Origin of the sequence: Stenotrophomonas sp. GZD-301, assembly GCF_049310345.1 — a bacterium.
GTDB lineage: Bacteria > Pseudomonadota > Gammaproteobacteria > Xanthomonadales > Xanthomonadaceae > Stenotrophomonas.
The window spans coordinates 1-57,671 of sequence record NZ_JBMOWY010000036.1 but is presented as its reverse complement, the minus strand read 5'-3'; the positions used below and the strand labels follow the sequence as shown (position 1 = coordinate 57,671).

At 68.2% G+C, this 57,671-nt stretch carries 43 protein-coding genes and 1 pseudogene (1 of these 44 running past the window's edge); 27 read left to right on the top strand and 17 right to left on the bottom strand.

What is annotated here, in order from left to right:
- A protein-coding gene (locus ACO6VK_RS09820; protein ID WP_422506682.1) for a glycoside hydrolase family 97 protein crosses the window boundary here: on the bottom strand, positions 1-886 show its 5' portion. Its footprint begins 1,181 nt before the window's first position; the window shows 886 of its 2,067 coding nt (coding positions 1-886); it begins with the start codon at positions 884-886; the stop codon falls past the left edge of the window.
- A gap of 249 nt (positions 887-1,135) precedes the next feature.
- Between ACO6VK_RS09820 and ACO6VK_RS09815 the strand changes: the two genes are divergently transcribed.
- The 4 genes and pseudogenes from ACO6VK_RS09815 to ACO6VK_RS09800 all read left to right on the top strand — a co-directional run.
- Positions 1,136-3,364: a Six-hairpin glycosidase-like protein gene (locus ACO6VK_RS09815; RefSeq protein ID WP_422506681.1), complete on the top strand. Its 2,229-nt coding sequence runs from the start codon at positions 1,136-1,138 to the stop codon at positions 3,362-3,364.
- Entirely contained in the window at positions 3,361-4,848 is a 1,488-nt protein-coding gene (locus ACO6VK_RS09810) for an MFS transporter (RefSeq protein WP_422506680.1), read from the top strand. Before ACO6VK_RS09815 ends, ACO6VK_RS09810 begins: the two co-directional genes overlap by 4 nt.
- On the top strand, positions 4,848-6,569 hold the full coding sequence (locus ACO6VK_RS09805) for an alpha-amylase family glycosyl hydrolase (protein WP_422506679.1): 1,722 nt from the start codon (positions 4,848-4,850) through the stop codon (positions 6,567-6,569). The genes ACO6VK_RS09810 and ACO6VK_RS09805 overlap by 1 nt, the downstream gene beginning before the upstream one ends.
- A gap of 52 nt (positions 6,570-6,621) precedes the next feature.
- A pseudogene (locus tag ACO6VK_RS09800) lies at positions 6,622-6,981 on the top strand (SseB family protein); the annotation flags it as partial.
- Between the two features lie 220 nt (positions 6,982-7,201).
- On the opposite strand, the gene ACO6VK_RS09795 reads toward ACO6VK_RS09800, so the two are convergent.
- The 3 genes from ACO6VK_RS09795 to ACO6VK_RS09785 all read right to left on the bottom strand — a co-directional run bounded on the left by ACO6VK_RS09795 (position 7,202) and on the right by ACO6VK_RS09785 (position 12,816).
- Positions 7,202-10,780, bottom strand: a complete 3,579-nt coding sequence (locus ACO6VK_RS09795) for an ABC transporter permease/M1 family aminopeptidase (RefSeq protein ID WP_422506678.1) — start codon at positions 10,778-10,780, stop codon at positions 7,202-7,204.
- 13 nt (positions 10,781-10,793) lie between these two features.
- The gene (locus tag ACO6VK_RS09790) at positions 10,794-11,687 is read right to left on the bottom strand and encodes an ABC transporter ATP-binding protein (protein ID WP_411850220.1); all 894 of its coding nucleotides are present in this window, start codon (positions 11,685-11,687) and stop codon (positions 10,794-10,796) included.
- 97 nt (positions 11,688-11,784) lie between these two features.
- A complete protein-coding gene (locus ACO6VK_RS09785) occupies positions 11,785-12,816 on the bottom strand; it encodes a LacI family DNA-binding transcriptional regulator (protein ID WP_422506677.1) in 1,032 nt (343 codons plus the stop codon).
- 331 nt (positions 12,817-13,147) lie between these two features.
- On the opposite strand from ACO6VK_RS09785, the gene ACO6VK_RS09780 reads away from it, so the two are divergent.
- The 3 genes from ACO6VK_RS09780 (at position 13,148) to ACO6VK_RS09770 (ending at position 16,528) form a co-directional block, all read left to right on the top strand.
- On the top strand, positions 13,148-13,699 hold the full coding sequence (locus ACO6VK_RS09780) for a single-stranded DNA-binding protein (RefSeq protein WP_422506676.1): 552 nt from the start codon (positions 13,148-13,150) through the stop codon (positions 13,697-13,699).
- Between the two features lie 242 nt (positions 13,700-13,941).
- Positions 13,942-15,444, top strand: a complete 1,503-nt coding sequence (locus ACO6VK_RS09775; protein ID WP_422506675.1) for an AAA family ATPase — start codon at positions 13,942-13,944, stop codon at positions 15,442-15,444.
- Complete coding sequence (locus ACO6VK_RS09770) at positions 15,425-16,528, top strand: hypothetical protein (RefSeq protein ID WP_422506674.1); 1,104 nt, start codon at positions 15,425-15,427, stop codon at positions 16,526-16,528. Before ACO6VK_RS09775 ends, ACO6VK_RS09770 begins: the two co-directional genes overlap by 20 nt.
- Before the next feature lie 19 nt (positions 16,529-16,547).
- Here ACO6VK_RS09770 and ACO6VK_RS09765 read toward each other — a convergent pair whose 3' ends face one another.
- The 3 genes from ACO6VK_RS09765 to ACO6VK_RS09755 all read right to left on the bottom strand — a co-directional run bounded on the left by ACO6VK_RS09765 (position 16,548) and on the right by ACO6VK_RS09755 (position 19,096).
- Positions 16,548-17,273 (bottom strand): hypothetical protein, encoded by a 726-nt coding sequence (locus tag ACO6VK_RS09765; RefSeq protein ID WP_422506673.1) that lies wholly within the window; start codon positions 17,271-17,273, stop codon positions 16,548-16,550.
- An 83-nt stretch (positions 17,274-17,356) separates the two neighbouring features.
- Positions 17,357-18,472, bottom strand: coding sequence for an MBL fold metallo-hydrolase (locus ACO6VK_RS09760; protein ID WP_422506672.1), 1,116 nt, complete (start codon positions 18,470-18,472; stop codon positions 17,357-17,359).
- A 54-nt stretch (positions 18,473-18,526) separates the two neighbouring features.
- Positions 18,527-19,096 (bottom strand): TetR/AcrR family transcriptional regulator, encoded by a 570-nt coding sequence (locus ACO6VK_RS09755; RefSeq protein ID WP_422506671.1) that lies wholly within the window; start codon positions 19,094-19,096, stop codon positions 18,527-18,529.
- A 121-nt stretch (positions 19,097-19,217) separates the two neighbouring features.
- On the opposite strand from ACO6VK_RS09755, the gene ACO6VK_RS09750 reads away from it, so the two are divergent.
- The 5 genes from ACO6VK_RS09750 (at position 19,218) to ACO6VK_RS09730 (ending at position 22,404) form a co-directional block, all read left to right on the top strand.
- Complete coding sequence (locus ACO6VK_RS09750; RefSeq protein ID WP_422506670.1) at positions 19,218-19,724, top strand: GNAT family N-acetyltransferase; 507 nt, start codon at positions 19,218-19,220, stop codon at positions 19,722-19,724.
- A gap of 69 nt (positions 19,725-19,793) precedes the next feature.
- Entirely contained in the window at positions 19,794-20,231 is a 438-nt protein-coding gene (locus ACO6VK_RS09745; RefSeq protein ID WP_422506669.1) for a DUF1801 domain-containing protein, read from the top strand.
- Positions 20,232-20,278: 47 nt separating this feature from the next.
- Entirely contained in the window at positions 20,279-20,722 is a 444-nt protein-coding gene (locus tag ACO6VK_RS09740; protein WP_422506668.1) for a DUF1801 domain-containing protein, read from the top strand.
- 85 nt (positions 20,723-20,807) lie between these two features.
- The gene (locus tag ACO6VK_RS09735) at positions 20,808-21,986 is read left to right on the top strand and encodes a metallophosphoesterase (protein WP_422506667.1); all 1,179 of its coding nucleotides are present in this window, start codon (positions 20,808-20,810) and stop codon (positions 21,984-21,986) included.
- A 70-nt stretch (positions 21,987-22,056) separates the two neighbouring features.
- Positions 22,057-22,404, top strand: a complete 348-nt coding sequence (locus ACO6VK_RS09730; protein WP_422506666.1) for a hypothetical protein — start codon at positions 22,057-22,059, stop codon at positions 22,402-22,404.
- A 4-nt stretch (positions 22,405-22,408) separates the two neighbouring features.
- On the opposite strand, the gene ACO6VK_RS09725 is transcribed toward ACO6VK_RS09730, so the two are convergent.
- On the bottom strand, positions 22,409-23,821 hold the full coding sequence (locus ACO6VK_RS09725) for a DUF2867 domain-containing protein (RefSeq protein WP_422506665.1): 1,413 nt from the start codon (positions 23,819-23,821) through the stop codon (positions 22,409-22,411).
- Positions 23,822-23,831: 10 nt separating this feature from the next.
- The gene (locus ACO6VK_RS09720; RefSeq protein WP_422506664.1) at positions 23,832-24,152 is read right to left on the bottom strand and encodes a metalloregulator ArsR/SmtB family transcription factor; all 321 of its coding nucleotides are present in this window, start codon (positions 24,150-24,152) and stop codon (positions 23,832-23,834) included.
- A 161-nt stretch (positions 24,153-24,313) separates the two neighbouring features.
- Here ACO6VK_RS09720 and ACO6VK_RS09715 point away from each other — a divergent pair, with 161 nt between their 5' ends.
- The 7 genes from ACO6VK_RS09715 (at position 24,314) to ACO6VK_RS09685 (ending at position 32,605) form a co-directional block, all read left to right on the top strand.
- A complete protein-coding gene (locus ACO6VK_RS09715; protein WP_422506663.1) occupies positions 24,314-24,802 on the top strand; it encodes an RNA polymerase sigma factor in 489 nt (162 codons plus the stop codon).
- Positions 24,799-25,839, top strand: coding sequence for a FecR family protein (locus ACO6VK_RS09710; protein WP_422506662.1), 1,041 nt, complete (start codon positions 24,799-24,801; stop codon positions 25,837-25,839). Before ACO6VK_RS09715 ends, ACO6VK_RS09710 begins: the two co-directional genes overlap by 4 nt.
- Positions 25,840-25,969: 130 nt before the next feature.
- Positions 25,970-29,026 (top strand): TonB-dependent receptor, encoded by a 3,057-nt coding sequence (locus tag ACO6VK_RS09705; RefSeq protein ID WP_422506661.1) that lies wholly within the window; start codon positions 25,970-25,972, stop codon positions 29,024-29,026.
- 66 nt (positions 29,027-29,092) lie between these two features.
- Positions 29,093-30,472, top strand: a complete 1,380-nt coding sequence (locus ACO6VK_RS09700; protein WP_422506660.1) for a hypothetical protein — start codon at positions 29,093-29,095, stop codon at positions 30,470-30,472.
- 83 nt (positions 30,473-30,555) lie between these two features.
- Positions 30,556-30,990 (top strand): pyridoxamine 5'-phosphate oxidase family protein, encoded by a 435-nt coding sequence (locus tag ACO6VK_RS09695; RefSeq protein WP_422506659.1) that lies wholly within the window; start codon positions 30,556-30,558, stop codon positions 30,988-30,990.
- 11 nt (positions 30,991-31,001) lie between these two features.
- Entirely contained in the window at positions 31,002-31,775 is a 774-nt protein-coding gene (locus ACO6VK_RS09690) for a DUF72 domain-containing protein (protein ID WP_422506658.1), read from the top strand.
- Positions 31,776-31,927: 152 nt separating this feature from the next.
- Positions 31,928-32,605 (top strand): class I SAM-dependent methyltransferase, encoded by a 678-nt coding sequence (locus tag ACO6VK_RS09685; protein WP_422506657.1) that lies wholly within the window; start codon positions 31,928-31,930, stop codon positions 32,603-32,605.
- A gap of 49 nt (positions 32,606-32,654) precedes the next feature.
- On the opposite strand, the gene ACO6VK_RS09680 is transcribed toward ACO6VK_RS09685, so the two are convergent.
- The gene (locus tag ACO6VK_RS09680) at positions 32,655-33,065 is read right to left on the bottom strand and encodes a DUF4259 domain-containing protein (protein ID WP_422506656.1); all 411 of its coding nucleotides are present in this window, start codon (positions 33,063-33,065) and stop codon (positions 32,655-32,657) included.
- Positions 33,066-33,258: 193 nt separating this feature from the next.
- Here ACO6VK_RS09680 and ACO6VK_RS09675 point away from each other — a divergent pair, with 193 nt between their 5' ends.
- Positions 33,259-34,593: an MFS transporter gene (locus tag ACO6VK_RS09675; protein WP_422506655.1), complete on the top strand. Its 1,335-nt coding sequence runs from the start codon at positions 33,259-33,261 to the stop codon at positions 34,591-34,593.
- On the opposite strand, the gene ACO6VK_RS09670 is transcribed toward ACO6VK_RS09675, so the two are convergent.
- A complete protein-coding gene (locus ACO6VK_RS09670; protein ID WP_422506654.1) occupies positions 34,545-36,719 on the bottom strand; it encodes a TonB-dependent siderophore receptor in 2,175 nt (724 codons plus the stop codon). The genes ACO6VK_RS09675 and ACO6VK_RS09670 overlap by 49 nt on opposite strands.
- Before the next feature lie 360 nt (positions 36,720-37,079).
- The gene (gene mqo / locus ACO6VK_RS09665; protein WP_422506653.1) at positions 37,080-38,768 is read right to left on the bottom strand and encodes a malate dehydrogenase (quinone); all 1,689 of its coding nucleotides are present in this window, start codon (positions 38,766-38,768) and stop codon (positions 37,080-37,082) included.
- 207 nt (positions 38,769-38,975) lie between these two features.
- On the opposite strand from mqo, the gene ACO6VK_RS09660 reads away from it, so the two are divergent.
- On the top strand, positions 38,976-40,094 hold the full coding sequence (locus ACO6VK_RS09660; RefSeq protein ID WP_422506652.1) for a PAAR domain-containing protein: 1,119 nt from the start codon (positions 38,976-38,978) through the stop codon (positions 40,092-40,094).
- A gap of 62 nt (positions 40,095-40,156) precedes the next feature.
- Positions 40,157-40,582 carry a hypothetical protein gene (locus ACO6VK_RS09655; protein WP_422506651.1) on the top strand — a complete coding sequence of 142 codons (426 nt, stop codon included), beginning with the start codon at positions 40,157-40,159 and terminating at the stop codon, positions 40,580-40,582.
- Between the two features lie 21 nt (positions 40,583-40,603).
- Here the strand turns inward: ACO6VK_RS09655 and ACO6VK_RS09650 are convergent, their stop codons facing one another.
- Both ACO6VK_RS09650 and ACO6VK_RS09645 read right to left on the bottom strand, forming a co-directional pair.
- Positions 40,604-41,188, bottom strand: coding sequence for a hypothetical protein (locus ACO6VK_RS09650; protein ID WP_422506650.1), 585 nt, complete (start codon positions 41,186-41,188; stop codon positions 40,604-40,606).
- Positions 41,189-41,252: 64 nt separating this feature from the next.
- Complete coding sequence (locus ACO6VK_RS09645) at positions 41,253-42,158, bottom strand: LysR family transcriptional regulator ArgP (RefSeq protein ID WP_411850251.1); 906 nt, start codon at positions 42,156-42,158, stop codon at positions 41,253-41,255.
- 131 nt (positions 42,159-42,289) lie between these two features.
- Here ACO6VK_RS09645 and ACO6VK_RS09640 point away from each other — a divergent pair, with 131 nt between their 5' ends.
- The 3 genes from ACO6VK_RS09640 to ACO6VK_RS09630 all read left to right on the top strand — a co-directional run bounded on the left by ACO6VK_RS09640 (position 42,290) and on the right by ACO6VK_RS09630 (position 47,133).
- Positions 42,290-42,928, top strand: coding sequence for a LysE/ArgO family amino acid transporter (locus tag ACO6VK_RS09640; protein WP_422506649.1), 639 nt, complete (start codon positions 42,290-42,292; stop codon positions 42,926-42,928).
- A 142-nt stretch (positions 42,929-43,070) separates the two neighbouring features.
- A complete protein-coding gene (locus ACO6VK_RS09635) occupies positions 43,071-45,050 on the top strand; it encodes an alpha/beta hydrolase family protein (RefSeq protein ID WP_422506648.1) in 1,980 nt (659 codons plus the stop codon).
- A 109-nt stretch (positions 45,051-45,159) separates the two neighbouring features.
- Positions 45,160-47,133: an alpha/beta hydrolase family protein gene (locus ACO6VK_RS09630; protein WP_422506647.1), complete on the top strand. Its 1,974-nt coding sequence runs from the start codon at positions 45,160-45,162 to the stop codon at positions 47,131-47,133.
- Positions 47,134-47,179: 46 nt separating this feature from the next.
- Here the strand turns inward: ACO6VK_RS09630 and ACO6VK_RS09625 are convergent, their stop codons facing one another.
- The 3 genes from ACO6VK_RS09625 to ACO6VK_RS09615 all read right to left on the bottom strand — a co-directional run bounded on the left by ACO6VK_RS09625 (position 47,180) and on the right by ACO6VK_RS09615 (position 53,133).
- Positions 47,180-49,843, bottom strand: coding sequence for a hypothetical protein (locus tag ACO6VK_RS09625; protein ID WP_422506646.1), 2,664 nt, complete (start codon positions 49,841-49,843; stop codon positions 47,180-47,182).
- A gap of 264 nt (positions 49,844-50,107) precedes the next feature.
- Entirely contained in the window at positions 50,108-51,865 is a 1,758-nt protein-coding gene (locus ACO6VK_RS09620; protein WP_422506645.1) for a peptide MFS transporter, read from the bottom strand.
- Between the two features lie 116 nt (positions 51,866-51,981).
- Positions 51,982-53,133: a DUF1624 domain-containing protein gene (locus ACO6VK_RS09615; RefSeq protein ID WP_422506644.1), complete on the bottom strand. Its 1,152-nt coding sequence runs from the start codon at positions 53,131-53,133 to the stop codon at positions 51,982-51,984.
- Positions 53,134-53,344: 211 nt separating this feature from the next.
- Between ACO6VK_RS09615 and ACO6VK_RS09610 the strand changes: the two genes are divergently transcribed.
- Both ACO6VK_RS09610 and ACO6VK_RS09605 read left to right on the top strand, forming a co-directional pair.
- Positions 53,345-55,315, top strand: coding sequence for an OPT family oligopeptide transporter (locus ACO6VK_RS09610; RefSeq protein ID WP_422506643.1), 1,971 nt, complete (start codon positions 53,345-53,347; stop codon positions 55,313-55,315).
- Between the two features lie 165 nt (positions 55,316-55,480).
- On the top strand, positions 55,481-57,544 hold the full coding sequence (locus tag ACO6VK_RS09605; RefSeq protein WP_422506642.1) for a prolyl oligopeptidase family serine peptidase: 2,064 nt from the start codon (positions 55,481-55,483) through the stop codon (positions 57,542-57,544).
- Positions 57,545-57,671 lie beyond the last annotated feature (127 nt).

Below are 57,671 nucleotides of genomic sequence, written 5' to 3'. Positions count from 1 at the left end.
CCCAGCTCACATCGCCCAGCGCATTGGGTTCGTTGAGGTTGAGGATCAGGTCGGACTCGACCAGCCCGCCGGCACGGTCGCTGATCTGCAGGGTGCGCCACGGCGTGTCGAAGGGCAGGGTGCGGCGCACCTTCCATCCTTCGGCCGACGGCGAAAGCTGCGCGCGCAGGCGCTGGCCATCGGTGCGGCGCAGCCACATGCCGGCGTAGTCCACCAGCGCTGCCTCGTGGATCGCCACGTGCAGGCCATCGCGGCTGCGCAGCGTGAACGGCGTATGCACCATCGGCACCTGGTCCAGCGGCGTGCGCTGGTACAGGTACTCATAGTGGATCGGCTCACCGGCCGGGATCCACCATGCGGTGGATTCGGGGGCGATGACGAACTCGGTCAGTTCCTCGTCGATGATCGCCTCGCGCATGCCCGCCTGCTCCGGGAAGCGGTAGCGGAAGCCAAGACCGTCGTCGTAGACGCGGAACACCAGGTCGATGCGCCGCCGGGCGCCGCTGCGCTCGCCCAACTGCACGGTCACTTCGTTGTAGTGGTCGCGCACGATGCGGCGCTCGCCCCACGGTTGTTCCCATTGCCCGTCGGCACTGCGCGTGCTCTGCCCGAGCAGGGACAGGTCGCGGTCCAGCCGTCCGTCGCGCAGCTGGAAACCGAGCCGGGACTCGGCCACCACCGTCTCGCCGAGGCGCTCGACCCGGTAGGTCGGCATGCCGCCGTCGAGCTGCAGCGACACGCGCAGCACCTTGCCGGGCGATTCCACACTGGCCACGGTGACCGGCGCGGCCCAGGCCGCCGCCGTGGCCACCAGCAGCGACAGCGCCGTACCCAGCCGGTACAGGTGCGCGTTGATGCCGCGCGGTGAATGCAGTTTCGTCGGCATTTCCCCTCCCAAGGTGGCCGGAACCAGGCTGGACTATAGCCACGCGATTCCCATGTCCCGGCCCGTCCGTGCGCTGCATCGGCATGAATACGTATGCAGGCAGTCGCGCACCGTGGCGTGCCGTCTACCATGAGGACAGGCACCCTGGGAGGGGGCCGCGACCCCCGTGCCGGGCAGCCGGCGCGAGGGAACCACAACGCGTGCAAAGAGGGAGGGAGGCCGACGGGCGCAAGCCGGTCCGCCGCTTCGATGCTGAAGATGATCTGCCTGACCGCTGCCCTCGGGGCGGCGATGATGTCGACCGCTGCGGCGGCCGACCTGACCTTCGATGGCCGCACGGCGCGTGCCGATGCGACTGCCGATGGCGGATTCCGCCTGTCCAGCGGGCAGGCTGCGGTGGCCATCGGTGCCCAGCCGATGCGCAGCCAGACCGGCAGCGTGATGTTCGATGCGCTGCTCGCGCTGGCGCAGCAGGAGCTTGCGGCCGACCGCGTCGAGGCGATCCGCGACCCTGCCTTCAACCAGGGCAACCCGGTGCCCTGCGCCTGCTTCCAGACCGGTGAGCGCTGGCCCTATGTATGGACGCGCGATGTGAGCTTCGCCGCCGATCTGGCGCTGTCGCGGCTGGACCCGGTCCGTACCCGGCAGTCGCTGCAGTTCAAACTCTCCGCTGCCCGCGACGGACATACCCCGGGCCTGTTCGTGGCCCAGGACACCGGCTCCGGCGGCAGCTGGCCGATCAGCAGCGACCGGGTGGTGTGGTTCCTGGCTGCGCGCGGCCTGCTCGACAGCACCCCGTTCGCCAGCCAGACCTGGGAGGCGCTGCAGGCCACGCTGGCGCAGGACCGCGCGATGGTGTTCGATGCGCGCGTCGGGCTGTATCGCGGCGAGACCTCGTTCCTGGACTGGCGCGAACAGACCTACCCGGACTGGACCCGTGAGGACGTCCGTTTCATCGGCGATTCCTTCGCGTTGTCCACCAACGTGCTGCACTACCAGGCGCTGCGCCTGGCCGAGAAAATGGCGCGCGAGGTGGGCGACGAACGCGCCGTTGCCTACGCCGGCTGGGCCGACGCACTGGCGCGGCAGATCGACGCACGCTTCTGGCGCGAAGACGCCGGCATGTACATGAGCTACATCGGTGAGGCCGCGCACCCGGTGCCCTACGCCAAGTACGACCTGCTGGGCATTTCGCTGGGCGTGCTGGCCGATGTGTTTCCGGCCGACCGTGCGCGCCGCGCGCTGGCCAGCTACCCGGCGGTGGAGGGCGGCAGCCCGGTGGTCTGGCCGCAGGAAGCGCAGCAGCCGATTTACCACAACCGCGCCGTGTGGCCGTTCGTCAGCGCCTATTCGCTGCGCGCCGCACGCCGCGTCGACGATGCCGCGCGCATCCGGCTGGAGATCGAGTCGCTGATGCGCGGCAGCGCGCTGGCCGGGTCGAACATGGAAAACTACGAGATGCGGCGCCTGGCCGTGCATGTGGACGAGGGCGCGCTGAGTGGCCCGGTGGTCAACTCGCCCCGCCAGTTGTGGTCGGTGGCCGGCTACCTGTCGATGGTGCTGGAAGGCGTGTTCGGCGTGGAGGCCGATGGCACGGTGGCGCCCAAGCTGCCCGTTGCGCTGGTACCGCAGTTGTTCGGCACGCGCAGCAGCATCGAACTGGACGACGGCACCACCCGCTACATCCTCAAGCGCCCGCGCACGCTGGACGGCGCGTTGCTGGTCGCGAAGAAGATCGTACGCAAGGGCAACACCGTGACCGTACAGCTCGAACCGCTCGCTCCCTCGACGACGGCAGCGGCACCCGGTGGTGACACCCCCCGTGCGTCCGCGTTCCGCCCGGACCAGGCAAACCCCAACGCCTTCGCCCCGGCCACGCCCGCCGCCCCGCGCCCGCAGAAGCGCGGCAAGACGTGGACCGTCGTGGTCCCCGCCAACCACCAGCTCTGGCAGGACGGCATGCCCGTGGCCACCACCCCGCATACCTTCACCGACGACGGCCGCCAGCACTGCCTCAGCCTCACCCGCCGCGACGGTGCGCTGGAATCGCTGCACAGCCCGACCACCTGCGTGGGTCCGCAGCAGCGCCTGGCCGGTGCGACCGCGTGGACCTGGACCGCCCCCACGCCGACCCGCGTGCGGGTGCGTCTGCGCTACGACAACCCCAACGGCCCGATCAACACCGGCGTCACCGCGGCGGTGAAGCAGCTGCAGGTGCAGTGCGCCGGGCAGCCGGAGCAGCGCGCCACGCTGACGATGCCGCACAGCGTCGGACCGCAGGATTCCACCGCAGCCGAGTTCGACCTGCCCAAGGGACGGTGCCGCTTCAGCCTGGCGCCGGGCTTCAACATGAGCGCGCTGGAACACTTCGCCCAGTACAACGGCGGCAAGGGCGGGCGCGATGGCGTGCTCAACGCGGCCACGGTCAGCGCACTGATGATCGCGCCGATTGCCGGCGACGCGGAGGTCGCGCGATGAGCCGCACCGCCAAGCCAACGCTGTCGTTCTGGCAGATCTGGAACATGTGCTTCGGCTTCCTCGGCATCCAGTTCGGCTTCGCGCTGCAGAATGCCAATGCCAGCCGCATCTTCGAAACGCTGGGCGCGCCGATGGATGCCGTGCCCGGGCTGTGGATCGCCGCGCCGCTGACCGGCCTGCTGGTGCAGCCGATCATCGGCTATCTGTCCGACCGCACCTGGACGCGCTGGGGCCGCCGCCGCCCGTACTTCATGATCGGCGCGGTGTTCACCACGCTGGCGCTACTGGTGATGCCCAACTCGCCCACGTTGTGGATCGCGGCCGGCACGTTGTGGGTGCTGGACGCGTCCATCAACATCTCGATGGAGCCGTTCCGCGCCTTCGTCGGCGACAAACTCTCGCCGCGGCAGCGTCCCACCGGCTATGCGATGCAGAGCTTCTTCATCGGTGTTGGCGCCATCATCGCCAGCTTCCTGCCGTTCATCCTGGCGCACTTCGGCGTGGCCAACACGGCGGCCGCCGGCGAGGTCCCGCCGACGGTACGCTATGCGTTCTACTTCGGCGCAGCGGTGCTGCTGGCGTCCATCGCGTGGACGGTGTTCAGCACCCGCGAGTACTCGCCGCAGGAACTGGCCGGGTTCACCGATGCGGAGCCGCCGGCCGCGCAGCAGAGCGCGCCGCTGACCGGCCCACCGGCGGCGGGCCAGATCGGCGCGTGGCTCGCGCTCGGCGTGGCACTGGCTGCGGCCATCGCATGGCGCGACGGCGACAAGATGCTCTACGTGCTGGCCGGGTTGTGCGTGGCCTACGGCCTGCTGCTGGGCGTGGCCCGGGTGGTGCCCGGGCCCCACATGCTGGCCGTCATCGTCGACGACCTGCGCAGCATGCCGCGCACCATGCGTCGGCTGGCGTGGGTGCAGTTCTTCTCGTGGTTCGCGCTGTTCGCCATGTGGATCTACACCACCGCCGCCGTGGCCGGCACCCACTTCGGGTCCAGTGATGCACGCACGGCCGCCTACAACGAAGGCGCCAACTGGGTGGGCGTGCTGTTCGGCGCCTACAACGGCTTTGCGGCACTGGCCGCACTGTTGATTCCGCTGATGGTGCGCTGGATGGGCCTGCGCTGGAGCCACCTGGTCAACCTGTGGCTGGGCGGGCTGGGGCTGATCTCGCTGATGCTGATCGACGATCCGCGCTGGCTGCTGCTGTCGATGGTCGGCGTCGGCTTCGCCTGGGCCTCGATCCTGTCGCTGCCGTATGCACTGCTGTCCGACAGCGTGCCGGCCGCCAAGATGGGCATCTACATGGGCCTGTTCAATTTCTTCATCGTCATTCCCCAGCTGGTCGCGGCCGCCGCGCTCGGTTTCACCCTGCGCGTCTGGCTCGGCGGTGAGCCGATGCACGTGCTGGTGCTGGGCGGGGTGAGTCTGTTCATTGCCGGGCTGTGCGTGCTGCGGGTGCCGGCCCACCAGGAGGCTGTCTGATGCGTGCGTATTCCCCCTTGTCGCTGGGCCTGTCGCTGGCGCTGCTGAGCAGCCCCGCATGGGCGGGCAACCGCCCGGACTACGTGGGCACGCTGGAGCCGTTTGCCAGCGATGCGGTGTACTTCGTGGTCACCGACCGTTTCGTCAACGGCGACCCGTCCAACGACCACCGCGACCAGGGCGGCGCGCACCGCACCTTCGACATTCCCGTGCCGTGCCCGGACAAGGTCGACGGCAACATCGGCTACCTGGGCGGCGACTTCAAGGGCGTGCTCGACAACGCGGCCTACATCCGCAACCTGGGCTTCGGCGCGGTGTGGATCACCCCCATCGTCGACAACCCGGACGAAGCCTTCACCGGCAGCAAGCCGATCAGCTGCACCAGCACGCTTACCGATCGTGGCAAGACCGGCTACCACGGCTACTGGGGCGTCAACTTCTACAGGCTCGACGAGCATCTGCCCAGCCCGGACCTGGACTTCGCCGGGCTCACCCGCGGCCTGCACGCTGCCGAGCTGAAGGTGGTGCTGGACATCGTCGGCAACCACGGTTCGCCTGCCTGGACCATGCCGGTGAAGCAGCCGCAGTTCGGCCAGATTTTCGACAAGGACGGCAGACTGATCGCCGACCACCAGAATCTGCCGCCGCAGCAGCTCGATCCGGCGCACAACCCGCTGCACGCGTTCTACAACAGCATCGGCCCGGTCGACAGCAAGGATGGCTCGATCTTCGACGGCAACCTGGCCGAACTGGGCGACTTCAACCAGCACAACCCGGCCGTGATGGACTACCTGGTGGGCGCCTACCTGCAGTGGGCCGCGCAAGGCGTGGACGCGCTGCGCATCGACACCATCGGCTGGCTGCCGCACCCGTGGTGGCATGAGTTCGTCAACCGCATCCGCGCCGAACACCCGGGCATGTTCATGTTCGGCGAGGCCTTCGACTACGACGCCGGCAAGATCGCCGAGCACACCTGGCCTGCCAACGCCAACGTCAGCGTGCTGGACTTCCCGCTGCGCGGGGCGCTGTCGTCGGTGTTCGGCAAGGAGCAGAAGGGCTTCCAGGCATTGGCCGAGCCGCTGCATCTGCTCGGCGGCCCGTATGCGAATCCGTACGCGCTGATGAGCTTCTACGACAACCACGACATGGCGCGGCTGGATGCCACCGACAACGGCTTCATCGACGCGCACAACTGGCTGTTCACCGCGCGCGGCATCCCGGTGCTGTACTACGGCTCGGAAACCGGCTTCATGCGCAGCCGCGCCGAGCACGCCGGCAACCGCGCGTACTTCGGCCAGGCACGGGTGGACGCCGCGCCGCAGAGCCCGATCTTCGCGCCACTGCAGCGCATCGCCCGCCTGCGCCAGGCGACCCCGGCGCTGCAGCGTGGCCTGCAGGTCAACGAGCGCCTGCAGGGCGACGAAGCGGTGTTCTACCGCGTGCTGCAGCATGGCGATGTCACCCAGACCGCGCTGGTGCTGCTCAACAAGGGCGATGCCGCGCGCAGCATCGAGGTCCGCCGCTACCTGCAGCCTGGCACCTGGCGCGACGCGCTGGGCGAGGAGAGCGTCGAGGTGGGTGGGGCGCTGAAGGTCGAGGTGCCCGCGCATGGCGTGAGGGTGTTCGTGCTCGATGCGCCGGTCGCCCAGAAGGCACTGCAGACCGAGCTGCAGCGGGCGGTCGACGACCAGCAGGCCAGAACCCGCCGGCTGGCCCGGTAAGCCGCGCGGCGCCCGCAGGTACAATGGGCGCCCCCGCACCGCCCGCCCCGCCATGACCGACCTTCCTCCACAGACGCCGATCGAAACCCTGCTCAAGTCCGCGATGGACGGGCAGCTCCCGATCGGGCTGTTCATGAAGGCCTTCGTGGCCGCCGAGGTGGTGCTGCAGACCGGCAGCCTGGTCACCCCCGACGGCAGCGGCTTCGACCCGCTGCTGTTCGACAAGCAGGGCGTCCTGCACGTGGCGGTGTTCACCGACCTGTCGCGCGTAGGGTTCCACAGCCAGCAGGCACCGCACACGATCCGCATGCTGATGATCGAGGTACTGCGCCGCGTGCCCGGCGGCTACGGCGTAGTCGTCAACCCGGGCACCCCGCTGGGCTTCGAACTGTCGCCGCAGGGCATCGGTGACCGGCACTACGGGATGTCGGCTGACCCACCGGTAGAGCCGACCGTTGGTCGGCTGCCGTTCGTTCCGTTCGCGGCGTGCGTGGCCCGCCGGTAGAGCCGACCGTTGGTCGGCTGCCGTTCGTTCCGTTCGCGGCGTGCGTGGCCCACCGGTAGAGCCGACCGTTGGTCGGCTGCCCTTCGTTCCGTTCGCGGCGTGCCGAATTGCCGGCCAGAGGCCGGCACTACGGGGTGACTTTGCGCCGGTTGTCGCTGCTGACGCGGTCGATCAGTTTGTTGTACGGGTCGAAGCCGGCTTCATCGGGCTTCTGGTCCACGGTGACGGTCAGGGTCGGCGTGGCCTCGGTGATGTGGTGGCGCTGCAGGTACAGCACCTTCTGGTCGCGTTCCTTGCCCGACGGCGCGTTGGCGAACACGCCGACCTCGATCCAGTCGTCCATCTTCCCGGCCGTCTCCTTGCCCGTACCGTCTGCGTACCGCTTCTCGGCATGCAGGGCCAGGGTGACGTCGTAGCGCCCATCCGCACGCTTGCGCGTGGTGGCCGACAGCAACCGGTTGTCGTAGAAGCTGATCTTCTCGAACAGGTCGGTCACCAGCTGCTGGCGGTCGGCCGGGGTTTCTGCACGGATGTAGCCCAGCAGTTCGCGCGAGGTGGTGTACGGCGGCTGCTGGAAGCCCTTGTCCTGCAGGAAGCGCTTGAGCGCGCGGTTCAAGGCCTCCTCGCCGATCTCCTCGCGCAGGCGGTAGAACACCAGCGAGCCCTTCTGGTAGTGGATGTACTGCTGGTTCTCCACCCGCTCCAGCGGCAGCTCCTCGATGCGCTCGCCGCCGCGACCGGACAGGTAACGGTCCAGCTCGGTCTTCAGGAACTGGCGCATGTGCTGGCGACCGTACTCCTTCTCCATCACCATCAATGCCGAGTACTGCGACAGCGACTCGGACAGCACCGTGGCGCCCTGCACGTTGGCCCCGATCACCTGGTGCGCCCACCATTGGTGTGCAACCTCATGGGCGGTCACGTAGAACACATAGTCCACATCGTCCGGGTCGCGCAGGTCGGCAATGAAGCCGATCGACTCGGAGTAGGGGATGGTGTTGGCGAAGGACTGCGCGAAGCTCTGGTAACCCGGGAACTCGATGATGCGCACCTGGCGGTGCTGGTATGGGGTGAAGTTGGCCTCGTAGTAGGCCATCGACTTCTGCACCGCCTCGATCATGCGGTCCACGTTGTAGGCATGGCGCGGGTCGTAGTAGACCTCGATCGGGATGTCCTTGTAGCGGCCCCGCTTGACCTCCCAGCGCGCCGACAGGTACGCGTAGAAGTTGAGCATCGGCCGGTCCATCGCGTAGCGGAAGCAGCGCCGCCCATTCACCGTGGTCTCCTCCTGCAGGTAGCCCGGCGCCAGCGCGATCTGGTCCGGTGCGGTGCAGATGGTGGTGCGGAACTGCAGCCAGTCGGCGTCGTCGGTGATGTAGGTGTTGGCGCGCGCGGCCTCGTCTTCGAGCTTGGGCATGCGGGTCGGTTCGCCCAGCCCGCGCTTGCGGCGCTCGTTGCGGTCGGTAAGCTGCACGCCTTCGTTGTAGCCGAACTGCGGCAGCATCTGGCTGTTGAAGAAGCTGCCGTTCTCCACCACGTTCGTCGGCGCCTGCCCGGCGGTGATGCCCTTGGGGCGCTGCTCCACGCGGAAGCGGAAGCGGCGCTCCTCGCCCGGCTGCAGGGGCGTGTTCAGACGGTAGATGCGGTAGCCCAGGTCCACATCGTGGAAGCCCAGGGTCTGCCCGCCGAGATCGACCGCGACCAGCTGGCGGTCATCGCTCATGCCCACATGCACATCGGCGATCGGGGTGGCGTGGGTATTGCGCACCGTCCAGTCCGCATCGATGGTCACCGTCTGCGTTTCCGGATGCAGGTCGACCCGGTTGTCCACCGCGATGATGCGCGGCTGCGGCAGGTTGCGGTACTTGGACAGCTCGCGCTCGTAGCGCACCTGCAGATCGCGTTCCTGGTCCGGGGACATGAACGGGTTGCGGATGTTGGTGCTCCAGTACAGCCAGCCGCCAACCGTCACGAAGGCGAGCAGGGCCACGGCCGCTCCTGCACCGGCGGGACCGCGCAGACGGCGGCCGGCCAGGGCCAGGCGCTGGCGCAGGCCCATGCCGACGCCACGCACCCAGAAGGCCGAGGCCAGGCACAGCAGTGCCATCAGCAGCAGCGCCCAGTACCCCTGGAAGGCCAGTTGCCCGGCCAGGAAGTGACCGAAGCCGTTCATGTCCGAATACGGCGCATTCGGCCAGCCGCCGAAGTTGTACAGGTTCTGGGTGTAGTCCAGCAGGCCCAGCGCGATCTGGCCGATCATCACCACGATCAGCAGCGCATAGCCGAGGAACTTGTTGTTGGTCAGCACCTGCAGCACCAGCGCCATGCCGCCCATCAGCACGTAGAACACCGAGTCCAGCGCCAGGGTCTGCAGGTACAGCAGCGGCTCCAGCCGCGTATAGCCCTGCGACAGCTGGATCAGCATCGACACCACCGCACCGATCGCCTGGAAGCAGACGATCACGGCCACCAGCACGGTGAACTTGGCCAGCAGCGGCACCCAGTTGGGCACCGGCATGGCATCGTTGACCTCGTTGAGCCGCGCGCCGCGCTCCTTCCACACCAGCTCACCGGCGTAGAACAGCACGATGATCACCAGCAGCCAGCTGTAGGCGCCCTGCAGCGAACCGAGCATCTCGGCGGTGACCGGGTAGATCGGCGTGCCATACAGCGACTGCTGGGACATCGCGCTGGGGATGAAGTTGGCCATGCCCAGCACCAGCAGCACCAGGAACGGCACGCTGCGCAGCACGCCGGCAGTATCGAAACGCACCTGGCGCAGGAACTGGCGCCAGCCGGTGGCCGCGCCGAAGGTCGGGTGGATGCGCGGCACCACCACATCGGCGGGGCGCACGCCTGATGCAACCGGCGGCGCCGCCTTGCGGCCCCAGCGACGGCGACCGCTGCCGCTGCGCTCGGTGCGGAACAGGGCGAAGGTCGCGGCGAACATCGCCAGTGCGGCGGCCAGCCACACGGCGCGGTTGGCCAGCAGATAGCCCGCCAGTTCCGGCAGCTGGGTGTTGCGCTGTTCGGCGGCCCAGTAGCGGATCGTACGCGACAGCGCACGCATGCCCAGCGGCTCGGACAGGGTGGCGACCCAGGTGTTGTCGATGTCGCGCAGCAGCGAGGCGCTCACCCCGTACAGCACGAAGTAGCCGATCAGGCCGATGTACACCCACAGGATCGAGCGGGTCAGTGCGGCCAGCAGCGACAGCAGCGCGGTGGTGAAGATCAGGTTGGGAATGACGACGACGGCGAAGGTCCACGCGTAGGCACGCAGCGAGACCGCGCCCATCCGCTCCGGGTCCACCCAGGGCATGAAGGGCGCCAGGAACATGCCCAGCGCGATGACCAGGTAGAACACCAGCCCGGCGAACAGTGCCGCCAGGATGCGGCCGGTGAGGTAGTCGCGGCGTTTGATCGGGCTGGCGAAGATCAGTTCGGCGGTGCCCAGTTCGAAATCGCGCAGCAGTGCGTTGCTCACGAACAGGGTGGACACCAGCATGCCCAGCATGGTGAACCCGCCCATGAAGGTGGCGATCACCGTCGGGGCGTTGCTGTGGACATTGCCGATGCCCCCGCCGATCTGCACCGCATCGGAGGACGCCGCGGCGAAGGCCAGCGCCGCAAACAGCGCCGCGAGCAGCCACAGCAGGGGGGAACGGAGCTGCTCGCGCAGCTCGAAGCGGAAGAAGGCAGTGATCATGGGCGCGCTCCGGTCAGGCGGCCCGCGACTGCAGGCGCAGTCGCTGGAAATACACATCCTCGAGATCGGGCGCGACCGGCTGGAACCCATCGCCCGGGTCGCTGGCACTGTGCACGTGGATCACCGGCCGGCCTCCGACCAGGCGCGTGGACAGCACCACATGGTTGGCCTCGTAACCGGCCAGCGCGGACGGATCGACCTGCTTGCGCCACACCTGGTGCTGCAGGGCATCGATCGCATCGCTGGGCTTGCCGGTCAGCAGCACCTGGCCCTTGTTCATGATCGCCATCGTCGGGCACAGGTCGGTCACGTCCTCCACGATGTGGGTGGACAGGATCACCGCCACGTTTTCGCCGATGGCCGCCAGCAGGTTGAGGAAGCGGTTGCGCTCTTCCGGGTCCAGGCCGGCGGTGGGCTCATCGACGATCACCAGGCGCGGATCGCCGAGCAGCGCCTGGGCAATGCCGAAGCGCTGGCGCATGCCGCCGGAGTAGGTGCCCAGCTTGCGCTTGCGCGCATCCCACAGGTTCACCTGCTGCAGCAGCCCGTCCACCACCTCGCGGCGCTGGCCCTTGTGGGTGATGCCCTTGAGCACGGCGAAATGCTCCAGCAGGTCCAGCGCGCTGACCTTGGGGTACACCCCGAAATCCTGCGGCAGATAGCCCAGCCGGCGGCGCACGGCATCCTTGTCGCGCAGCACGTCGATGGGCGCCTCGCCGGGAATCTCCAGCGTCACGCTGCCGCTGTCGGCTTCCTGCAGGGTGGACAGGGTGCGCATCAGCGAGGACTTGCCGGCGCCGTTGGGCCCGAGCAGCCCGAACATGCCACGGGGAATATCCAGGGTGACCGCATTGAGCGCGTGCACGCCATTGGCGTAGGTCTTGGACAGCGAGCGGATCTGCAGCATTGGGGCGGACACCTTTCCCTGTGTTGAAGATCGACTTATCCGGGGAAACGGGCGGCGCTGCATCCGCCGTAAGTCATGGGCGCCGCCGCGCCCCGGCTCACCCGCGCCGCGAGGACTCCCGCAGCACCTGCTTCACCGCGATGGTCTGGCCGTCCACCGCCTCGCCGTTGATCAGTGCCAGCAGCTTCTCCACCAGCAGCTGGCCGGCCTGCTTGGTGTCCTGCTGCACGGTGGTGAGCGTGGGCGAGACCGACGCGGCCAGCGGGATGTCGTCGAACCCGGCCAGGGCCACGTCCTGCGGCACACGCAGGCCGTGTTCGCGCAGGGCGCGCATCGCCCCGATGGCGATCAGGTCGCTGGCCGCGAACACCCCGTCCAGCGCTTCGCCGCGTGCCAGCAGTGCCTGGCACGCATCGAAGCCGTCCTGCTCGGTGGTGATCGCGTCGTGCTGCAGCGCCGGCTCGGCCGCCACCCCGCGCGCGGCCATCGCCGCCACGTGGCCGCGGTAGCGTTCCTCGAATTCCGGGTAGTGGCTGGAGGCATGGCCGATGAAGGCGATGCGCCGGCAGCCCTGGTCGAGCAGGTGGGTGGTGATGTCGAAGCCGCCCTGGAAGTTGTCGCTGCCGATCGACACCCCGGGCTGGTCGGGCAGGGCAGCGCCCCAGCGCACGAAGTGGGTGCCTTGTTCGACCAGCCGCTGCAGGCGCTCGCGCGACTCGTGGTAATCGCCGTAGCCGAGCAGGATGATCCCGTCGGCCTTGTTGCTGTCTTCGTAATCGGCCTGCCAATCGGTGGACAGCTGCTGGAACGACACCAGCAGGTCGTAGCCGCGCAGCGCGCAGGCGCGGGTGATCGAGCCGAGCATGGCGTGGAAGAACGGGTTGATCAGCGAGTCGTCGTTGGTGGGGTCCTCGAAGAACAGCAGCGCCAGCGTGCCGGCGTTGCGCAGGCGCAGGCTGGAGGCGTTCTTGTCGACCTTGTAGTTCAGCTCCCGGGCGATGCGCAGGATCCGCTCGCGGGTTTCCGGGTTGACCATCGGGCTGCCGCGCAGGGCGCGCGACACGGTTGGCTGCGACACCCCGGCCAGGTGGGCGATGTCCAGGGAAGTGGCTTTGCCTCGGATGGTCATTGCGGGGTACGGCGGGAACGACGACCTGCATGATGCCATGTGCGACCGGCCGTGGCCTGCCCGGTCAGCGCGCCCGCCCCGGGCAGACGGCCCGGCAGGGCAGGCCGGCGGCAGCGCCTGCCTGAACCGCCGTGGCCCTTGTCGCACAAGCCATTGGGAGGTTTCTGGCCGCTTCCCACCGGAACTCCGACAGGGTCGGGCATGGCGGCGATGGTAAGATGGGGCATTCTGTCACCCCCCAATTTTCCCTTGGGCGGCCCCGCGCATCCGCACCCCGTCCGGGGCTGTGGTATGACTGCGGTCTGCCCTCGGACAACGGAAGAGCAACCCTATGGCGCGCGGCATCAACAAAGTCATCCTGGTCGGCAACCTCGGCAACGACCCGGACGTGAAGTACACCCAAGGCGGCATGGCGATCACCCGCATCAGCCTGGCCACCACCAGCGTCCGCAAGGACAAGGATGGCAACCAGCAGGAGCGTACCGAATGGCACCGCGTGGTGTTCTTCGGCAAGCTCGGCGAAATCGCCGGTGAATACCTGCGCAAGGGCAGCTCGGTCTACGTCGAAGGCAGCCTGCGTTACGACAAGTACACCGGCCAGGATGGCGTGGAGAAGTACTCCACCGACATCATCGCCGATGAAATGCAGATGCTGGGCGGCCGCGGTGAAGGCGGCGGCGGTGGTGGCAACTATGCCGGCGGCGGCGAGCGTCCGCAGCGCCAGCAGGCCCCGCGCCAGGAATACGGCGGTGGCGGCGGTGGTGGTGGTGGCGGCGGTCAGCGCGGCGGCGGTGGTTACGGCCAGCAGCAGCGCCCGCAGCAGCAGCCGCAGCAGTCGGCACCGCCGATGGACGACTTTGCGGATGACGATATTCCGTTCTGAGTCCTGCTGACCAAGTTGATGGTTGTTGATAGAGACCCTCATCCTTCTGGATGGGGGTCTTTTCGTTGTATCCGGGTCAACCACGAGCGATGCGTCCGCCCCATGCCGGCAGAGCCGGTTCCCGCGCGTCACCTAAAGTAAGTCCGGCTGCGGCCGATCTTCCCTTCGGCCGGAACGGAGACCGGCCGGGATCACCCCTTCAGCTGCGGATGCTTCGGCCGCGCGCGGACGGGTGGAACCCGATGATCAGATCCTTCGAAAGTAACGGGAAGCGGATTGCGCTTACGGCCGAGGCGGAGGATGGGCGGCCGTTGCCCAACATCTTCGCTGCCGATGCGATGACGCTCATCGTCGGTCAGAACGGTTCCGGCAAGACAACGCTGCTGGGCGAGCTGGCGACCCACATCGCCTCGGGCGACAGCTCCTATGTGCGCGCAGAGCATCGGCTCGATTCATATGACGTCGTTGCATTCAATCCATCGAAGGTGGGGGCCATCCAACACCCGCGCAGCACCAGGATCACCTCGCTCATCGGTGACGTCGCTACGCAGATCCATTTTACCGACACAGCGCTGACGGACATGCTGGCCAAGGTATTCGACGTCGAGCTCGTTCCGCAGTTGCGGATCACCGCCAAGGCGCGCGGCCCTGGCGTAAGCGGTATCAGCCTGATCCGCTCGGCGTTGAACGAACTTTTATTCTCTGGATTCTCTGAGTCTCAGGAGATTTACGAGCTGCATAGAAAGCTCGTTGAAGTCTCAACGGCGTTGATGGAAGAGCGGGCTGGAGCGTCCAGCACAACGCATTCGATTGACCTTGGGCCATTGGAGGAGCGGGCCAGACGGCTCGATGTCGCGTTGAACAAGGAGCTGGAGGCGCACGTCAGGGCACGCTTTCGCGGCGAGACCGACCTCCATCTGCGGGCTTTGGCTGCCACTTGTAAAGGCACCGAGCTTACGGCCCACTTCGCAGGCGACCTGTTGCCGCACTTCGGCTTTCCAACAGACGGCCGGGTCACATCCAACTTCCCAACGTGGGAGTTTCAGCGAAATCTGAACATCCTGAGGGATCTCGCATCAGCGCTTAGATCTCCGCAGCTCGATAAACGTGTCTACGCGCTTTCCCCCACGGTGATGGACCAGATTCGGAGGACGCCGCTGGAGGGCATCGCTGCGATCGAGTTCAAAGGGCTCAGTACAGGGATGTCCGCGCTGCTGGGCCAGGTCTCACTCATCCACGGTGCGGTAAGTGCGGTACAGGACCGAGGTCGGAGCCACCTGCTGCTGCTCATCGACGAAGGCGATACGCACCTTCATTTCGAATGGCAGCGCCGCTACGTGCACTTCATCAACGAGTACGTGAAGCACATCAGACCCCGCTTCAACTCCATCCAGGTGGTGCTGAGCACCCACTCGGCCATCCTGATGTCGGATTTCCCGCGATGGAACATCCGCCGGCTGGCGACGATGCAGCGTCCCGACGGTAAACGCAGTCATGGGGTGGACCACTCGCCCGTGAGCACCTTCGGCGCGTCGCTGGAGAGCATCGTCCGGGTCACAGGGGGGGCGGGAACGATTGGGTCTTTTGCGTCCGAGTTCATACGCGACCTGCTCGGAAGAGTGCGCGACGGCAGGCCGATCCCGGCCGAGCTGGTCGACCTGGTCGATGACCCCATGCTTCGACACTATCTGGCCACGCGCACTGCGCTTCATCGGGAGCCGGCGGATGCTGATCGCCATTTCTGACGTCTGGCGGAAAGCGGAAGCCGACCATCTGAAGTACGTCGTGGCGCGCACCGACGCGTGGATGGCGAATAACGGAAAGGGGGCCGCTGCCATGCTGCGGGCCTTCATCCTGAAGCACCGCAAGGCCATCGCCATCGGCAGGCCCACGCAGCTTCGTCGCGTTGCCCGCCTGGTGGAAGGTCGGTTGGGGGTGCGATGCGCCGCTGATCGGCAACTGCTCCAGCAGGTGATTGCCGCTAAAGACGTCGGCGCGGATCGACAGTACGACCCGGCACGGCAGCACTGGTGCGACGTCATGAAAGAGTGCGAACGTGCCTTCAGCTACCGCCACTTCACGACCAAGCACACGATCAAACACACGACAAATCAAGCGACGAATCAAGCGACGAATCAAGCGACGAATCAAGCGACGAATCAAGCGACGGCTTGGGACGCGTACGCCCTGTGCCGGGAAGCGACCTGCCGCATCTGCCCGTACTGCCAGCAGGCCTATGCGTTCACCTTGCATGTGGACGAGGAGAAGGTGTTCCGACCCACGCTGGATCACTACTACGCCAAGTCGATCTATCCCTACCTGGCTGTGTCGCTCTACAACCTGGTGCCGAGCTGCTACACCTGCAACAGTGCGTTGAAGCGGGATCTGGACTTTCTGGACGACGCACACCTTCATCCGTTCGAGGATCGCGAAGACATCCAGTTCACCGTGGACCCCTTCAGCCTCATGGATCACAAGGACAATTGCACGGAGGAGCTGACCGCCATCGCGACGCCAGGCCACGGAAGTGCGCGCGCTGAGGCGTCCTGCAACACGTTCAGGCTCAGCGACCGCTATGCCCTGAATGGATACGAGTTGGCGATGCTCGTGAACGCCCTGCACCAGTGGACGCCGACCGCTATTGCGGACACGGCATCCGGCCAAGGCTGTACGGCGCAGCAGTTCGAGACACTGCTGTTCCAGTTCGATCCGGCCAACTATGCCAACGAAATGCTGGGCCGGATGAAGAAGGATGTCATCGAACTGTTTCGTCGGGAGAGCGCGAAGATGGCCGCAGCGGGCGCGGCGCCCGTCCCCCCAGGACCATAGGCCGGGCTGAGCGTGCCGCTCACCCCGGGTCCACGTCCTCGAACGCCGCTTCCGGCACCACCGCGTGGATATCGGTACCCACCGCAGCGAGCAGCTCCTGGCGGTGCACCGGGTCCCACAGGTCGAACACCTGCTCTTCCCAGTTGACCCCCGGTATCGTGGGCGCGTGCGCGACGATCATGCCGTCTTCGGCGTACAGGGCATGGTCGTCGGTCACCACCGCGCGGGCGCGCAGCGTGCCCAGCACTTCGAACAGGGTGTCATTGCAGGAACCGTAGACGAAGCCCTCGGCCACGCAGTCGCCGCCAACAATGAACCATGCTTCCGAGCCCACGTGTCGGCAGTGCAGGTCGCCGAGCACCGCCACATTGCCGGTGTCGCGCAGGACGCCGTTGACGGTGAGGTTGCCGGTGACCAGCAGCAGCGAGGGCGGTTGCAGGTCGCCGTCGACGATCAGGTTGCCGTGGTGGACGATGGCGTCGGTGTCGCCCTGGTGCAGCGTGCCGATGGCCGCAGCCTCCAGGCGCAGGTCGCGGGGCGGCAGGTGCGCGCGCAGGATGTGGCCGAACGCATACAGCGTGCTGGCGAAGCTGTCCTGCAGGAAGGCGATGAGCGCGTCGATGTCGGCCGCGTCGCGTCCGGCCTTGGCCAGGCCGCCCAGTTGGGGGTCCGGGCAGCAGGGAAACTCCGGGACGCCGGTGGCGTCCCATCCCGCAGTGGGAATCGCGCGGAGGTCGATCTGCATGGTGGGTCCGTGGTGGGCGGCAGTGCGTTCCTGCGCGGGGCGTCGATGATAGCGTGGCGCCCTTGCTCTGCTACTTTGCGCGATTACATCGGCGACCCCACCGGCACGTCGCGGCGCGCATCCTGCGTGGTTTTGACCGTGCGCCACCACGGGGTGAACGACTGCGGCGCATCCAGGTCCATGCGTTCGCCCATGCCCGGTGTGGCCAGCGGAATCGCGCGCTGCGCGGCCAGCGTGCTGACCCGCTCGAACGGCTCGTCCCATTGGTGCAGCGCCAGGTCGAAGGTGCCGTTGTGGATCGGCAGCAGCCAGCGCCCGCGCAGGTCCTGGTGGGCCTGTACGGTCTGCTCGGGCTGCATGTGCACGAACGGCCACTTGGCATCGTAGGCGCCGGTTTCGATGAAGGTGACATCGAACGGACCGTAGCGTTCGCCGATGCGCTTGAAGCCGTCGAAGTAGCCGGTGTCGCCGCTGAAGAACACGCGCAGGTTCTCGTCCAGGATCACCCAGGACGCCCACAGCGTGCGGTTGGCATCGCGCAGCCCGCGCCCGGAGAAGTGCTGCGCCGGGGTGGCGACAAAGCGCACGCCGTCGACGTCGATCTGCTCCCACCAGTCGAGCTGGTGCACGCGTTCGCGCGGAACACCCCAGGCGATCAGGCGGTCGCCGACGCCGAGCGGGGTCAGGAACACTTCTGCGCGGGTGGCCAGGTGCTTGATGGTGGCGCGGTCGAGGTGGTCGTAGTGGTCATGCGAGAGCACCACGCCACGGATCGGCGGCAGGTCCTCCAACGCGATCGGCGGCGCATGGAAGCGCTTGGGCCCCATCCACTGCACCGGCGAGGCGCGCTTGGAGAACACCGGGTCGGTCAGCCACCAGCCACCGCGCAGCTTGATCAGCAGGGTCGAATGGCCGAGCCGGTACAGGCTGTGGTCCGGGGCGGCAGCCAGTTCCTGCGCGCTTACCGCGCGCACCGGGGGCGCCTGCGGGGGCGTGGTGCCGGCGGGGCGGTCGAACAGGAATTCCCACAGCAGTTTGAGCGTGCCGCCCACGGTTTCCTTGGGTTTGGGGGCGGTATTGGTGAACTGGCCGGCGATCATCTGCGGCGAGCGGTCATGGGCGGCGATAGGCACGTGCAGGGTCCAGAAGAGGAGGGAGGAGGTAGCGAGTACAACGGCGAGGACGGGCAGGAGGCGCATGCGGGTCTCGGTTGGTGAGTGTGTAGGCACTCATTTAAAGGATGGAAAAACAGGTCATCGCTGGATGCCTTTCCAGAACAGGTCGAACGCGGCCTGCTGCAGGGCCTGGCGCTGCTCGGGCTGGGCGGCCATCGCCTCCAGCGTGGTTTCCAGCAGGCTGATCAGCACCCGGCCGAGGTAGAACGGCAGGCGCTCGGCGTCGATGTGCCGCGCCAGGTTGGTCTCCAGCGCCTGCAGCATGCCGCCGAACAGGCCTTCGCAGTGGGCCCGCGTCGGCGCGCTGATGCGCTCGGAGACCTTGAGTTGCCGCAACGCCATGCGGTCCACCGGATGCGCGGCGCCCCAGGCGACCAGCGCGTTCCAGACATGCTGGAGCTGGTCGTGGGCGTCGGAATCGGCAGGGAAGTCGTCGCCGATGGCGGCCGCCAGACGCATCTCCAGCCGCACGAACAGCGCGTTGAGCAGCGCGTCCTTGGTCTCGAAATAGGTGAACACCGTGCCTTCGGCGACCTTGGCGGCACGCGCGATCTGCGCGGTGGACGCGCCCACGCCCTGCGCCGCCACCAGCGCGCCGGCGGCGGCCAGGATGGCGTCTCGTTTCGCTTCGCTGAGGGGACGGGCCATGAGGATCAGTAAGTGAGTGCTTGCTCATTTAACGACCTCCCGCCGCCACGCGCAAGCGGGCGCCATCGCCCGCTGCGGAGCCGTTCATACTGACCGGTGCCCCGTAAGGAATGCTCGCTGGATGGACACCGGTTCGATCATCACCCTGCTCACGCCCCGGCTGCGCCTGCGCGCGCAGACCTTGGACGATTTCCCGGCCTATGCGGCCTTTCTCGCCTCGCCACGGTCGGGCGGGGTGGGTGGGCCCTACGACGAACGCGGCGCCTGGGGCCTGTTCTGCCACGACCTGGCCAACTGGCACTTCTTCGGCCACGGCGCGTTGATGATCGAGCACCGCGACAGCGGCGCCTGCATCGGCCAGGTCGGCATCAACCACGGCCCGCTGTTCCCGGAGAAGGAACTGGGCTGGCTGCTGTATGCCGGGCAGGAGGGCCAGGGCTACGCCACCGAAGCCGCCACGGCGCTGCGGGACTGGGCGTTCGCGACGTTGGGGCTGGACACCCTGGTCAGCTACATGAGCCCCCGCAATGCAGCCTCCGCCCGGGTCGCGCAGCGCATGGGTGCCGTGCGCGATGATGCCGCGCCCCGTGCGGACCCTACGGATCTGGTCTACCGCCACCAGCGCTGAACGCGTGCATTGTCATTGCCTCCCGCCAGGTCTATAAGGCGGGTTGGACGCTTCCGCGGGAGACCAGCCATGCCGGCCAAATCACCTGTGACCCCCGCAGCAGACGCACCGCGCCTGCTGTCCGGTGGCAATCCGCAGATCGCCAAGGGCGACGGCGATGCCCCGGTGCAGGCGTACATCGCGGCCATGCCGGGGTGGAAGCGTGCGGTAGGCGCGCGGCTGGATGCGCTGATCGTGGCGGCCGTTCCCGGCGTGCACAAGGCGGTGAAGTGGAACTCGCCGCTGTATGGCCAGCCCGGTGACGGCTGGTTCCTCAGCCTGCATTGCTTCACCGGCTACATCAAGGTGGCGTTCTTCCGGGGCCTGTCGCTGCAGCCGGTGCCCCCGGTGGCGTCGCGCAGCCAGGACACGCGCTACCTGCACATCGAGGAACACGTGCCACTGGATGAAGCGCAGTTCACGCGCTGGGTGCAGCAGGCCAGCGGCCTGCCCGGCGAGCGCATGTAACACCGTCGTTGTTCTCTTGCCCCGTTGACGATTGCCAGGAGCCGACCATGACCCCGCGTACCGCGCCCGCCACGCCTGCCGCCGACCCCGGCCCCTCCGCTGCCCAGCAGATCGACGCGAAGATCGCCGCTCTCGACGACTGGCGCGGGGAGGTGCTGGCCCGCATCCGCACGATCATCCACGCGGCCGATCCGCAGGTCGTGGAAACCGTGAAGTGGCGGGGGGTGCCGGTGTGGGAGCACGACGGCATTCTGTGCACCGGTGAGACCTACAAGGCCGCCGTGAAGATGACCTTCGCCAAGGGCGCGGCGTTGCCGGACCCGGCCGGCCTGTTCAACGCCAGCCTGGACGGCAACACCCGCCGCGCCATCGATGTACACGAGGGCGACAAACTCAATGCGACGGCACTGAAGGCACTGATCCGCGCGGCGGTGGCGTTGAACGCGTCGAAGACGCGCGCGCCCGCGAAGAAGGCCGCCAGGAAGGTCTGACCCGCGGCGAGGGCTGCGCATCAAGCGGCGTACTGGAGCTGGCCGGAAGGATCGGCCACCATGTCGGGCTGCACGCGCGTCGCCGATGGCGGCGCGACGTCTCTCCCCCACGGTTTTCCAGGAATTGCCTGTGCTGAGTTTGGTTGCGTTGGTGCTGTCGTTGTATGTGGTCTGGCGGTTGGTGTGGCCCTTGCGTATCCCACTCTGGGCACGCGGTGTGTTGGCGCTGCTGGTGGTGGCGATGGGGCTGCACCATCGCATCGTGGCAACGTTCGCCGGCACGATGGCATCCCCGGAGATTCCAGGCCCGCTCATTGTCGTGCTGGCCACCGGCTTCATCGCGCTGCTGCTGGGCGCGTTGGCGCTGCTGGCGCTCGACGGCCTGCTGCTCGGCGCCCGGCTGCTGCGGCGTCCGCAGGCGGTGGCCGCGCTGCGCCGCCCCTGGCTGCGTCCGGTGGCCGGCGCGGTGGCGCTGCTGCTGTCGGCCTATGGCATCCAGCAGGGCATTGCAGTGCCGAAGACGCGTCAGATCGAGGTCGCCATCGCCGGCCTGCCGGCGCAGTTCGACGGCTATCGCGTGCTGCAGTTGACCGACATTCATGCCAGCCGCCTGCTTACCGGCGACTGGGTGGCCGAGGTGGTGGCGCGCAGCAACGCACTGGCGCCGGACCTGGTGGTGATCACCGGCGATCTGGTCGATGGCACCGTGGCGGCGCGCGCCGATGACATCCGCCCGCTCGGCCAGCTGCATGCCCCCGATGGCGTGATTGCCATTACCGGCAACCATGAGTACTACGCCGACCATGCCGCCTGGATGCACGCCTTCCGCGGCATGGGCATGCAGGTGCTAGAGAACAGCAACACGCAGCTCCGGCGCGGCGGGGCGACGCTGACGGTGGCCGGTGTCACCGATCCGGTGGCCACCCGCTACGACCTGCCGATGCCCGATCTCGATGCAGCGCTGGCCGGCGCCGATCCGGCCGCGCCGGTGATCCTGCTCGATCACCGTCCGCGCGAAGCACGCGCCCATGCCGCCCGTGGCGTGGCGCTGCAGTTGTCCGGGCATACACACGGTGGCCACATCGTGGGCATGGACCAGCTGGTCAAGCGCGCCAACGGTGGCTTCGTGTCCGGCCGCTACGCGGTCGACGGCATGACGCTGTATGTCAGCAACGGTGCCGGCCTGTGGGCGGGCTTCGCGGCCCGCATCGGCGTGCCGTCGGAGATCACGCTGATCACGCTGCGCAGCGCCCGGCAGCCGTAGACCGGCGCTGCGGGCACGCACGCTATAGTCCCATCCGGCGGCGAGGTGCCGCGTGGCGGAGGTCCACTGCATGTTGAGTCAGGTTGCCATCGGGCTGGCGGTGTTCAATCTGGTCGTGTCGCTCTACGCATGGCGCCGGCTGAAAGGGGCGACGCGCCGCCGCGTGGGCATGGTGGGCATCGTCTGGTTGCTGCCGGTGTTCGGTGCGCTGCTGGCCATCATGATCACCTTCATGGACCGCACGCCAGGCCAGCCCTCGCGCAGCAGTGGCAGCCCCACGCAGGACCCGCCGGATGGTGCCTATCCCTATTCCTACACCAGCAGTGATGGCGGTGGCAGCGGATGGAGTGGGGGCTGTGACAGCGGCGGTGGCGGCGATGGTGGGGGTGGCTGCGACGGCGGCGGCGGGGGCGACTGAGCCGCTAGGCCGACTGCGGCACCGCGCCGTTGCGTGTGGCCGCGGTCAACTCCGGTGCCAGCGCATGCGCGACCGCCATGCGCAGCAGGGTGGGGCCGACGTAGCGGCGGTGCACGCGGTCGATCAGCAGCATGTAGATACGGCCGAACCGGTTCAGGGTACGCACCCGTGTGCCGAGCGAGATCCGCGCGCTGCCGTCTTCCAGGTACTGCACGCTCACGCAGGAACGGAACTGCAGATGGCGGTCATCGGCACCGAGCATGACCTCGGCGCGGCGGTCGTCGGCCGCCACGTCCTGGGCCAGCACCGGGAAGCGGCCGGCAAACAGTTCGCGGCGGTCGTCCGAGAGCAGTGAGGACACCGGGCAACCGAGCGGCGAGGTGCGCAACCGCAACGGCGCCACCAGCACGTTGCGCAGGGCCATCAGGCGGCCTACCGACGCCGGGGGATTGCGCACGAATCCGTCGAGCACCGCCTCCAGCAGGCGGCGTGCGGAGGGCGTACCGAACGCGCGCGGGGGCAGGGTGAGGAACGCATGATCCTGATGGTGGCAGCCGTCCGGGAATGCCTGCTGCAGCAGGGAGTCCGGCGGCGGCGCCGGATGGCGCGTCACCACCATCGGAGCGGCCGGGCGGCTGACGTAACCGCGCACCGTGCGCAGCCGCTGCAGCCGCGCACGCAGCCTGCCGACCGCATCGCGGGTGACCGCGCACAACCGCGCCAGCCACGTGCGCGACGGATGCTGCAGCGACAGCGTCACACGCGGCACGCTGTCCATATCGAGTTCGTCGAGCCGGCGCAGCAGCGTCGGCGGCAGCGTGTCGGTGAGGGTCGGAAGGTCGGCGCTGCCGTCGGCCACGCGCGCGCGCTGCGCGTCGGAAAGGGCGCCGGTGCGATCGTCGGGGTGGCAGGACAGAGCGAACAGTGCCGGGTGCCGCGTTCTCCGGCTGACGAACTGGTGCCAGGTGGCGCTGCCGAAGCGCACGGTGAACAGGCAGTCCGGCGGAATGTCCACGCAGCGCAATGCCTGCACGAACGCCGCCGGGTCGTGGTCCAGCTGCGCGTCCGATGCGGTCGAGAAGCGCAGCTGCGCGCCGCCGCTGCCGGAGATCGCGGTGAACATGCGTGGCCCGGCGTGGCGGTGGAAGGGGTGACCCTGCGGGCCCACCGCGAAGGCGTACAGCGACGACGCATCGCCGTGTGCCAGGTGCATGCCGCCAAGACGGGTGGACGGCTCGTCGAGCGCGTCGACGAAGTGCGGATGCGCTGCCTGCCGCGCGCCCGCGTCGCGCACCGCCTGGTCGCCGGCGCCGATGCCGAGCTGGGTGATCAAGGTGACTTCGACGGGGCTGCCATCCCCGAAGGAGGGCAGGTGGATGCTGGGAAACGAACGACTGCGAAGGGTCACGTCCAGCATGCCGGTCTCCTTATCCGGTGGTGGTGGTCTTGCGCCGTGCGCGGGCGCGGCTCTCCCGCTGCAGCGGGCCGCCGACGGGGCACACTTCGGCGGCCCAGGCGAACAGGGTGTTGGTCAGGCGGTCGGGCACCTGGCGGAAATACACGAACTGGCCGCGCTTCTCGCGCTCGATCAGCCCGGCGTCTTCCAGGATGCGCAGGTGGCTGGACAGGGCCGGCTTGCTGAAATCGAAGCGCTCGCCCAGTTCGCCTGCGCTCAGTTCGCCGCCATTGAGGTAGGCCAGGATCTGCCGGCGGGCGGTGGAGGCGAGGGCTTCGAAGACGCGGTCCATGATGGGTAGTTAACTAATTCGTTAACTGATGGTGTTCCGCGCCGGCGCCGTTGTCAAGCACGCATCGTCACCACACGGTCATCTGCAGCGCTTACCTTGCGCCGCACTTCAGGGGGCGGGGGCGGCACGTGGCCGAGCAGGCAAGGGGGCGACTGGCACGCATGTTCGTCGAGCATGCGCCATTGCTGCGTGGCTTCTTTACCCGCCGGGGCGCGCGGCAGGATGCCGAGGACCTGGTGCAGGAGACCTATCTGCGCCTGCTGCGCGCGCACGAAGGGCCGGGCGCGATCGCCAATCCGGAAGCCTATCTGTTCACCGTGGCGTTGAATCTGGCCCGCGAGCAGGCGGCGCGCCGGCGCTGGTCGACACTGCCCATCGAAGAGCTGGAGCAGCTCAGCCAGGGGCTTGCGGAGGAGGAGAGTGTGGAAGAGGCCGCCGAGCGCGATCAGCGCAGCCAGCACCTGCAGCGCCTGCTGGCCACATTGCCCGAACACACCCGCGCGGTGCTGGTGATGCAGTACCGCGATGGATTGAGCTACAAGCAGATCGCCGAGCGGCTTGGGGTCTCCCCGCACATGGTCAAGAAGCACGTGGTACGCGGCCTGGCGGTGTGCCGGCGGGCGCTGGTTGACCGCGCGGAGGTCTGGTGAGCGACGCCGTACCCGATCCCGGCGCGCTTACCCGCGCCGCTGCGCACTGGCATGCGTTGCAGCGCCAGGGCGAGCTGAGCGCTGCCCAGCAGCGCGCCTTCATGCAGTGGGTGCTGGCATCGCCTGCGCACCTGCGCGAGTACCTGGCGATCAGCCGCGTTGCGGGCGCGCTGGGCGAGGCGCTGCGCGCGATGCCGATCGACCTGGATGCGCTGATTGCCGCGCCGCCGGCGGCGTCGGTTGCAGACAACGTGGTGGCGCTGCCGGTGGCGCCGCGTCGCGTGGCCCCGGCTACCGCCCGCGCGGCGCCGCAGCGCCGTCGCGTGCGCGTCATGGCGGTGGCGGCCGCCCTGCTGCTGGGCGTTGGCCTGGCGCTGCCACTGGCGCTTCCCACCAGCGCGCATCACGTGGCGGGGCACGGCATGCCGCGTCGGATCACGCTGCCCGACCAGACCGTGCTGCACCTCAACGCAGAGAGCGAGGTGGCGGTGCGTTACACGCTGCTCGGGCGCCGGCTGGAACTGCTGCGCGGGCAGGCCAGCATTGAAGTCGCCGCCGACCGTCGACCGTTGGTGGTGCATGCCGCGGGGCTGCAGGTGACCGATATCGGCACCACCTTCGATGTCTCGCTGCAGCGCGAGCAGGCCCGCATCGGCGTCAGCGAAGGACGCGTGCAGGTGCGCGGTGACAGCGGCCGCCTGCTGGCCGACCTTGCGGCCGGCCAGGCGGCACGCGTGGACTACCGCGACCAGCGCGTGCAGGTCAGCCGCGAGGATGCCGCCAGCATGACGGCATGGTGGCAGGGCCGCATCGTGTTCCGCGACGAACCGCTCCGCGAGGTGGCGGACCGCTTCAACCGGATCAACCGCATGCAGCTGCAGGTGGCCGACGATGCCGGTGCGCTGCGCCTGACCGGCAACCTGCGGGCCGACGACGTGGCGTCGCTGCGTGCATTCCTCGACCAGCAGCCCACGCTGCGCACGCATGTAGTCGGCACTGCCCTGCATGTGCAGGGCAGTGCGGCAACGGTGCGGTAAGCCGCTGCATCGCTGTCAAAAAAAATTCATCGAAATACCGGTGCCCGACTGTCGCTGTGCACCGTCGTAGTCCAGGCATGCAGGCACGCAGTTGCGTCCTGCCCACCCGATTCCCTCACTGGACTCCACGATGCGCCGAACTCTGTTCCTCTCCATCGCCCTTGCCTTGCAGGTGGGTGCCCACGCCGTTGCCGCGCCGCCCAGCCGCGTGGCCAGCGAAGCGATCGCACCGCAGCCGCTGGACAGCGCGCTCAACGCGCTGTCGCGCCAGACCGGGCTGCAGTTCGTGTACGACGCGCAGGCCGCGGGCAACCCACGCACGCCGGCGGTGCAGGCCGGACTGTCCGCCGAGGCGGCGCTGACGCGCCTGCTGGCCGGCACCGGGCTGCGCTTCCGCTATCTCAACGCCACCACCGTGACCATCGAGGCCGATGCTGCCGGCGTGCCGGTATCGTCGCTGCCTGCCGCGATGCCCGACGGCGCGACAGCGCCCCATGCCGCGCCGATGGCCGCGGCTGCCGAGGGCATCGGTGCGCAGAGCCTCGATACCGTCCAGGTCACCGGCAGCTACAGCCGCAGTCTGGAACAGGCGGTGGACCTCAAGCGCACCAACATCGGTTTCTCCGATTCGATCGTGGCCACCGACGTGGCCGACTTTCCCGAGCAGAACCTCGCCGAAGCACTGCAGCGTGTGCCCGGTGTGACCATCGAACGCAGCAAGGGCCTGGGCACCAAGGTCAATGTCCGCGGCCTGCCGTCGGACTACACGCTGGTGTCGATCAACGACCTGGCCACCGCGTCCGGCAGCGGTGGCCGTGACGTGGAGTTCGACATGTTCGCCTCGGAGATCCTCCAGCAGGTGACCGTGCAGAAGTCGCCGACGGCTGCGGATGAAGAGGGCGGCATCGCCGGCTCGGTGAAGATCTCCACGGCGCGGCCGTTCGACTACAAGGACCGCAAGCTGGTGGTGTCCGCCGAAGGTGCGCACAACAGCATCTCCGAGGAAGTGGACCCGCGCTTCGCATTCCTCGCCGCCGATACCTGGGGCGACTGGGGCGGCCTGGTGTCGTTCTCCAAGGCAAAGCGCACCAACCGCACCGATGCCACCTCCGGCATCAACTTCCGCCCGATGTCGCGGTTTCTCGGCGCCTCCGGCACCCGCGGCACCCAAGCTGCCGCCGTGCTTGCACGCGACGCGGGGGTGAACGTGGCCAACCGCAACGATACCGGCGAGACCAACCTGATCGTGTTCCAGGACAAGGTCGGCGACCGCGTCTACCTCAACGAACAGGACAAGTGGGGCGCTACCGCCTCGCTGCAGTACAAGCCGAGCAGCACCTTCAGCCTCACCTTCGACGCCATGCTCGGCGGCTACGACGCCACCGAGGACGAGTACGACGCGGCAGCCTATTCGGCGTCCAGCCGCAGCACCCTGGACACCATCCATGAGTACGACGCCACCACACTGGCCGAGTACGGGATGGTGGTGCTGCGCGACGTTTCCTACACCGCCACCCAGCACGAGATGCTGAGCAAGGAACGCATCAACAAGACCGACTACAGCCAGTACAGCGTGGCGTTGGACTGGAAGGGCGAGGACTGGAGCATCGACGCGATGGCCGGCTACTCCGGCGCGGAGAAGACCTCGGACTTCTCCAACCTCAAGCATGTGGCCTACGCGCCGTCGCGCACGCGCTGGACCGGGCGCAGCGGCGAGACGGTGCCGAGTGCGGCGTCCAACGGCTTTGACATGTACAACTCGCCGGACAAGTACCTGTTCGAGGCGTATGAGACAACGCTGGAGAAGGTGAAGGACGACAAGTACGCCGCGCAGGTCAACCTCAGCCGCCAGCTGGAGCTGGCCTTCCTGCCGGCCCTGCGCCGGGTTAGCGTCGGCGCCCGCTATACCGACAAGTCCAAGCAGCGCCAGTATGGCGAGCTGAAGATCACCGGGCCCAAGGCGGGCGACAGCAGCTGGGTCAACAAGCGCACCCTGGCCGACAGCCCGCTGCAGTGGATCAGCGACATCGTCCCCGGCGGCCGCTACACCATCAAGGACCTGGACTGGCAGCAGGTGTCCAACGCCTACGCGCGCGACGCGTTCCGCTACGACGGCTTCCATACCCCGTTCGACCCGGGCCAGTATTACCAGGTGGATGAGAAGGTCACCAGCCTGTACGCCATGACCGACTTCGCCTTCGACATCGGCACCGTGCCGATCACCGCCAACGCGGGCGTGCGCTACGTGGACACCGCGGTGACCTCGTTCGGTTTCCACCCCATCCAGAAAGCCGACGGCAGCACCGGCTACACCGATACGCCGGTGTCCCGGGACGGCAGCTACAACGACCTGCTGCCCAGCTTCAACATGACCGCTGAACTGGCGCATGGCCTGCTGCTGCGTGCCGCCGCGTCGAAGACCATGATGCGCCCGGCATTGACCGACATCGCCTACAAGCGCACGGCGAGTTGGAGCTCGTTCCGCTTCACCGACGGCAACCCGGACCTGAAGCCGACCTACGCCAAGCAGTGGGAAGTAGGGCTGGAAAAGTACTTCGACAACGGCGCACTGCTGGCGACCTCCTACTTCCGCAAGAACATCGACGGGGTGGTGATCAACTCGCTCACCGGCGTGGTGAAGGATGTGGCGGTGTACAACGCCAACGGCAGCCTCAACGGCATCTACGACTTCGACGTGTACCAGCCGGTCAATGCCAAGGGCGCCTATCAGGTGGACGGCGTGGAGCTGGTGGCACAGCTGCCGCTGGGCATGTTCCACCCGGTGCTGGAAGGCTTCGGCGTCAACGCCAACTACACGATGCTGGACAGCTCGCTGGCCGGTGAATCGGATCTGGGCATCCGCACGCCGATGCCGGGCCTGTCGGAGAAGACCTGGAACCTGACGGCGTACTACGAGAAGGAACGCTTCGACGCGCGGGTGTCGTACAACCACAAGAGCGCATACGTGGAATCGATCGGCTATGGCATGTACCCGATCTGGCGCGATGCGTATGGCCAGCTGGATGTGTCGATCGGCTACCGGATCACCGACAACCTCACGGTGAGTCTGAAGGGCATCAACCTGACCAACGAGATCACCAGCGGCTACACGATGGACCCGTCGTTCCCGACGATGTACGAGGCCTCGGGCCGCCGCATCAGCCTCGGCCTGCGCGCCGACTTCTGACCGACCGCAGCGGCAGGCCTGGCGTCGATGGCGTCAGGCCTGCACACCGTCACAGGAAACACCGACATGCATGACCTTCTTCTGCTGGCAGCCCTGATGGCTGTCGGCACGGCGGCAGCTGCCCAGACCCCCGACGACACGGGCCGGCAATGGCTGGCCGGCGATCACCACGTACACAGCGAGTGGAGCGTGGACTGGGACCGCAGCACCACGCCGCCGACGCCGATCCGCGGCGGCGACTCCGCCTATACCCGCAGCCGCAACGCGGCGCAGGCCCGCGCCTTCGGGCTGCGCTGGATGGTACACACCGACCACGGTGGCCCCGGCCATTCGGCGGTGACCCGCGACCACGCCTATCCTGCGCTGCTGCAGGCCCGGGCCGATGTGCCCGACGTGATCCAGTTCAACGGCATGGAGTTCGACGTGCCGGCCGGTGAGCACGCCTCGCTGATCATCGCGCCGGGCGCGCAGGAGCGCGATCAGCTGGTCGCGATCGAGCGCGATTTCAGCCGGGGCGAGCCGCTGCAGGAGGGTAGCCGCGATACCCACCAGCACATGCTCGACGCGTTGGCGCACATGCGCGGACTGTCGCCGCTGCCGGTGCTGTTGATCAACCATCCCTCGCGCACCGCGACGGGCGTGGGCGCGTGGGGCGAGGTGGAACCGGCCGAGCTGCGCGCCTGGCATGCGGCCGCGCCGCAGGTGCTGGTGGGCATGGAAGGCGCGCCCGGGCACCAGGCCACCCGCAGCGAACGCGGGCTGTACCGCAACGCCGCAGCGCCCACCTTTGGCGGCTTCGACCAGATGACCGCGCAGGTGGGCGGTGTGTGGGACCAGCTGCTGGCCGAGGGAACGCGCTTCTGGATCACGGCCAGCTCGGATTCGCACGTCAACGTGCGTGATGGCGGCAGCGACTTCGACCCGGGCGAGTACAGCAAAACCTACGTCTGGGCGCGGCCGGAGGCCGGGGACATCCTCGACGGCCTGCGCGGCGGACACATGTTCGTGGCGACCGGCGATCTCATCGACGCGCTCGAGCTGACCGTGCAGCCTGTCGACGGCAGTGCAGCACCGGCGCGCATGGGCGGAACGCTGCGCCTGGCCCCGGACGCGCGGATGCGGGTACAGCTGCGCGTCCGCCAGCCGGCGACGCCGAACGCTGCCGGCCAGCACCCGGTGCTGCGGCAGCTGGAACTGATCGTGGGCAGCGCGGACGGGCACGGCGCGCCGCGCATGCACACGCGGCGCTTCACGGCCGCCGACTGGCAGCGCGACGGCACCTGGGTCAGTGCCTCCTGGGAGCTTGCCGCACCGCCCACCGGCGGCTTCGTGCGCGCCCGGGGCAGCAGCACGGCCGAACCGACACCGCTGGCCGACACCCAGGGCGAGGACCCGTGGCAGGACCTGTGGTTCTACTCCAACCCGGTGTTCCTGCAGACCCGGTGATGTGAAGGGCAAGGCAGCATCCCTGCACGGCATGGTCACCGGCCGGCACGGACGCTGTCCCTTCATCCCCGTGTGGAACCGCCATGACCACCCTGACCCTGCATGACCTGGCCAAGAAGATGGCCGATATCGACTTCACGCTGCTGCAGACCCATACCGACAGCGGTGACATCGCCGGCCGTCCGATGAGCAACAACGGCGATGTCGATTACGACGGCGACAGCTGGTTCTTCTCGCTGGAAAACACCGACGCGGTGCGCCAGATCCAGCAGAACCCCAAGGTGGCGCTGAGTTTCACCGGGAAGAAGTCGCTGCTCGGCAAGCCGCCGCTGTTCGTGGCGGTGCAGGGCAGGGCGGCGCTGGTGCGCGACAAAGCGACGATGCAGCAGCACTGGGTGAAGGACCTGGAGCACTGGTTCGAGCAGGGCGTGGATACGCCCGGCCTGCTGCTGATCCATGTCGCCGCCACGCGCATCCACTATTGGGACGGTGAGGACGAGGGCGAGATCCTGCGCTGAGGCCGGCGCCGATGCCCCGCCAGTCGCCGGTGCCGAGGGTCCGGGTCGGGTGTGCCGGCTGGTCCATCCCGACCGGCTGCGCGGCCCTGTTCGGGGAGGGCGACAGCCTGCTTGCGCGATACGCCACGCGGTTCAGTGTGGTGGAGATCAACTCGTCGTTCTACCGCTCCCATCAGCGCCGTACATACGAGCGCTGGGCAGCCACGGTGCCGGCGCACTTCCGCTTCTCGGTGAAGGTGCCGCGCACCCTTTCGCATGACACCGGTCTGGTTGGCGCGGGTCCGTTGCTGGACGGCTTCCTCGACGAGGTGGCGGGCCTGGGCAGCACCCTGGGCGCGCTGCTGCTGCAGTTGCCACCATCGCTTGCGTTCGATGGGCGCCGCGTAGCAGCCTTCCTGGGCGCGCTGCGGCGACGGACGACCGTGGCGGTGGTCTGCGAGCCTCGCCATGCCAGCTGGTTCGATCCCCGCGTCGAGGCGCTGCTGCAGCGCCACGGGGTGGCGCGCGCGGCGGTGGATCCTGCTCGCCTGCCGGCGGCGGCGGTGCCCGGCGGCGCGGCCGCGCCTGCCTACTGGCGCTGGCACGGTTCGCCGCGCATGTACTACAGCGACTATGCCGAGACCGCGCTGGCCGCGTTGGCCGCCGAGGTGCAGCGCCACGCGACGGTCAACGCACCGGCATGGGTCATCTTCGACAACACCGCGCAGGGGTTCGCCGTGCCCAATGCGGCCCGGCTGCAGGCGCTGCTGGCCGACCCGACAGACCGCGCCGCGCGCCAGGGGTGAAGGGTGGCCTGTGCCGCTGCTGTACGATGCGGTGGTCCCACGCCGTTACGCGCGTCCTGCGCGGTCCGTTTCCCGACCGCCCGCTTCGCTCCACTTCCTGAGTGCCGCGTCCCCTGTGGAGGCGGTATTCACCGTACCCCTACGGAGCGCACATGCCGGGCTATACCACCCGCATTCTCACCATTCCGGTCGGTGGCCACGACTTCCGCATCCGCGCGCTCAGCGATCTGCAGCAGTTCGCCGATCCCACCGGTCGCGCCAGGCGTGCGGGCATCCACTCCTCGCTGTGGAGCCTGTTCGGCCAGGTCTGGCCGGCCGGGCGCGTGCTGGCCGAGACGATGAGCCGCTTCGACGTCGCCGGCAAGCGCATCCTTGAACTGGGCTGCGGCCTTGGGCTGTCCAGCCTGGTGCTGGCGCACCGGGGAGCCAACGTGGTCGCCAGTGATCATCATCCGCTGGCCGAGTCGTTCCTGGCCTACAACGCCGGCCTCAACGATCTTCCGGCGATCCACTACCGCGATCTGCCGTGGGAACTGCCGGATGCGACACTGGGCCGCTTCGACCTGATCATCGGCAGCGATGTGCTGTACGAACGCGGCCACGGCGTGCAGATCGCCGCGATGATGGAACGCCATGCACAGCCGGATGCCGAGCTGCTGCTGACCGACCCCGGGCGCGGCAATGTCGGCGGCTTCTCGCGCGCGATGGCGTTGCAGGGCTATGCAGCCAGCGAGGAATACGGCCTGTTCGACGACGAGGGCAATGCCCCCGGTCGTGGGCGGCTGCTGCGCTATACCCGCCACGCCGGCAACGTGGTGGCGGCGGTCTGAACCGGGCGGCGGCACGTCGCGGACGACGCGCCGCCGCCTGCATCGCGCATCAGGCAGGCTGCAGCGCCGCGCGCAAGGTAGCCACTTCCTGCAGCCATTCCTCGGCGCTGTCGCTCTCTTCCCACAGTTCGCGCAGCTCCGAGTCATCGGCGAGGATGCGTTCGATTGCCTTCAGTGCGTCCTTGACCAGCGCGGCATCGATGTCCGGTTTGACCTTGGCAACCCAGGCCACGGCATCCTCGTCGGCCGTGAACGCCGCCGTGGGGCGGCCGAGCCCGGCGGCGATGATCTCGATCGCGGCCAGCGCTTTGGACGCCTCCGGCGCCTCCACGTAGTCCTCGGCACCGAGCACGTCGGCGAGCGCTTCGCGAACCAGGGCGAGGTCGCTGTGATCGTCCAGATCGCACACCCAGTCGGCGGCGTCGTCGTTGCCGAAGGAATCGGCGGCCCATGCACCCATGTCTCTGCTCCTGTTGGGCGTGTGCCCGTTGTGGGGATCGGTTGATCCCGTGGTACCTCCGTGCCCGTGAGGGCGACCTGCGGGAATGGTCGCATCCGCACCGCACGGAAGGGAAGCGTGCGACCTCGACACGGCGTGCAGGCCCGATACCGTAGGCTCGCCAGCCATGACCCCCGCCGTGAAGCCCCATCACATGCCTGATGCCGAACCGATCGTGGTGGGCGCACCCGCCGCAGCGCCTGCCGGCCGCACCCGCTCGATGGTGATCGCCGGCCTGTCCACGGTCGTGGAGTGGTACGACTTCACGCTGTATCTGTATCTGGCCACGGTGGTGTCGCGGGTGTTCTTCGGCGGCGGCGAGCATGCGCTGCTGGCCACCCTGGCCGGCTTTGCCGTGTCCTACCTGATGCGCCCGCTGGGGGCATTGTGCTTTGGCCATCTCGGCGACCGGTTCGGGCGGCGCGTGATGATGCTGGCGTCGATGCTGCTGATGACCGTGGCCATGCTGGCCACCGCGCTGCTGCCCACGTTTGCCACGCTGGGCACCACGGCCGGCGTGCTGTTGCTGCTGCTGCGCTGCCTGATGGCGTTCTCGGTGGGCGGTGAGTACACCGGCGTGGTTGCCTACCTGCTGGAATCCGCACCGCCGCGGCGGCGCGGCTTGATCACCTCGCTGGCGTCGGCCGCCAGTGAAGTGGGCGCGCTGCTGGCGGTGGGCCTGTCGGCGTTGACCGTCGCGCTGTTGAGCACGGCGCAGCTGGATGCATGGGGCTGGCGCATTCCGTTCTTCGTCGGGGCCGCCCTCGCCGGTGCGATCCTGCTGGCACGCTCGAGGATGCAGGAATCGCCGGAGTTCGAACGGCAACAGGCCGCCGGCACCGTGCCGGTGTCACCCATCCGCGATACCTGGCGCCACCATCGCGGCGCGGTGGCGCGCACGTTCGCGATCTCCGCGCTCGGTTCGATCACCTACTACGTCGGCATCACCTACGTGCCGGCGTTCCTCGGCTCGGTGGGCAACGTGGGGGAATCGACGGCACTGTGGCTGTCCACGGTCGCGGCGGTGGCCGTGATCGCGGTGACGCCGCTGGCCGGTGCGCTGTCGGACCGGATCGGACGGCGCCCGGTGCTGATCGCGCTGGCGCTGCTGTCGGCGCTGCTGCCGTTGGGCATGTTCGCGGTGATGGCGGCGGGCAGCACCGTGCAGATCGGTGTTGCCGCCGTGGTGCTGGCCTGCCTGGCCGGTGGCGTCAGTGCGGTCGCCGCACCGGCGACCGCGGAACAGTTTCCCGGCGAAGGCCGGCTCAGCGGGCTGGCACTCGGGGTGACGATGGCGACGGCGTTCTTCGGCGGCGCCACGCCGCTGGTTGCCGAACTGCTGGTCCGGCACAGCGGGTGGTCCGCTGCGCCGGGCGCGATGATCGCGCTGGTGGCCGTACTGGTGCTGCCGGTGATGTGGACGCTGCGCGAGACGCGCCCTCAGAACTTCCAGCGCAGGCTGGCCGAGACGAAGCGCGGCTCACCGTAGTTGTTGTAGTCCAGGTTGGCCCAGTAGGTCTTGTCCAGCGCGTTGCGCACGCTGAGGGTGGCCATCCAGTTGTCGCTGATGCGGTAGTTGGCGTTGAGGTTGACCAGCATGTACGCCGGCTGGTTGATGGTGACGGTGCCGCCCAGCGGGTACGGGATGTTGTAGCCGCGGACCTTGCTCTGCCACGAGAACCCGCCGCCCAGGCTCAGCCGCTCCAGTGCGCCGGACAACTGCACGGTGGTGTTGAGCTGCAGGAAGTCTTCGGGCAGGTTGGCGTAGATCAGGTCGGTGGTCGCACGGGTCACCTTGACATGGGTGTAGCCGGCATTGACCGTCCAGCCCGGCAGGATCTGGCCGTTGACGTCCACTTCCCAGCCGCGCGACTTGGTGCCGTTCACGCCCACGTAGGCCGAGCTGCCATCGCTCAGCGATCCGTCCGGCTGGGTCATGTCGCGCACCGCGTAGTTGTCCTGCTTGGCCTCGAAGATCGCCGCGTTGGCGGTCAGGCGGCCATCCAGCCACTGCGATTTGATGCCCGCTTCCAGGTTGGAGCCCTGCACCGGCGCGAGCAGGTTCTCGTTCCTGTCCTTGAAGTTCTGCGGATTGAAGATCTCGGTGTAGCTGGCGTACACCGACAGTTCCGGCAGGATCTCGTATACCAGGCCCACATACGGCGTGACCTCGTCGGTGACCTTGTACTGGCCGCTGGTGGCGGTATACGCCCCCTGCGTGTTGTAGGCGCGGGTCAGGGTTTCCCAGCGGCTCAGGCGCGCGCCGGCGATCAGCGAGAGCGGGTCGGCCAGGCGCAGGCGGGTGGAGGCGTACACGCCGCTCTGCGTGGTGCGCTGCACGCGACGGGCGCCGGTGCGGGTGGCCGTCAGCTCGGGAATGTCGCCGTCCCAGGTGTACAGGTTGGGGATGGCGTAGCGCCAGCTGTTGACCGGGGTCAGCGTCCAGGTGGTCGATTCCAGGTCCGACCAGCTGCCGCCCACCACCACGTCGTGCTCGCGGCCGAACAGCGCAACGCTGCCCGACAGGAACACGTCCACGCCGTTGCGGGTGTCCTCGGCATCGCCGGCACCGGCCATCAGGGTCACACCGCTGCCGGTGGTGGGATCGGGATAGCCGCTGCCGTACACGCGCACGTTCTGCACGTTGCCTTCGGTGTGTGCGGCATTGACCTTCAGCAGCCAGTTTTCGCCGAAGTGCTGCTCCAGGTTGGCGAACGCGGTGCTGGTCTCGCGCTGCCAGCGCGTCCACTTCGGGGCCATGTTGGTTTCGCGCGGCAGGTGCGCGAAGCTGCCATCGCTGTTGAAGAACGGCACGGTGCCCCAGGTCGAGCCGACCGGGTTGTTGTCCTGGCGCTGGTAACCCACGGTGACGGTGGTGCTGTCGGTGAGGTCGCCTTCCAGCACCGCCATCCCGGACATTTTGTCTTCGGTGTAGCGGTCGTAGTAGTAGTCGCGGTCCTGATAGGCGGCGACCACGCGGCTGCGGAAGCGGCCGTCGGCGGTCAGCGGCGCGTTGACGTCAGCTTCCATGCGGCGGAAATCCCAGCTGCCGGCGCTGATCGCGAAGGACGCATCGAACTCGCGGCCGGGGCGCTTGCGCAGCAGGTTGACCGTGGCCGAGGGAATGCCGGCGCCGCTGAGCAGGCCGTTGGCGCCGCGGATGACCTCGATGCGGTCGTAGAAGGCGGTGTCGTATTCCTGGTTGGTGGAGCCGCTGTAGGTGGGCAGGCCATCGACCTGGAAGTCGGTGATGGTGAAGCCGCGTGCGTAGTACAGCGGGCGCTGGGTGTCGTAGAAGGACACGTTGACGCCGGTGATGTTTCGCATCACATCGTTGATGCTGTACAGCGACTCGCTCTGCAGGCGCTCCAGACCGATCACGCTGGTCGACTGCGGAGTCTCCTGCAGCGTGATGGCCAGGCGCGTGCTGCTTGACGGCGTGGCCTTGCCGGCCAATACGCGGACCTTGTCCAAAGTCTTGGCGTCGGCGTTGCCGGTGGCATCGGTGGCGGCATCGGCCAGCGCCAGCGACGGGGTCAGCGACAGTGCGGCAAGCAGGGCCAGGCCCAGCGGTGCACGGCGGGGGGAGCGGAGCGGACGGTCACGGAAGGACATGCAGGGGGTCTCGAATCGGTCTCGGGAGAAGAGGCGGCAGCACAGCGGCCCGGCGCGACAGCGCCAGGCGACAGGTCCTTCTGGAGGGGGGGCGCCGGCAAGGTGCCGGCCGCTGGTGCCGTGGAGCGTTCAGCGGGGCAGACGGCAGTCCGTTGAGACCGTCGGGCACCCGCACCGGCAAGGCAGCGGGGTGCAAATGTAAAGCGTTCTCATTCGCTTTACAAACACTTAACGCAACGGAGCAGGCGGACGTCCCGGTAGTGCCGGCCGCTGGCCGGCATCCACCATCCGCAGCACCCGAACCGGCCCCTTGGGGAGGGGCAGGTTCGGGAAGGCGCCCGGCGGCGGGCGCCGCAGGGCTTACAGCGCCTGCAGTTCTTCGTTGGCGTTGCGCTTCTTCTCGGCCGGCGCGGTGGCCGGCGGGGTCAGCATCACCGCCGGCGAGGTTTCCACCGGCACGTCGAGGTAGGGCAGCTTCAGGGTTTCGCTGGTCTGGCGGCGCACCTCGTTGGTCAGCGCCGCGCTGTCGTTGAGCTTGCGCCCGTATGACGGCACGATCTGCTTCAGGCGCGCTTCCCACCCGGCCGCCATCTGCTCGGGGAAGGCCTTCTTGAGCAGGTCCAGCATGATCGGCGGCGAGGTCGAGGCACCCGGGGATGCCCCCAGCAGCGCGGCGAGTGTGTGGTCCTTGTCGGTCACGATCTCGGTGCCGAACTGCAGGATCGCGCCCTTCTCCGGATCGCGCTTGATGATCTGCACCCGCTGCCCGGCGGTGACCAGCGTCCAGTCCTCACGCTTGGCGTTGGGGAAGTACTTGACCAGTTCGGCCTGGCGGTCGTCGTCGTTCAGGCGCGCCTGGCCCATCAGGTACTTCACCAGGTCCAGGTTCTCGGCGCCCACGTCGAGCATGCCGGCCACGTTGTTGTGGTTCACCGACGAGTACAGATCGAACCACGACCCGTGCTTGAGGAACTTGGTGCTGTACAGCGCGAACGGCCCGAACAGCACCACCGGCTTGCCGTCCAGCTTGCGCGCATCCAGGTGCGGCACCGACATCGGCGGCGACCCGGTTTCGGCCATGCCGTATGCCTTGACCCCGTGACGTTCGGCGATGGCCGGCGACTGGAAGGCCAGGAACTGACCGCCCACCGGGAAGCCGGCGTAGTTCTTCGACTCCGGAATGCCCGACAGCTGCAGCAGCTTCAGCGCGGCGCCACCGGCACCAATGAACACAAAGCGCGACTTGATGGTCGACTCGGTGCCCGAGGTGAGGTCCTTCACGGTGACGTTCCAGCTCTTGTCATCGTTCTGGCGCAGCGCGCCGACTTCATGCTTCAGATGCAGCTGGAAGTTCGGGCTGCGCTGCAGGCCGGCGGTGAGCTGGCGGGTGATCACCCCGAAGTTCACGTCGGTGCCGAGCGGCATCCACGTGGCGGCCACCTTCTGCTTCGGGTCGCGGCCTTCCATCAGCAGCGGTGCCCACTGCTTGATCTGCGCGGCGTCTTCGGAGTACTGCATGCCGTAGAACAGCGGGTTTTTCACCAGCGCCTGCTGGCGCTTGTGCAGGTAGGCGATGTTGTCGTCGCCCCACACGAAGCTCATGTGCGGGGTGGGGTTGATGAAGTCCGACGGCTGGCTCAGGCGGCCGGCCTTGACCTGGTGCGACCAGAACTGGCGCGAGATCTCGAACTGCTCGGCGATGCCCACCGCACGCTTGGTCTCGATGCTGCCATCGGGCAGTTCCGGGGTGTAGTTCAGTTCGGCGAACGCCGAATGACCGGTACCGGCGTTGTTCCAGCCGTCCGAACTTTCCAGGGCAACGCCATCGAGGCGCTCATAGATCTGGATGTTCCAGTCCGGCTGCAGTTCCTGCAGGAACGTGGCCAGGGTGATGCTCATGATGCCGCCGCCGATCAGGACGACGTCCACCGGCTTGTCGTTGCCGGCGGCGGGGACCGAGCGCTGGGTCAGCGGCCAGTACAGGAAAATGGCCGATGCCAGCAGCAACAGCACGAGCAGGCCGAGGGCGACCTTCGCTAGTTTTTTCATGGGGATCTCAGAGGGAGGAGACGTGAACAGGATGCCGCCGCTGCCGGGGACGCCTGTGAAGACAGGGGTCACAGCGGTTCCTTGGGGCGGATTCTAGCCCTTTCCGGTACGGATTTGGTGCAACGCAGCATCCGACGGGGTGACCCCGACCGGGCCGGCCGGGTAGACTGAATGGGCAACGGACGCTACGAAAGAGACAGGTACGCAATGGCAAGGACGCTGGTCGTGGTCGGTGACCACCTCCATCTGGGCGGCACGGTATTGGCCGGTTCGCCTTTCACGGATATCGACGGACACGCAGTAGCCCGGGTCAACGACGCGGTGCTGTGCAGCAAGCACGGCCCCGGCGTGATCGCCAGCGGCGACGCCACCCTCATCATCGACGGCAACCCGGTCGCCCGGCACGGCGACAAGGCCAGCTGCGGCTGCACCCTGCTCGCCGGCCAGCAGGCCACGGTCAGCGTGGAGGCAGGCGGTGGCGGGGGCGGCGGAGGCGGTGGCTCCAGCAACACGGCCGCCGTGCTCGCTGCGGCGGTCTCCATCGCGGCTGCGGTGCTGAAGGCCACCAGGCCCGCCGACGCGCCGTCGGCGGTACGCGAGGACGCGCCGCAATGCTGGGTGAGCGACCACGAAGCGAAGATCGCGGTGAACGCCGACGGCCGTTATTCCGAAACGCTGGACCCGGCGGGCACCCGTTACGACTGGACGTTCCCGGTCACCTACAGCATCGCCGTGCCGCTCAAGTCCGGCGGCGACATCGTGGTCTCGATCAAGGTCCGGGTGCAGCCGCTGGCCGGCGTCACCGCGGCCGACGTCACTACGGCCAAGCTGCGCATGATGGACGGCGTGGATACCTACTGGAACGGCAAGTTCACCCTGGCGGTCAACGATCCGCAGTGCGGGACCCGTTCGTTCCCGATCCGCTATGCGATCCAGTGGGTTGACGGTGGCCAGGACTACACGCTGCAGCTGCACAAGGAATACGACCGCGAAATGGTCGATCCGCCGCTGGTGTATGTTGCCACCACCACCGACCCGTGGACCTACGCGCACGAGTTCGCCCACACCCTGGGCCTGCCCGACGAGTACTCGGAGAACGAGGACGACGCCTCGGACACGGTCCGCTACATCCGTCCCGACGGCACCGTCGATCCGGCGGGGGTGGAGGCGATGGCCTACCGCGACAGCACCGACCCGCAGGCCACCATCATGTCCACGTACCATAGCGCCGGTACCCACCCCAGGCATGCCTGGAACATCGGTCGCGAGGTGCAGGAACTGCTCCGTCGCGAACTCGGCCGGGAGCTGACATGCACCGTTTCCTGATTCCCCTGATCGCACTGTTTGCCGCTTCGCCCTTGTCTGCACAGAACCCAGAGCCTGCCCCCATGATCGAACTCCACGCCCGCTGCATCGACGATGCCCACTGCCGCTTCACCGGCGACGATGTCCGGGTGGAACTGGAACTGCGCAATGGCGGCCGCAGCGCGGTGACGCTGCCGGTTGCCTTCCTGCGCAAGCGGGGCCCGGCGGTACGGCTGGTGGACCGCCATTCGGGCAAGGAAAAGCAGCTGCGCCGCAACCCGGTGGACGGCCTGATGCTGAAGGACCTGGAGACCGTGGCACCGGGCCAGTCGGTGCGCTTCAGCTGGCCGATCACGCCGAAGGAAATCAACGATTTCGCGCTGCGCCCGGTCGATCTGGATGCGGTCTTCAGCTTGAACATCACCCCGGAGCGCAAGGGTGCCGATGCCACCATCGTGCGCGCGAAGGTGCACATCGTGGACGGCCGCGTCGGGCTCGACGCGCGCTGAGCCGGCACGCGGCCGGGGGCGTCAGGTCCCGCCCAGCGTGAAGTATTCCAGCAGGAAGTAGGCCGCCTGGTACGCCAGCGCGGCCGCGGCGAGCAGCAGATGGGCGCGCCGCGATCGCAGCGCCACGCCCAGCCCGGCGATCAGCAGCATCGCCGCGGTGTGCAGCAGGTAGGCCTCGCCCAGCGCCTGCCAGCGGCTGTGGCCCTTGATCGCCGTATCCCCCAGGTCCAGCAGGGTGATCAGCGCCAGCACCCCGAAAAAGCCGCCGCGACGCTGCAGCAGGTAGTTCTCCAGGCTGCCGAACTCGCGCACGTCGTCGGGGAACAGCAGCACGCACAGCATGTACCAGGCGGCGCAGTAGCCGATCACGAAGACGTAGGTGCCGAAGGTCCAGTGCCGCACCTCGGTGAGGCGGAACTCCCACCACCAGAACGTCACTACCGAGACCAGTGCCCACGCCACCCAGCACAGGTGGATCCACGACCGTCCCCGGCGCTGCGGGTGCTCGATGATCGACGCCAGCCCGCGCAGCAGGGTGGTGATGCTCAGGCCAAGGATGATGCCGAGCACCACCCGGATATGCAGGAACAGCGGATCGCTTTCCATCGGCGTGCCCTGGCGGGAATGGGCCGATGCTGCCCGCCTGCCGGTCAGGGGCGCGTGACCACCGTCAGCGCTTCCTGCGGATCAGCGTGGCCGAGGCCCCCAGCACCGCGCGGGTCAGCAGCGCCATCGTCTGCACATCGCCCTTCCAGTGCTGCCAGTACAGCGGCACGTCTTCCCAGGCGCGCTGCTTCATCAGCACCAGCCGGCCGGCCTCGAGGTGGCGCTTGACCAGGGGCAGGGGGTTCATGGTCCAGCCCAGCCCGCCAAGGTTGGCCTGCACGAACGCGCGGGTCGACGGAATCCACCAGGTCGGGGCGGTCAGCGGCAGGTCCTCGCCGGCCAGGCGCCGGGCGAAGCGCGCCTGCAGGTCGTCCTTGCGGTTGAACACCAGCACCGGGGCCTGCGCCAGCGACTGCGCGTTGACCCCCTTGGCGAAGTGCTGCGCATGGAAGGCCGGGGTGCAGGTGGCGGCGTAGCGGATGCTGCCCAGCGCGTGGATCTGGCAGCCCTGCACCGGTTCGTCCAGCGTGGTCACCGCGCCCAGCACCGCGCCCTGGCGGAGCAGCGCCACGGTGTGGTCCTGGTCTTCCAGGCGCAGGTCCAGGGTGGTGCCGGTCTGCGCGGCGAAGCTGCGCGCCGCCTCGGGAAACCAGGTTTCCAGACTGTCGTGGTTGACCGCCACCGGGATGCTGGCGTGCGGGAGGTCCTCGTCGGCGATGCCCATGCGGTGCAGGGCGTCGTGCTCGAGCAGCGCGGTCTGCTCGGCCAGCTGCACCAGCACCTGGCCTTCCGGGGTGGCCACCGCCGGGGACGACCGCTTGACCAGCAGCCGGCCGACCCGGTCCTCCAGCGCCTTGATCCGCTGGGAGACCGCCGAAGCGGTGACGTTGAGCGACTGCGCGGCACGCTCGAAACTGCCTTCGCGGACGACGGCGGCAAGCGCGCGGAGCTGGGCATGGTCGATCCGCATGGTCTTAAGCCTGGCTAAAGGTGGTTAAGTAAGTTTAGCTCTACTTTTCCATGTTGCGGCGCGACAATACGCGCCATCCGGTGCTGTACGCCTTGGCGAGGCACCGCCCCCCGCAACACAGGTGGTCTCCCATGTTCTCCATCATTTCCGGCAGCGCCGGGCTCGCCGCATGGTTCAGCGGCGCCGCCACCGGCATTGGTCTGTTCGCCGTCGTCGGCGCGCAGAGCGCCTTCATCCTGCGCCAGGGCATCCTGCGCAAGCACATCGTGCCGGTCGTGGCGACCTGCGCGGCGATCGACGCCGCCTTCATTTTCGCCAGCGTCGCCGGCCTGCGCACCCTGACCCAGGCGTTGCCGTGGCTGACCACGGCGGTGCTGTGGGGCGGCGTGGCGTTCCTGGCGTGGTATGCGTGGCAGTCGGCGCGCCGCGCGCTGGCCGGCGGTGGCGGCGGCATGGACATGGACGACGGCGGCGACACCTCGCGCCGTGCGGTGCTGATCTCGGCGGTCGGCTTCTCGCTGATCAACCCGCACTTCTGGCTGGACATGATGGTGATCGGTTCGATCGCCGAGAACTTCGGTAGTTCGCGCATGGCCTTCGCCGCCGGCGTGGTCACCGCCAGCTGCCTGTGGCTGACCGCACAGGGGCTCGGCGCGCGCCTGCTCGCGCCGTTGTTCACCAAGCCGAAGACCTGGCGCATCCTCGACGGCACCATCGCGGTGATCCTGTCGATCCTGGCGCTGACCCTCGCGTTCCGCGGTATGCATTGATACCTCTCTCCATCGATGCATACCTTAAATGGCACCGTTCGCGGTGCCATTTTTCTTTGTGCGTTCCGCACTGGTTCCCGACCCCATCTTCCGCCTAGAATCGGGCGCTTGGACATGAAGTCCGGTAGCCCGGGGGGGATGGATGAGCAGGATCAGGTGGGCCGCCATGCTGGCGGTGGTGTGTGCGGCGCTGTCGGCGCAGGCCGGGGCGGTGGAGCTGGACCGCTATCTGCGGCAGCAGAGTTTCGAGGACATCCAGATATCGCCGGGAGGCGACTACATCGCCGCAACGATACCGCTGGAAGATGCCACCGCGGTGGCGATCCTGCGCCTGCCCGGCATGGAAATGGTGGGCAATTTCAGGCCGCCAAAGAACAACCACGCCCATACCGTCAACTGGGTCAGCAACGAGCGCATCGTGGTCGGCCTGGCCCAGAAACTCGGCGCGCGCGATGCGCCGCAGCCCACCGGCGAGCTGTTCGGCATCAATGCCGATGGCAAGCGCGCCGAGCTGCTGGTCGGTTACCGGGTGCAGGAAGGCCAGGGCACCTACATCAAGGTCAAGAAGGCGGGCGATGTGGCCGCCTACATGGCCGACGACCTGCCCGACGACGACCGGTATGCACTGATCGAGGTGTGGCCCTTCAGCGACGAGCCCTATCCGCAGGTCGAGCGCATGGACGTGCTCAGCGGCCGGCGCACGATGGTGGTCCGCTCGCCGGTGCAGCGCGGCAGCTTCACCACCGACAACCAGGGCGAGGTCCGCTTCGCGCTGGGCGCGGCGAACGACCGCGTCAACAAGCTGTACTACCGCGCCCCTGGCGGCGAGTGGTCGCTGATCAACAGCCAGAACGTGAGCGGGCGCACCGAGGTGCCGCTGGGCTTCTCGGCCGATGGCCGTCTGGCCTACCTGCAGGTTGAACAGGCCAGCGGGCCGGATGCGATCGTCAGCTGGGATCCGGAGACCAACGAGCGCCGGACCCTGTTGCGCGATGCGGTGGTGGACCCGCATCGGATCATCCGCCAGCCCGGCACCCGCATCCCGGTGGGCGCGCTGTACCTCGGCGATACGCCCCGCACCGCGTTCTTCGACGACACCTCGGCCACGGCGCGGCAGTACCGCAGCCTGGAGGCCGCGCTGGGTGGGTCGGTCTACATCACCTCCAGCACCCGCGATGGCGGCAAGCTGCTGCTGGAAACCTGGTCCGGGCGCAATCCCGGCGACTTCTTCCTGTTCGATACCGCCCGCAAGAACGCAGCGCACCTGGCCAGCCGCAGCCACTGGATCGACGCGACCAAGAGCGCGGAGGTACGGCCGGTTGCCTTCAAGGCCCGCGACGGCCTGCCGCTGCATGGGTTCCTCACGCTGCCGCACGGCAGCGACGGGCGCAACCTGCCGATGGTGGTGGTGCCGCACGGTGGGCCCATCGGCGTGTTCGACCGCGGCGACTACGACACCGAGTCGCAACTGCTGGCTGCCGCCGGCTACGCGGTCATGCAGATCAACTTCCGCGGCTCGTCCAACTATGGGCGTGCACATACCGAGGCCGGCCGCCTGCAGTGGGGCATGGCCATGCAGGACGACGTCACCGATGCCACGCGCTGGGCGATCGCGCAGGGCGTGGCCGACAAGGACCGCATCTGCATTTACGGCGCCAGCTATGGCGGCTACGCGGCGATGATGGGGCCGGTGCGCGAGCCCGGTCTGTATCGGTGCGCGGCAGGCTATGTGGGCGTCTACGACCTGCCGATGATGTACGCGCGCGGCGACGTGCAGAAGACCGAGTTCGGCCTGAACTACCTGCGCGAGTGGATGGGCCGCCCGAAGGACCTCGCCGACCGCTCGCCGGTCAACCTGGCCGACAGCATCAAGGTGCCGGTGTTCCTGGCCGCTGGCGGCAAGGACGAGCGCGCGCCGATCGAGCACACCAAGCGCATGGAAGCCGCCCTGAAGAAGGCCGGCGTACCGGTGGAATCGCTGTACTACCCGACCGAAGGGCATGGGTTCTACACCCAGGAGCACCGCACCGAGTACTACAGCCGGTTGCTGGCGTTCCTGTCGCGCAGCCTGGGTGGGGCCACGGCCACCACCACACCGGCCGGCAAGGGCAAGGCGCCCTGACCGCCACACATGCGGCGGCGGCATCGCCCGCTGCCGCGCCACACCGGGGCCACCGTGCGCCGGAACATCGTTACCTGCCGGACACGCCGTCCGGCAGCAAGGGGGAAGGATGCGTACGTTGACCCTGGCGGCACTGGCCGTCTGCATGACCCTGGCCGGGCAGGCCACCGCAGTGGATCTGGATCACTACCTGCGCCGGGACAAATTCACCAGCATCAAGATTTCGCCCTCGGGCGACTACTTCGCGGCCACGGTGCCGATGGAAGACCGCACCGCGCTGGCGATCATGCACCGTGTGGAAGGCCGCCTGACCGGTTCGTTCGTGCCGCCGCGCGACAACCATGCGTCCGACTTCCACTGGGCCAGCGACGACCGCGTGGTGATCGGCCTGGCCGAAAAGTTCGGCTCGCACGATGCGCCGCGCCCTACCGGTGAGCTGTTCGCCATGAACGCCAACGGCGGCCGGGGCGAGCTGCTGATCGGCTATCGCGTGGCCGCACGGCAGGGATCGCGCATCCAGCCGAAGAAGGGCGACGCGGTGGCCGCGTTCCTGGCCGATGACCTGCCCAATGATCCGCGCGGCGTGCTGGTCACCACGTGGCCGTTCTCCGCCGACCCCTTCACCCGCGCCGAGCGCCTGGACGTGGTCACCGGCCATCGCCAGGTGGCCGCGCGCGCCCCGGTGCAGCGCGCGCGCTTTGCGACCGACCCGCAGGGCGAGGTGCGTTTCGCCTATGGGGCCGGCGGCGACAACGTCAACAAGCTGTACTACCGCGCCGCGGCTGGCAGCGACTGGACGCTGCTCAACGACGAGAACGACACAGGGCGCATTGAACGGCCGGTCGGGTTCTCCACCGATGGCGCGCTGGCGTACCTGATCGTGGAGCAGCCGCGCGGGCCAGCGGCGTTCGTCTCGTGGAACCCGGCCAGCGGCGAACGCCTGCCCGTGCTCTCCGATCCCGTCGTGGACCCGGCACGGGTGATCTACCGGCAGGGCACCTCGATCCCGGTCGGTGCGCTGTTCATGGGCGATACCCCGCGTACGCGCTTCTTCGACGAGAAATCCGCCGACGCACGCATGCACCGCAGCCTGGAAGCGGCCTTCGGCGGCGAGGCGGTGTATGTCACCTCGTCCACCCGCGACGGCAAGCGCCTGCTGCTGGAAGTCTGGTCCGGCCGCAATCCGGGCGACTTCTTCCTGTTCGACACGGTCGCCAAGAATGCCGAACACCTGCTGAGCCGCAGCGACTGGATCGACCCGGAAGCGGCCGCAGTGGTGCGCCCGATCGCGCTGAAGGCACGCGACGGTCTGCCGCTGCACGGCTACGTGACCGTGCCCAAGGGCAGCGAAGGCAAGCGCCTGCCGATGGTGGTGGTGCCGCATGGCGGTCCGTTCGATGTCTATGACGATGGCCGCTACGACCCCGAGAACCAGTTGCTGGCCGCCGCCGGTTACGCGGTGCTGCAGGTCAACTTCCGTGGCTCGGGCAACTACGGCCGTGCCCACGAGCAGGCCGGCGCGCGCCAGTGGGGCGGCACGATGCAGGACGACGTGACCGACGCCACCCGCTGGGCGGTGGAGCAGGGCATCGCCGACGGGTCGAAGATCTGCATCTACGGTGCCAGCTACGGCGGCTACGCCGCGCTGATGGGCGTGGCCAAGGAACCGGCGCTGTACCGTTGCGCCGCGGGCTATGTGGGGGTCTACGACCTGCCGATGATGCATACCACCGGCGACATCCAGGGGCGGCGCTCGGGCGAAACCTATCTGAAGGAATGGATCGGCGAGCGCGGCGACCTCGGGGCGGTGTCGCCGGTCAATCTGGCCGACCGCATCAAGGTGCCGGTGTTCCTGGCGGCCGGTGGGCAGGACGAACGCGCCCCGATCCAGCACACCAAGCGCATGGAAGCGGCGTTGCAGAAGGCCGGTGTTCCGGTGGAGTCGCTGTACTACCCCACCGAAGGCCACGGCTTCTACACCGACGACCACCGGCGCGAGTACTACACCAGGCTGCTTGCCTTCCTGTCGCGCAGCCTGGGCGGCCAAACCGCCACGGCGCCAACGGCACCGGCCCAGCCCTGAGCCGGCACGGCGGACGATGGCGCCTGCGCGCCATCGTCCGGCGGGATCAGAACACGTAGTTGAGGTGCATCTGCGCCTGGGTGTCGGGAGTGCCCAGCAGGCGCTGCGCCAGAACCGCCCCGCCCAGCGCCAGGCGCTGACGACGGTAGTCCGCGCCGATCATCACCCGGTAGTCCACGCCCGACGTGCTGCCCGGCAGCTCGAATGCGTGGCCCTCCGCGCCCTGCAGATACGCCAGGCGACCGCGGGTGTGTTCTTTGACGGAGCCGATCAAGGCCGCATCGCCACGCACTGTCCACGCCGAACCGATCCGCGCCTGCGCGCCCGTGCCGGCTTCCCACTGCACGCCACGGCGCGTGCCGGCGCCCACCGACAACCCGAATGCATCCGCGCCGTGCTCGTGGAAGGCGGCCTCGCGGGCGTGGAACGCGGTGACCCCGAGCCGCGGTTGCCAGTGCAGGGCGGACGTCACCAGATCGCGGCTCAGCGTGCTGCCGATGCGGGTGCGCGAGAGCGTGCGCTGGCTGTGCGCCGTCGTGTGCGTAGCGCCCCACTGGAGCTGTCGTTGACCGTCCATCCGGTGCCACTCGTTGCCGAGGGTGTGCTGGAGGCGGAACGCGCCCAGCGACTGGCCGATGCCCACGCCGGCGAAGCGCGACTGGCTGCGCGTCTGCCCGCCGTCGTGTGCGGTATCCGCGCTGAGCAGGCCGGACATCATCTGCAACTGGCGGCCGCCCTGCATCGGTACCGCCAACTGCAGGCCGGTGCCCACGCCCTGCACGCCGTAGCGGGTTTCAGCCCCCGGCCCGAACGCCAGCAGGCGGTGACCGTCGGTCGGCGCGCTGCGTGCCAGGCTCGACCAGAACGCCTCGCCGTTGGCGGCCAGGCGCTGGTTTGCCGCCATCACCTGCCCACCGGACAGCTGGTGCAGGGCGCGGTTGAACTCGGCGTTGTCGGCCACTTCCAGGCTGTGGAACAGCGCCGTGTTGCCATAACCGGCTTCCAGCGCGGCCGCCACACCCTGGACCGACGCATCGGCCAGTGCGCGGTAGTCATTGCGGGTCATCACCACATCGACAGTGCCGCTGGCATCGCGCTCGGCCTGCGCGCGCCACACCACCGTCGCGCTGCGGATGTTGTCTTCGCCGCTGTCGGCCCCGGTAAACACCCCCTGCAGGTGGACCTGCGACGCGGCGGTGCCGCGGGTGAAACCGGTGTCCACCGCGACGTCGGCCAGGTGGCCGCCCTGGTGCAGCACCATGCGCCCGGCGCTGCCATCGGCGTTGGTGCCCACGGTGTAGCCGCTGATGCCGCGCGGCGCCTGCCAGCCCAGGTCGGCACCGGGTCGGTTGGCCGCGGCGGTGGCGGCATCGGCGTTGATGCCACTGCCGATGCCATAGACATTGACCTGGCCGTTGTTGATCAGCCGTCCGCTGCCGTCGCCCGCAACCTGGAAGGCATGCGAATGGTCGGCGTGAATATTGATCACGCCACCGCGGCGGTTGTTGAGCGTGGCCGTGCCATCCGAACGCATCGCCACCAGGTGCTGGCCGTTGGCCGCACCGGCGATGCCGAGGTTGATCGTGCCGTCGTTGATCAAGGTGGCGCCGCGCGCGCCGGACATCGCCACGGCCTGATCACCGGTAACGGTGAGGGTGCCCTGGTTGAGCAGCGTCGCCGATGCGCCTTCGGCATGCAGGGTCGCGTGGTTGCGGGCATGGCTGGTGATCTGTCCGCCCGCCCGGTTGATGCCGGTGCTGGCATGGGTATCGGCGACCAGGGTGAGCACCCGTGCATCGGCATCGAGCACGATGCTGCCGTGGTTGTTGAACGCTTCGATGGTGTCGCGGTCATTGCCGACGCGTGCGGTGGTGGCGTGGATCAGGCTGCCCTGGTTCAGCGCGCCACTGGCGTGGAGGGTCCCGTGATTCTCGAACCCGGCGGCACCGCCCAGCACGAACCCGCCGCCGTCCACGACCAGCCGTGCGGGGCGCTGGCGCTCGCCGTTGTCGAAATCGCTGTCGCCCTGCAGCACCACCAGCGTGTCGCGCAGCTGCATGTCGCCCTGGTTGTCGATCTCCGCATCGCCGTCCAGGGTGATGCGTGCGTCCTGCGCCGACAGGCGGCCGAGGTTCTCCAGGCTGGCATCGGCCTGCAGATGCAGGCTGCCGCGCAGGTCGAGCTGGCCACGGTTGTCGAGGTCGCCATCGCGCTCGATCACCAGGCGTGCGGCCTCGCCGACGCGCAGCGTACCGTGGTTGTGCAGATGACCGTTGCTGCGCACCGTGAGGCTGCCGGCATTCAGATCCAGGTGGCCGTCGTTGCGTGCGTTGCCGATGATGCGGGTGTCCACCGGCTGATTCCATACGGACTCACCGCCAGCGGCGACCAGGGTCTGGCGATCGCCGAACTGGCCGCCTTCCTGGCCGGGGACGGGACCGCCGCCGCCGTTGCCACCGCCATTGCCGCCGCCGTTGCTACCGCCGCCGCCGGCAGCGCCCGCCGCACCTGCTGCCACCGCGACGATGCCGCCGATCCACCACGCTGACAGGCCGCCTCGGCCGCTGGCCTGCGCCGTCTCGCAGTCGGTGTCGCCGACGGTATCGCACTGTGCCGCGGTGTCCGCGTGGGCAGACAGCGCAGGCACGCCGCACAGGGCGAGGGCAATCATCGCGGCGAGCGGGTGGTGGAAGAGAACGGTACGGCGCATGGGCAGCTCCAGTCGTAGGTGCAGGACGAGGAAAGACGGAGCGGGTGCCGGTCGCGACACCGCTCCGACCGCGCGAGGGCGGTGAAGGAGCGTCATGGTCGTGACAACGCCGGAGGCTGTATTTGAAATAAATACGAAAAACCCAGAATGTGACCGGGTCGTATGGTGTTAGGAAACGTTTATGTGTTGCTGCTAACCCGCCGTGTGTAAAAAGCACAACGGCACCGCGTGGGTGCCGTTGTGCAGGTGCGTCGCGATGCCCGGTTACTTCACCCCGTGCATCATCCTTTTCAGCAGCGGTGAGCACAGCAGCGCCACCGCTGCACAGCCCAGGCCGATCCACATCAGCAGCCAGAACAGGTGCTCGTAGCTGGCGGCAGCGCTGGCGATGTTCATCGTTTCGCCTTCGGGCACCTCGATCGCGGCGAGCTTGCCGAACAGCGCGGCCAAGGTTTCGGAAAACGCTGTGGCGAGGAACCAGGTCCCCATCATCAGGCTGACCACGCGCGGCGCGGCCAGCTGGGTGACCGCCGACAGGCCGACCGGCGACAGGCACATTTCGCCGATCTCCAGGATCAGGTAGGCCAGCACCAGCCACCACACGCTGGCCATCTGCCCGCTCGCGCCCACCTGTTGCGCGGCCAGCGCCAGCGGCACGAACGAGAGCGCGGCGAAGACCAGGCCGAACGAGGATTTGACCGGCTTGGACGGGTCCATGCGGCGACGGTCCAGCCACGCCCAGAGCATCGCGAACAGCGGCGCCAGCACCACCAGGAACAGGCCGCCGAGGTAGGTCAGCGAACCGGCCGTCTGCGGAATCACCAGGCAGTCGCGGATCAGCATCACCAGCATCAGCGCGACGATGGCGATGAACAGCGTGCGCGGCGCGGCCGAGGCCGGGTTGCGTTCGGACAGACGCGCGGCAACCACGAAGCCCAGCGGCGCCAGCAGCAGCGAGGCGATCGACCACGGCAGCGGCGTGCCGCCCTGGATCACCAGCGCGGGCACCAGGTCCTTGGTCAGCAGGCGGTCGGTGAAGGTGACCCACGAGCCGTAGGTCTGCTCGTACAGCGTGAAGAACACCAGCGCCATGAAGATCAGCGCCATCAGCGCGATCATCTGCTGGCGCTGCACCGGGGTGCAGCGGGTGCCGGTGAACCAGGCGAACCACACCAGCACGCCGCCCAGCACCACGATCATCAGCATCAACGCGAGGCTGATTTCACCGCCAAGCGCGAAGGCGCCGTTGGCCGCGGCCCACATCAGTGCGGCCACCGGGATCACGCCGAGCACGGCCACCGCATAGATCAGCCATTCGCGGCGGATGCCCAGCACGCGCTGGCGCAGGGCTGGCGCGTCGGACGGTTCGGCATGGCCCTGCAGGTACTTCTGGCCCCACAGGAACATGGCCAGGCCGATCACCATGCCGATGCCGGCGGCGCCGAAGCCGTACTTCCAGCCGTAGGCTTCGCCGAGGAAGCCACACACCAGCGAGGCGAACAGGGCACCGAGGTTGATGCCGGCATAGAACAGCGAGAAACCCGAGTCGCGGCGCGGGTCGTTCTCGGGGTAGAGCTTGCCGACGATGGTGGAGATGTTGGGCTTGAGGAAGCCCACGCCCATGATGATCAGCGCCAGCGACAGATAGGTGACGCCCAGCGCGGCATCATCGCGCACGATCTGGCCGTCGATGCGGGTGGCGGCATGGCCTTCGAAGGCCATGCCCAGGTGGCCGAGCACGAGCAGCACGCCGCCGAACACCACCGCCTTGCGCATGCCCAGCCAGCGATCGGCGAGCAGGCCGCCGAACACCGGGATGCAGTACACCAGGCCACCATAGGCACCGAGCAGGTCGAGCCCGGCCTTGTCGCCGAACAGGTGGTACTTGGTGAGGTACAGCAGCAGCAGCGCCTTCATGCCGTAGAACGAGAACCGCTCCCACATCTCGGTGAAGAAGCAGACGTAGACACCTTTGGGGTGACCGAGGAAGTCGTCGGACGCGGGCAGGGCAGTGGCGGTCATGGGCGGGCAGGCAGCAGACAGGCGGCGATTATGCCCCCTGTGCTGCGCAGGTGCCGGCACCCGTTCGGGCCATTGCTACGGTGGGTGGGTGCCGACCGCTGGTCGGCACGCTCTGCTCACAGATACCGCAACCACGCCAGATCCCGCCGCCGCGCCTTCAACCGCGCGAACGCCCGGGTGGGCCAGTACAGCGCGAGGGCCAGCACGGCGGTCAGGGCCCACAGCGCGGCCACATGGTCCACGCCGACATACGCCCCGTGGGTTGGCCCCCAGTACGCCTCGGCGAGCACGTACAGCAGCTTCAGCACGTACAGGTGCAGCAGGTAGAAGAACATCGGCGCGGCACCGATGTCGGCCAGCGGGGCCAGCACACGGGCTACGGCCGGCCGCTCGTACAGGCGCAGCAGCAACAGGCCCACCCCCAGGGTGAGCAGCAGGAACAGCAGCGACGGCGGGTACTTGGTGACGTTGAACACGCTCATCAGCGTCTCACCGGCGGTGCCGAGCGCCTGCCACGGGCGGTCGCCGTAGACGTTGGCCGCGCGCAGCAGCGCGAAGCCGAGCAGGGCGCCGCCGCCGGCCAGCACCAGCCGGCGCTGGCGCTGCGCCGGCTCGCCGCCGCGCGCGAACCACGGTCCGATCGCGTAGCCCAGGGCGATCACGCCGATCCACGGCAGCACCGGGTAGGAGGTGCGCAGGCGCAGGTGCTCGCCCAGCACGATCCAGTCGCGCTGGTGCAGCACCTTCCACAGGATCGCCAGCGGCCCATCGCCGCTTACCCGGACACCATCGAGCAGGTTGTGCCCGGCGATCAGGGCCAGCGCCAGCGCTGCCAGCACGCCGCGCGGCAACCACAGCAGCCCGGCCAGCACGATCATGCTCAGGCCGATGGCCCAGATCACCTGCAGGTAGATCACGCTGGGCGGGAACTGCAGGGTCCAGGCGAAGTTGACCACCAGCAGCTCCAGCGCCACCAGGAACAGGCCGCGCTTGAGCAGGAACGCGCTGGTCGCGCGCCGGCCATCGGCTTTCGTGCTGCCATACAGCCAGGCCGACAACCCGGTGAGCAGCACGAACACGGGGGCGCACAGGTGGGCGAGCAGGCGGCTGACGAACAGCGCCGGCTCGGTCTGGTCCACCAGCATCGGGTCCGGCACCTGGTGGTGCAGGTAGAACGTCTCGCGGACGTGGTCCAGCAGCATCAGCACGATCACCGTGCCACGGAGCTGGTCGATGGAGGTCAGGCGGGAGGCGAGGGGAGCGGTCACGGCAACGCCAGAGGAGTGGCGCGATAGGATATAACATAACGGTGTGGTGCGGCCTGTCGCCGGGCCTTGCCGATCCGGGCGGGATGGCGGCGGTGCGGCCGCCCTATCGTTGTGACCACCGTGAGTCATGCGTGTTGCAGCACGTTTCACACTGGACTTGCCCGGACATGAACGCTAGCGTGGACCAGATTTTTTGCCAGCAGGGGCTTCCATGAACAACGACGCTGCGCCCAAACAGCTCACTTTCCGCGCGGTGGTGCTTGCCATCGTGCTGGCGGTGATCCTGTCGGCGGCCAACGCCTACCTGGGTCTGTTCGCAGGCCTGACCATCGCCACCGCGATTCCCGCGGCCGTCATCTCGATGGGCGTGCTGCGCCTCCTCGGCGGCGGCACCATCCTTGAGAACAACATCGTCCAGACCGGCGCATCGGCCGGCTCGTCGATCGCCGCCGGTGTGATCTTCACCATCCCCGCGCTGGTGATCATGGGCTACTGGCCGGACTTCAAGTACTGGTGGGTGCTCGGCATCGCCGGTCTGGGTGGCCTGCTGGGCGTGCTGTTCTCGGTGCCGCTGCGCCGGTCGATGATCGTCGAAGATCCGCTGCCCTTCCCGGAAGGCAAGGCGGCTGCCGAAGTGCTCAAGGCCGGTGAGAACCCGGGCCCGGGCCTGAAGATCCTCGCCGTGTCGGCCGTGATCGGCGCCTTCGTGAAGCTGGCGGCCGAAAGCGGCCTGCGCCTGATCCCGGATGCCTGGGCCACCTCGGCCTACGTGGGCAGCTCGAAGATCACCGCCTTCATCGGTACCAACCTGTCGCCGGCGCTGCTCGGCGTGGGGTACATCGTCGGCCTGAATGTCGGCATCGTGGTGGTGTCCGGCTCGATCCTGACCTGGCACATCGCCATTCCGCTGTACCAGGCGTTCTTCATGAACACCGATCCGGCGCTGGCGGCATCGATCGCCACGGCCAGTTCGACCGAGGCGGCATTCGCCATCTGGGGCGCGAAAATGCGTTACCTGGGCGTGGGCGCCATGCTGATCGGCGGCGTCTGGACCCTGATCTCGCTGCGCAAGTCGCTGCTCAACGGCGTCAAGAGCGGCTTCGCCGCCGCCCGCAAGAGCGGCGGCCCGGCGCTGGCGCACACCGAGCGCGACCTGCCGATGAAGTGGATGCTGGTGGCCCTGGTGGTGTTCACCCTGCCGCTGCTGGCGCTGTACCAGGCCATCGTGGGCCAGTGGCACGTGTCGATCCCGATGACCCTGATCATGATCGCCGCGGGCTTCCTGTTCGTTTCGGTCTCGGCCTACCTGGCCGGTCTGATCGGTTCGTCCAACAACCCGGTCTCGGGCATCACCATCTCCACCATCCTGTTCGCCTCGGCGGTGCTGGTGGTGCTGCTGGGCGCCGACGGCCTCAAGCCGGTCGGCGTTGGCGGGGCCCCGCTGGGCGCCGTGGCCGCGATCATGATCGGTGCGGTGGTGTGCTGTGCGGCGGCGGTCGGCGGTGACAACCTGCAGGATCTCAAGGCCGGTTACATCGTCGGCGCCACCCCGTGGAAGCAGCAGCTGATGCTGGGCATCGGCGCGTTCTCCTGCGCGCTGATCATGGCCCCGGTGCTGAACCTGCTGGCGACCGCGTACGGCATCGGCGTCAAGTCCGAGCTGCACCCCAATGCGCTGGCGGCGCCGCAGGCGAACCTGATGGCCTCCGTGGCCAAGGGCCTGTTCGGTGGCGAGCTGCCGTGGACCTTCATCGGCATCGGCGCCGTGGTCGGCGCGGCGATCATCGCCTTCGACAGCTGGCTGAAGTCGCGCAACGCACGCTTCCGCGTGCCGGTGCTGGCAGCCGCAATCGGTATCTACCTGCCGCTGGAGCTGATGGTGCCGATCTTCCTGGGCGGGCTGATCGCCTACCTGGTGGAGCGCTTCCACAAGGTGCGCGCCGACGACGAAGAAGGCCGCGACCGCGTGCACAAGCCGGGCGTGCTGTTCGCCGCTGGCCTGATCACCGGTGAAGCCCTGATGGGTATCGCCATCGCGGTTCCGATCGTGCTGAGCAGCCGTGCCGACGTGCTGGCATTGCCGTTCCACCTGCCGGGCGCCCAGTGGATCGGCCTGGCCGTGCTGTTCCTGGTCGGCTGGCTGATCTACCGCACCGGCAAGCGCGCCGTCGGCAACGTGTAAGCCTGCGGAAGGAGCCGGGCAGGGCTCGGCTCCACCGCCAGGGGGCGCGCGCAACGCGTGCCCCCCACGGGTTTGCCGGATCTGGCCAAGCCCATGACCTGTGGCCTTTGCTTCGGACCGGGCGCCGCCCTACCATCGGCGTTTTGCCGTCCCGCGGAGACCCCGATGAAACTTCGTTACGCCCTGCTGCCGTTGTGCCTGCTGACCGCGATGCCGTCGCTGGCAGCCACGCGCGGCCTGGATGTGCGCGACATGATCGCGCTGGATCGGGTCTCGGCCCCGCTGCTGACCGCCGATGGCGGCAAGGTCGTGTTCGCCAAGCGCGTGGTCGGTACGGACAGCAAGGCCAGCACCGGCCTGTACATCCGCGACCTGCGTACCCGCGATGCGGCGCCGCCCAAGCCGCTGACCCCGGCCGGCTGGAACGTCAACTCCGCCGCGCTGTCCGGCGATGGCCAGACCGTGTACTTCCTGAGCGCCAAGGGCGGCAGCCAGCAGCTGTATGCCATGCCGACCGCCGGCGGCACGCCGCGCCAGCTCACCGATTTCCCGGTCGACGTGGACAGCTACCACGTCTCCCCGCAGGGCGACCGCGTGGCCTTCAGCAGCGGCGTGTTCCAGGCCTGCGGTTCTGACCTGGCCTGCACCAGCAAGAAGCTGGACGCGCACAAGGCGCGCAAGAACACCGGCGAAGTCTTCGACAGCCTGTTCGTGCGCCATTGGGACACCTGGAACGACGGTCGCCGCAACACGCTGTTCGTAGCGCCGCTGCCGGCAGCCAAGGGCGCTGCGGTCAAGGGTGCCTCGGCGATCAGCGCCACGCTTGATGGCGATGCGCCGTCCAAGCCGTTCGGTGGCAATGACGACTTCACCTGGTCCCCGGACGGCACCTCCGTGGTCGCCGCGATCCGCGTGGCCGGCAAGCAGGAACCGTGGTCGACCAATTTCGACCTGTACCGCCTCGATGCCAACGGCAAGCAGGCCCCGGTGAACCTCACGGCCGCCAACCCGGCGTGGGATGCCGGCCCGGTGTTCAGCGAAGACGGCAAGACCCTGTACTACCGCGCCATGAAGCGCCCGGGCTTTGAAGCCGACCGCTTCGGCCTGATGGCGATGGACGTGGCCACCGGCAAGACCCGTGAGATCGCACCGAAGTGGGACCGCTCGGCCGGTGAGATCGTGCTGTCCGGCGACGGCAAGGGCATCTACACCTCGGCCGACGACATGGGCGAACACCGCCTGTTCCTGGTCGATATCGACAGTGGCGAGGCCGCGGTGATCGCCGAAGGCGGCAGCATCGGTTCGCCCACCCGTGGCGGTACCACCCTGGCCTACACCCGCAACAGCCTCAAGAGCGGCGACCAGATCGTGGTGGCGGCCTTCGATGGCGCCAACGAGCGCGAGATCACCCCGAGCGCCGGCCAGATGCTGCCCGACGTTGCCTTCGGCGACTACGAGCAGTTCCAGTTCAAGGGCTGGAACAACGAAACCGTGCACGGTTACGTGGTCAAGCCGTACAACTACCAGGAAGGCAAGACCTACCCGGTGGCGTTCCTGATCCACGGCGGGCCGCAGGGCAGCTTCGGCAACGGCTGGAGCTACCGCTGGAATCCGCAGACCTACGCGGGCCAGGGCTACGCTGTGGTGATGATCGACTTCCACGGGTCCACCGGCTACGGCCAGGCCTTCACCGACGCGATCAGCCAGCACTGGGGCGACCGCCCGCTGGAAGACCTGCAGAAGGGCTGGGCCGCCGCGCAGAAGCAGTACCCCTTCCTCAACGGCGACAAGGCATGCGCGCTGGGCGCCAGCTACGGCGGCTTCATGGTCAACTGGATCGCCGGCAACTGGAACGAGCCGTGGAAGTGCCTGGTCAACCATGACGGCGTGTTCGACCAGCGCATGATGGGCTACGCCACCGAGGAACTGTGGTTCACCGAGTGGGAGCAGGGCGGTACGCCGTACCAGAAGGCCGCGAACTACGAGAAGTTCAACCCGGTCAACCATGTTGCCGAGTGGAAGAAGCCGATCCTGGTGATCCACGGCCAGCTCGACTTCCGCATTCCGGTCGAACAGGGCCTGGCCGCGTTCACCGCTGCCCAGCGCCAGGGCATCGAGTCCAAGTTCCTGTACTTCCCGGACGAGAACCACTGGGTGCTCAAGCCGCAGAACAGCGTGCAGTGGCACGACACCGTCAACGGCTGGTTGAAGCAGCACATCGGCGAATAAGCCCGATTGCAGCGCCGCCCTCCGGGGCGGCGCTTTTCATTGGTGCCGGCTGCTGGCCGGCAACCCCATCGACTCTGCGAGGTTTTCGGCCCACAGCCGGAACTACCCGGATACCATCCCGCCCCTA

Coding starts and splice junctions, on each gene's coding strand:
- ACO6VK_RS09745 (WP_422506669.1), top strand. CDS start 19,794: ATGCCGGCCAAATCACCTGTGACCCCCGCAGCAGACGCACCGCGCCTG.
- ACO6VK_RS09705 (WP_422506661.1), top strand. CDS start 25,970: ATGCGCCGAACTCTGTTCCTCTCCATCGCCCTTGCCTTGCAGGTGGGT.
- ACO6VK_RS09660 (WP_422506652.1), top strand. CDS start 38,976: ATGGCAAGGACGCTGGTCGTGGTCGGTGACCACCTCCATCTGGGCGGC.
- ACO6VK_RS09780 (WP_422506676.1), top strand. CDS start 13,148: ATGGCGCGCGGCATCAACAAAGTCATCCTGGTCGGCAACCTCGGCAAC.
- ACO6VK_RS09690 (WP_422506658.1), top strand. CDS start 31,002: ATGCCCCGCCAGTCGCCGGTGCCGAGGGTCCGGGTCGGGTGTGCCGGC.
- ACO6VK_RS09670 (WP_422506654.1), bottom strand. CDS start 36,719: ATGTCCTTCCGTGACCGTCCGCTCCGCTCCCCCCGCCGTGCACCGCTG.
- ACO6VK_RS09765 (WP_422506673.1), bottom strand. CDS start 17,273: ATGCAGATCGACCTCCGCGCGATTCCCACTGCGGGATGGGACGCCACC.
- ACO6VK_RS09750 (WP_422506670.1), top strand. CDS start 19,218: ATGGACACCGGTTCGATCATCACCCTGCTCACGCCCCGGCTGCGCCTG.
- ACO6VK_RS09605 (WP_422506642.1), top strand. CDS start 55,481: ATGAAACTTCGTTACGCCCTGCTGCCGTTGTGCCTGCTGACCGCGATG.
- ACO6VK_RS09805 (WP_422506679.1), top strand. CDS start 4,848: ATGCGTGCGTATTCCCCCTTGTCGCTGGGCCTGTCGCTGGCGCTGCTG.
- ACO6VK_RS09740 (WP_422506668.1), top strand. CDS start 20,279: ATGACCCCGCGTACCGCGCCCGCCACGCCTGCCGCCGACCCCGGCCCC.
- ACO6VK_RS09625 (WP_422506646.1), bottom strand. CDS start 49,843: ATGCGCCGTACCGTTCTCTTCCACCACCCGCTCGCCGCGATGATTGCC.
- ACO6VK_RS09700 (WP_422506660.1), top strand. CDS start 29,093: ATGCATGACCTTCTTCTGCTGGCAGCCCTGATGGCTGTCGGCACGGCG.
- ACO6VK_RS09795 (WP_422506678.1), bottom strand. CDS start 10,780: ATGATCACTGCCTTCTTCCGCTTCGAGCTGCGCGAGCAGCTCCGTTCC.
- ACO6VK_RS09610 (WP_422506643.1), top strand. CDS start 53,345: ATGAACAACGACGCTGCGCCCAAACAGCTCACTTTCCGCGCGGTGGTG.
- ACO6VK_RS09770 (WP_422506674.1), top strand. CDS start 15,425: ATGCTGATCGCCATTTCTGACGTCTGGCGGAAAGCGGAAGCCGACCAT.
- ACO6VK_RS09760 (WP_422506672.1), bottom strand. CDS start 18,472: ATGCGCCTCCTGCCCGTCCTCGCCGTTGTACTCGCTACCTCCTCCCTC.
- ACO6VK_RS09630 (WP_422506647.1), top strand. CDS start 45,160: ATGCGTACGTTGACCCTGGCGGCACTGGCCGTCTGCATGACCCTGGCC.
- ACO6VK_RS09675 (WP_422506655.1), top strand. CDS start 33,259: ATGCCTGATGCCGAACCGATCGTGGTGGGCGCACCCGCCGCAGCGCCT.
- ACO6VK_RS09725 (WP_422506665.1), bottom strand. CDS start 23,821: ATGCTGGACGTGACCCTTCGCAGTCGTTCGTTTCCCAGCATCCACCTG.
- ACO6VK_RS09620 (WP_422506645.1), bottom strand. CDS start 51,865: ATGACCGCCACTGCCCTGCCCGCGTCCGACGACTTCCTCGGTCACCCC.
- ACO6VK_RS09635 (WP_422506648.1), top strand. CDS start 43,071: ATGAGCAGGATCAGGTGGGCCGCCATGCTGGCGGTGGTGTGTGCGGCG.
- ACO6VK_RS09680 (WP_422506656.1), bottom strand. CDS start 33,065: ATGGGTGCATGGGCCGCCGATTCCTTCGGCAACGACGACGCCGCCGAC.
- ACO6VK_RS09650 (WP_422506650.1), bottom strand. CDS start 41,188: ATGGAAAGCGATCCGCTGTTCCTGCATATCCGGGTGGTGCTCGGCATC.
- ACO6VK_RS09775 (WP_422506675.1), top strand. CDS start 13,942: ATGATCAGATCCTTCGAAAGTAACGGGAAGCGGATTGCGCTTACGGCC.
- ACO6VK_RS09785 (WP_422506677.1), bottom strand. CDS start 12,816: ATGACCATCCGAGGCAAAGCCACTTCCCTGGACATCGCCCACCTGGCC.
- ACO6VK_RS09790 (WP_411850220.1), bottom strand. CDS start 11,687: ATGCTGCAGATCCGCTCGCTGTCCAAGACCTACGCCAATGGCGTGCAC.
- ACO6VK_RS09685 (WP_422506657.1), top strand. CDS start 31,928: ATGCCGGGCTATACCACCCGCATTCTCACCATTCCGGTCGGTGGCCAC.
- ACO6VK_RS09735 (WP_422506667.1), top strand. CDS start 20,808: ATGGCGGCGCGACGTCTCTCCCCCACGGTTTTCCAGGAATTGCCTGTG.
- ACO6VK_RS09730 (WP_422506666.1), top strand. CDS start 22,057: ATGTTGAGTCAGGTTGCCATCGGGCTGGCGGTGTTCAATCTGGTCGTG.
- ACO6VK_RS09715 (WP_422506663.1), top strand. CDS start 24,314: ATGTTCGTCGAGCATGCGCCATTGCTGCGTGGCTTCTTTACCCGCCGG.
- ACO6VK_RS09755 (WP_422506671.1), bottom strand. CDS start 19,096: ATGGCCCGTCCCCTCAGCGAAGCGAAACGAGACGCCATCCTGGCCGCC.
- ACO6VK_RS09720 (WP_422506664.1), bottom strand. CDS start 24,152: ATGGACCGCGTCTTCGAAGCCCTCGCCTCCACCGCCCGCCGGCAGATC.
- ACO6VK_RS09645 (WP_411850251.1), bottom strand. CDS start 42,158: ATGCGGATCGACCATGCCCAGCTCCGCGCGCTTGCCGCCGTCGTCCGC.
- ACO6VK_RS09655 (WP_422506651.1), top strand. CDS start 40,157: ATGATCGAACTCCACGCCCGCTGCATCGACGATGCCCACTGCCGCTTC.
- ACO6VK_RS09815 (WP_422506681.1), top strand. CDS start 1,136: ATGCTGAAGATGATCTGCCTGACCGCTGCCCTCGGGGCGGCGATGATG.
- ACO6VK_RS09810 (WP_422506680.1), top strand. CDS start 3,361: ATGAGCCGCACCGCCAAGCCAACGCTGTCGTTCTGGCAGATCTGGAAC.
- ACO6VK_RS09695 (WP_422506659.1), top strand. CDS start 30,556: ATGACCACCCTGACCCTGCATGACCTGGCCAAGAAGATGGCCGATATC.
- ACO6VK_RS09640 (WP_422506649.1), top strand. CDS start 42,290: ATGTTCTCCATCATTTCCGGCAGCGCCGGGCTCGCCGCATGGTTCAGC.
- mqo (WP_422506653.1), bottom strand. CDS start 38,768: ATGAAAAAACTAGCGAAGGTCGCCCTCGGCCTGCTCGTGCTGTTGCTG.